The organism is Streptomyces sp. NPDC003011 (assembly GCF_053591515.1).
This window is the reverse complement of record NZ_JBSFTY010000045.1, coordinates 1-57,671: the sequence shown is the minus strand read 5'-3', so window position 1 is coordinate 57,671 and position 57,671 is coordinate 1. Positions and strand designations below refer to the sequence as shown.

Here is a 57,671-nt window from a genome sequence, read left to right as displayed (position 1 = left end):
AGGGCGGCTCCGGCGGCGCTCTCGCCCTGGCCGCCCCCGGCAACACCTGGGCCACTCCGGACAGCTACTTCTCGGTCATCGCCCCCGAGCTGGCCGCCGCGATCCTGAAACGCCCACCGGAGGAGGCCGAGGCGACGGCGGACCAACTCCGCATCCGCCCGCAGGACTTGGCGGACCTGGGAGTGGTCCGGACAGAGCCCGGGCCGCCTTCCGGAGCGGGGGCCTGACGAAACCCCCCATTCAGCCGCACCCCACCCGGCCCACCACAACACGCGCGCCCTCCCCGCGCCGCGCACGATGCCTAAGAGACCGCCACCCGGCGGCCCACGGTCTGTGCTCTCGGGAGGACCTGCCATGACCGCCAGTCTGGAGCAGCTGCGCCGCTGCCACTTCGCCGTCGACCTGGGTGCGGCGAGGACGCGGGTGTACGTGAAGGGGGCCGGGCTCGTCGTCGACCAGCCGTCCGCCGCCGCCGTGAACACCCGCACCGGCGCGCTGATCGCGGTCGGCGAGTTCGCGGAGAAGATGACCGGCCGCACCCCGAGCTACATCCGCGTGGTGCGGCCGGTCTCCGGCGGCACGGTCGTCGACATCGAGATGGCCCAGCGCATGCTGCGGCACCTGCTCGGCGACAAGATCCGCCGCAACCTGCGCCGCAAGCCCCGGCTGCGCGCCGCCGCCTGCACCCCGCACGACGCCGACCCGCTGGCCCAGCGCGCCACGATCGAGACACTGGTCGGGCTCGGCGCCCGCCGGGTCGAGCTGGTCGACACGCTGATCGCCGCCGCCGTCGGCTGCGGACTGCCCGTGGAGCGGCCCGAGGCCACCATGATCATGGTGTGCGGGGCCGCCGCGACCCAGGTCGCCGTCCTCTCCCTCGGCTCCATCGTCACCGCCGAACGCATCCCCGTCGGCGGCGAGGCCGTGGACCACGCGATCGTGCAGCACCTGCGCCACGAGCACGAGCTGATGCTGCCCAGCCAGTCCGTACGCCCGCTCCAGCTGGCCCTCTCCGGCAACGGCCTCACCCCGCACGGCCCGGCGTCCACCGAGATCCACGGCCGGGACGTCGCCACCGGCCTCGCCCGTTCCGTGCAGGTCGACACCGCCGCCGTCCGCGACGCGATCGAGACCCCGCTGACCGCCGTACTGGACGGCATCGGCAGGGTGCTGCGCAACTGCCCGCCCGACCTGGTGGCCGACCTCGCCGACCGCGGGATCATGATGGTCGGCGGCAGCGCCCTGCTCCCCGGCCTCGACCAGATGCTGCGGCAGGCCACCGGGATGCCGGTGCACATCGCCGAACGGCCCGACGTGTGCGCCGTGCAGGGCCTCGGCTACATGCTGGAGGGCAGGATCGAGCCCCTGGTCCTGGACCCGCTGGCCACCTGAGCCGCGGGCCGCGCCTGCCCGGTAGGCACGACGCGTGGCCGGTCCGTCAGACGGCGAACCAGCAGCGCACGGTGGTCCCGTCCTCGCCGGTGTGCACCCGCACCAGGTCCGCGACGAGGTTGACCATGAGCAGCCCCCGGCCGCCGCGCTGGTCGCGGGGCGCGGGGCGGCGTCCGGCCAGCGGATCCGCCAGCCGGCCCTTGTCGCGCACCTCGCACACCACGTTCCCGTCCTGGGCCCACACCCGCAGCGCACCCGAACCGCCGCCGTGCACCACGCTGTTGGTGGTCAGCTCGGCGGTGACGATCGCCAGGTCCTGCAGCCGTACGCCGGTCAGGCCGAACTCCGCGGCCAGGTCGGTGGCGACGTGCCGGGCGTGCGAGAGCGAGTCCGTGTCGAAGACGAAGGAGGGCACGTCCGGGACCAGCGGCAGCGGCTCGTTGTAGCGGGCGACGACGTCGTCGGGGTCGTAGGCCCCGCTGTGCGCCTCCGGGCCGGTGCCGGCGTGGATGACGGTGGGGTGGGTGGCGTACGCGTCGGTGATCACCTGCTGCGGCAGGCGCCGGGTGTCGTAGGGGCACAGGATGCTGACCGGGCGACCGGTGAAGGCCGCGTTGATCAGCGCCTCGTGCTGGACGCAGGCGGGGTACTCGGTGTCGCTGCGGCCCGCCCAGATCGGCTCGCCGATGATCCGCACCCGCCGGCCGGGCGGCTGGGCGTCGGCGAAGGCGCGCAGGACTCCGGGGATGATCCGGCCGGGGTTGCGTCCGGCCTCTCGCATGTCCAGGAGCCGCACGGCGTCGGCGTCGGCACCGAGTCCGTCCCGGATCAGGGCGAGGTTCTCGCCGGGCACCGCGACGGCCACGGGGTCGCCCGCCTCCAGGCCGGCCCGCACGAACGACAGGGTGCCGGCGAGGTACTCGGGCTCGTCGGCGTAGAACAGCGCGGGGTGGACGAAGGGGTCGAGGGGTCCGGCGGTGTCGCGGGACCCGACGGACGCGAAGGGTTCGGCCGAGGCACTCATGAGATCGACACCTCGATCGACGAAAGGTCGGGCCAGAACATGTCCAGCACGCGGCGCAGGCCCGGCGGCGGCCGGTGCAGCACCATGCGCCGGCCGTCCCCCAGTTGCTGGGCGGCAAAGGCCAGCGCCCCGACCCCCGCGACATCGACGAAGGTCACGGCTGACAGCTCCAGGTAGTACACATCCCCGTCCTCGCGTACGGCTCGGTCCAGCGCACGCCGCCAGACCTCGTGCGTCGTCAGGCCGACCTCTCCCGCCACCCGCAGCCCGCTGCGCTCTCCCAGCGGGGACACCGTCAGTGCCGGTGCCGCGTCGACGGCCCCGGACGGCGCCTCGTACCGGATACCCACACTGCCTCCCGCCTCTTCCCGGACCAGATCGCCCATACCCCCGAAACCACCTGACATTCCCGCAGGTGGTGTGTAGTCCTCCGTACGGCGGGCAGGCGCACGGTCAGCACCGCCGGGTCCCATTCAACCAGTCCGGCGGCGCCGGGACAGGCTACGTCAACGTCATGAGGACTGTCAGGGAATGAACAAGGCGGGGACATGACCTCAGCGGCACACACACCACTTGCGAGGCGACTCAAGGCATTGGTCATCGAGAGCGACGTGGACGCGGGCCGGGCGGTGCTGGCCCCGCGCGGAGAACTGGTCCGCGGCTGCGCGGACCTCCTGGCCGAGAAACTCGCCGAGCTGCCGTCCGACGTCCGCCGGGTCGAACTGGACATGACCGAGGTGGTCTTCATGGACACCGCGGGGCTGCAGTTCCTGGAGACACTCGCCGACCACGGCCACCGGCACGGCGTGACGGTGGCGACGCTGAACTGGAACGGCCAGCCGCACCGGATACTGGAACTCGCCGGTCTGGACACCACCGATCCGCTGCACACCGCCCCCGATCCGCAACCGTGCCCGTCGGCCTCCTCCGCGGTGGCACGGGAGCGCGCCGAGCAACTGCGCGTGCTCCAGGAGGAGGTCGAGCAGCTGCGCCACGCGATCGCCTCCCGGCCGGTGATCGACCAGGCCCGCGGCATCCTCATGGCCACCCAGGGCTGCACCTCCGACGAGGCGTGGGCGATCCTCCGGCAGGCCTCCCAGCTCTCCAACACCAAGCTCCGTACGGTCGCCGCGGCGGTCACCGCCAGCATCGGGAGCGACGGTCCGCCGCCCCCGGAGGAGGTCCGTACGGCCCTGCGTACGGCGATGGCGCACCGCGGACGCTGAGGCACGGTCCCTCCTCCCGGCACGGCGGCGCCGGGACGGCGGCCGGAATCAGTACGGGAGCAGCCGCCCCGAAGGGGTCCTGCGGTCGATCGTCACATCGCGCGGAGCGGCGGGCCTACGGCTGACGCGCACCCGGGTCTGACGGTTCATGACACCCTCCTCAGGCCTTGGGCCGGTACGAGATGTGCCACCCCGCACCCGATGCGACCGGCCGCGCCCGCCCCCTGCTCGATCGGGGCGGACCCTCGCCGGCTGCGCTTCGTGTTCGATCCCATTGCCCCCGCCATACCCCCCGCACCCGGCGATGACTCCTGTTCGCCGAGGACACTCCGCCCGGCGACGAGATCGGCACCGGCGCCGGCGCCCTTCTGGACGGCGATCCCCGGCCCCGCGGGCCTGGCGATGTCACGTGCCGGCCACGCGAGGTCACGTGCGGGAAACCTTGACGCGCGGGTTGCCTGATGCCACGATTCCGGCGCCGCGATGTTTACGTAAACACCAGTCACCTGTCCGTGGATGTTTACGCAAACACCGCTCCGCGGCCGGTGACTCGACAAGGAGGAGCGGATGGCTGGTCCCCCACCCGGCCCGGCCGGGCATCCCCACTCGGCCCGCACCCCCGGTCACCAGGCCCCCGGCTCCGGCCCCCTGGCACCGCACCGGTCCTCCCCCCACGGCCGCTCCGCCCCGCGCACCCGCCCCACGCGCCGAGCCGCCACCTCCTGAAAGGGCACGTCGATGCGCAAGACCCCCGCCAGAACCCGCCTCACCCCCCGACTGCGGGCCGCCTTCGTGGCCGTCGCCGTCGCCGCGGTCAGCGGCGCCACCCTCACCGCGAGCCCCGCCTCCGCCGCCGCGCCGAGCCTGGACCCGACCCAGTTCAAGGGCGTCAACTGGGCCGACCCGCGGGACAACTTCGCCGACGACCCCATCGTCCTGTCGGGCCTGTCGCTCTCCGACACCTACGCCCAGACCTACACCAAGGCCAGCCGGATCATCTCGGCGTTCCGCGCGAACCTCGGCGCCAACACCGTGCGGCTGCCCGTCAACCCGTATACGGTCAACGGCCCCGCCTGGAAGTCCTACCGCGGGGTCATCGACGCGGCCTCGGACAAGGGCTTCAAGGTCATCCTGTCGTACTGGGAGGGCACGGGTGCCCAGAAGGACGGCTTCATCGACGACGAGGCCGCCTACTGGCCCATGTGGAACACCGTCGTCAAGGCCTACCGGAACGACGAGCGCGTCCACTTCGAGCCGATGAACGAGCCGCACGGCTACACCGACACCGAGTGGGCCGACATCGCCGCGAAGTGGCTGGCGGCCTACCCGTCGGTCCCGCGCGACCGGGTCTTCGTCAGCGGCGCCGGCTACAACGACCACGTCACCTCGGTCTGCGCCGACCCGCGCCTGAAGGGCACCTACCTGTCGCTGCACCACTACGGCTTCTGGAAGGACTACGCGACCTACGACCAGTGGGTGGCCGACCTCAAGGTGCGCATCGGCGACTGCGCGAACCGGACCGTCGCGGACGAGTTCGGCGCCCACATGACTACCGGCTTCGACTACAACAAGCCGGCCCCCGACAACAACTTCGTCAACTACATGCAGGCCGTCACCGACACCTTCCGCGAGCTGAAGATGGGCTCCGTCTACTGGCCCGGCCTGCGCACCGGCGACACCTACTCGCTCCAGACCCTGGTCGGCGACCCGTCCCGCCCCTGGCTGGCCACCACCAACCAGTCCGGCGCCGACCGCCTCGCCTGGGGCTGGGGCCGCGGCAAGCCGGTCCAGCGCTGACCGACCCACGGCCCAACGGCCCGACGGCCCAACGGCTCAACGGCTCAACGGCTCAACGGCTCAACGGCTCAACGGCTCAACGGCTCAACGAGAGGCTCCGCACCCGGGCTCGGGGCGGGGCCTCTTCCTGTGCGTGCCCGGTGGGCTTTCCTGGCCGCCGACTGCGGTGCGACCAGCGGTCGTTGGGTGGCGGACGTACTCGCGTGACGCCTCCCTTCCGGTCCGACCCGCGCGGCGGAGGCACGGGAAGTCGCCCCGGGCGGGCCCGCCGAGATCCTCGAAGCACTCCTGATCCGTCGGCCGCGGGTCCGGGTCCCGCCCGCCTCACCCCGTCGTGACCGGCGGGAGCGTCACGTTCCTGGTGCCGGTGTGGGAGCGCGCTCGGTGCACGGGCGCTGCGGAGAGGGTCCGCACCGGCGGTACTGCGCCGAAGTGCCGTTCGGCGCGGTCGAGCGCGAACGCCGGGATCGTGGCGGCGGCCTCAACGCGACCTCGACGCGGCCTCGACGCGGCCTCGACGCGGCCTCGATCGCGGCCCGCCCAGGCGGGGCGGACCGAGCCCGGACGGCCCTCGTCAAGGCTGGGCCTTCTCCCCGGAGAGAGGCCGAGTACGTCACGTCATCCTCACCGGGGTCCGCAGGAGAGCCCGGGTCGCCGCGTGGCCCGGAGCGGCGAAAACGGCTGCCGTGCGGCCGGACTCGACCGTGCGGCCCGCGTCGAGGACGGTGACCGTGTCGGTGCGGTCCGCGATGAGCGGGAGGTCGTGGCTGATGAGGACGAGGGCCGTGCCGCGCTCCTCTCGCAGCCGGACCAACAGGTCCATGACCGCCTCGGCGGTGGCGGAGTCCAGCGCCGAGGTGACCTCGTCGCAGATCAGGACGTCCGGATCGGCGGCGAGCGCCCGGGCGATGGCCACGCGCTGACGCTGTCCGCCGGACAGTTCGTGCGGATACCGGTCGGCGAACTCGGGCGGCAGACCCACCTGTTCGAGCAGCTCCAGCACGCGCGCGGCCACGTCGCCCGCCCGGCACCGCCGGTGCAGTCGCATCGGCCTGCCGACCGTGGCGCCGGCCGTGCGGCTGGGGTTGAGCGCACTGAGCGGGTTCTGTGTGACCAGCTGGACCCGGCGCCGCTGTTCGCGGCTCCGGCCGCGCAGTCCGGTGCTCAGCGGCACCCCGGCGAGGCTCATCGTGCCGGCGGTGACCGGCTGCAAGCCGACCACGGCACGGACCAGTGTGGTCTTGCCGGAGCCCGAGGCACCGACGATCCCGGTCGCCGAGCCGGGCGCGACGGCGAGGGCGACGCCGTCCAGCGCGGGGGCCTGCGAGCGACGGCCGAAGGTGACGCGGAGATCGCGTACGTCGAGGACGAGTTCGCTTGCGGCCGGGGGCGTCTGCCGCTCCGGCGGTACCTCGGCCGTACGGGCTGCGGCGGTCGCCCCCGTACAGGTGCCGGTGTACGCGCCGGCGGTGCCGGTGTGCGCGCCGGCGTACGTGCCGAGTTCCACCACCTCGTCCGCGATGCGCTCGACGAGTTCGGGGTCGTGGCAGGAGAGCGCGACGGCGAGGCGGTGCTCGGCTGCAAGGTGCCGTAGCAACGCGCCGATCTCGTCGCGGAGTTCTGGGTGCAGCCCGGCGGTCGGCTCGTCCAGGAGCAGGACTTCGGGGCGGCGGGCCAGGGCACGGGCGAGGGCCACTCGGCGCTGCTGTCCGCCGGACAGTGCGGCGGGGCGACGGGCGGCGAGGGCGCCGTCGTCCGGCAGCCGTACCTCGGCGAGGAGCGTCCGTATCGCCTCCGGGGTCCGGTCGTCGGCGAGTTCCCGGAGCAGGGAGCGGACGCGCATCCGGGGATTCAGCCCCGAGCCGGGGTCCTGGCCGACGTAGGCGAGCCGCTCGCGGCGCAGGGCGCGCAACTCCCGTTCGGGCAGGGCGAACACGTCGTGACCGAGGACCTCGACCCGGCCGGCGGTGCGTCGCGTGCCGGGCGGCAGCAGTCCGGTGAGGGCCCGCAGCAGCGTGGTCTTGCCGGAGCCGGAGGGGCCGGTCAGGGCGACGACCCGGCCCGGGTGGAGGGCGAGTTCGGCGTCCTGGAGGACCACCCGGCCGTCGGGGGCGGCGACGGTGAGGCCAAAGACCCTGACTGCCGCCTCGGCAGGGGAGGTCGCGGTGCCGTCGGAGGCCGGGTGGTCGTCGTCCTTCCGGTACCGGTCGGGTAGGTGGCTCACAGAACGGTCACCGCCTTCCGTCCGGTCTGCGGGGCGAGGGCCGCCGCGGCGAGGTTGACGCTGAGGGCGAGGAGGCCGATGGCGATGCTGGGGGCGACGACCGCCCAGGGGTTGAGGAGGATGCCGGAGGAGTTCTCGCGGATCATCAACGCCCAGTCGGCTGCCGGGGGTTGGGGCCCGACCTGGAGGAACCCGGCGGTGGCGACCAGGTAGACGGCGGCGACGAAGCGCAGGCCGAACAGGGCGAGGAGGGTGGCGCGCAGGTTGGGCAGCACCTCGCGCAGGACGAGGTGCCAGAGGCGTTCGCCGCCCGCCGCGGCGGCCTCGACGTATCCGGAGGCGGCGACGGGTGCCGCCGCGCCGGCCGCGAGGCGCACCGCGTACGGCACGCCGAGCAGTACGGCGGCGGTGATGACGGCGAGCCGGCCGCCGTCCGGCCACGACAGGGTGACCAGGAGGATGCCCAGCACGGCGGGCAGCAGCATCAGCACGTCGGCGACCCGTTCCACCAGGCGCCCGACGCGCGGCCGCAGGGCGCCCATCGCACCGAGGACCGCCGCGCTGCCGGTGACGAGCACCGCGACGAGCAGTGAGGAGAGCACCAGCTCACGCCCGCCGGCCAGCAGCCGCGTGAGGACGTCCCGGCCGAGCTGGTCACCGCCGAGCACGGCATCGGCGCCCGGTTCCCCGTACGGCGCGGTGATGGGCGCGTCGATGGCGTGCGGCGCGAGCCACGGTCCGGCGAGGGCGAGGCAGACGAGCAGCACGGCGGGCAGCACACGGAGGAGCGTGGCACGCGTTCGGGGGGTCATCGGCGGCCTCCGGCATCGGGAGTTCCGGCATCGGGAGTTCGCGCATCGGGAGTTGCGGCATCGACGGCTACAGCGTGCGTCGGCAGCCGTCCAGGGCTCATCGCCGTGCTCCCGCCGTCAGGTCGCGTACGAGGTCGGCCAGCAGCAGTACGCCGGTGATCACCGCGCCCGACAGCGCGGTGACACCCGCGATGACGGGGCTGTCGCGGTCGGTGACCGCGGAGGCGAGGACGGCGCCGATGCCCGGGTAGTTGAAGATGGTCTCCACCACGACGGCGCCGCCGAGGAGCATGCCGGTGGAGGTGGCGAGGCCGGCGGTGATGGTGGGCAGGGCGCCGGGCAGGACGTGGTGGCTGAGGACGCGGTGGGGTGGAAGGCCGTCCAGGACGGCGGTCTCCACGTGCGGCGCGCGCGCCTCGTCGGCGAGGGCGGCGCGCACGATGCGTACGTTCCAGCCGGCCTGCGGGACGGTCAGCGCGAGCGCGGGCAGGATCAGCATCTCCCAGGAGGCGGGGGTTCCGTCGGCGTCGGCGATGGTCACGGCGGGCAGCCAGCCGGTCCACAGGGACAGCACGAGGACCAGGGCCACGGCGACCACGAACTCGGGGAGGGCCAGCACGGCGGTGGCCGTGCCGGACACCGCCCGGTCGACCCGGCCGCCCGGCCGGAGCGCGGCCCAGCAGCCGAGGGCGGTGGACAGCAGGGCGGTGAGCAGCAGTGCCAGGCCGCCCAGCAGCAGCGTGTTGGGGAAGGCGGTCGACAGGAGGTCCGTGACCTTCTCGCCGCGTGCCGAGGTACCCAGGTCCCCCGTGGGCAGGCCGCTCATCCAGTCCCAGAAGCGTTCCAGGACGGGCCGGTCGAGGCCGAGCAGCCGGCGCCGCTCCTCGGTGTCGGCCGCGCTCTCGCCGCGCTCGGAGGTGGCCGTCGCGGCGTCGCCCGGCAGCAGTCCGACCGTGCCGAAGACCAGCGCGAGGAGCACCGCGAGCAGGACCGCCCGCTTGAGGACGACGAGGCCGACCCGGGCGAGCAGCCGGACGGGAGCGCGGGTCGGCCGGGCCCTGTCCACCACGGGAGAGGGCCCGGCCGGCGCGGCTGTCTCAGGCGTCAACGGGCCAGCCACGCCTGTTCCAGCTGGACCCTGCCGTAACCGGGGAGCGTGGGCAGCCCGTGGACGGCGGACCCGGCGAGGTCGATGCCGTCGGCCATGCCCCACAGGAGATAGCCGGAGCGGTCGTACTCGATCTTCTGGAGCTCCTTCAGCAGCGCGGTGCGCTCGCCCGCGCCGGCGGTGCCGATGGCCTTCTCGTACGCCGTGTCGAAGGCCTCGTCCTTCCAGCCGGCCTCGTTCTGGCCGCTGTCGGAGACCATGGTCTTGCTGGCGAAGAAGACCACGGAGTCGTTGGTGCCCCAGTAGGTGGTGTAGAGGTCGCCCTTGAGCCAGGTCTTGTCCCAGAAGGTCCCGGACTCCTGCTTGACGACCTTCACCTTCACCCCGGCCTCGCGGACCTGGGTGGCGAAGAGGGTGGCCGACTCGGCGAGGCCGGAGATGTCCTCGGTGGTGTACAGCTCGTACGTCTTGGAGGTGTCGAAGCCCGCCTCCTTCAGCAGTTCCCTGGCCTTGGCGAGGTCGCGGGTGCGCTGCGGGAGGCCCTTGTCGTAGGCGGGGTCGCCGGTGCCGAGGACGTCGTTGGCGACGGTGCCGTAGCCGGAGAGGACCTGCTTGACCATGGCCTCGCGGTCGACGGCCAGGCGCAGCGCCTCACGGACCTTCGCGTCGGCGAACGGGCCGTCGGCGGTGCGCATGACGATGGGCATCGCCATGTCGTTGGGGCGGCGGATCGTCTGGATGTCCCCCCGGCCCTCGGCCGTACGGGCGGCGACGGCGCCGACGTTGGAGGCGACGTCGATCTGGCCCGCGAGCAGGGCACTGGCCATGGCCTGCGGGCTCTCGAAGATCTTCACCTCGATGGCGTCGAGGTACACCTCACCGCCGTACCAGTCCTCGTTGCGGACGAGGCGGGCGTTGCCGCCGCGGAACCAGTCGAGCTTGAAGGGGCCGGTGCCGGGGGCCTTGGCGATGTCCTTGTCGGCGGTGCCCTTCGGTATGACGAAGGTGGTGAGCCTGGTCAGCAGCGGCAGTTCGGCGTTGGCGTAGTCGCAGACCAGGACGACGGTGTCGGTGCCCTCGGCGCTGATGTTCTTCTCCTGGATGCCCGGCAGCCGGGAGGCGCCGGCCGGGGTGGCGCGCAGGCGCTTGAGCGAGAAGACGACGTCCTCGGCGGTGACCGCCGAACCGTCGTGGAACTTCGCGCCCTTGGCGATCGTGAACCGCCACGTCTTCAGGTCGTCGGAGGCTTTCCAGCTCGCCGCGAGCCGGGGCTCGGTGTTGGGCTTGGCGCCGGGGGCGGTCAGTGTGTCGTAGAGCAGGCTGATGATGAGGTAGTCGCTCTCGTTGGCCTGACTGCCGTGAGGGTCACGGGTGATGGCGCCCGCGCGACCCAGCGCGCCGACCCGCAGGGTGCCGCCGGTACGCGGCCGGGCCGAGTCGCCGGTGGCGGACCCGGTCGGCTCCTTGTCGCTTCCGCCCCCGCAGGCGGTCAGCAGGGCGCCCGCGCCGATGGCGCCGCCGACCCAGAGCATGTGACGTCGCGTCAGCTCCACTTGTTCCTCATTTTCCCGCAGTTGGCTGGATAACTGAGCCTTACCTACCCTGTGTCGCGCCTGTACGACAAGACCGCGAACAGTGTGACATAGATCTTTCTTAGGTAAGCCTTCCCTGTTTCCTGTGGACTGGCTATGTTTCCGACGGGCTACCCGAGGCCGCCCCGGACCACCCGGTCCTCTCCGGGGAAGCCTTCTCCGCCATGCCCGTGGACCACTGCACGCGCCCCGCACCGCACCCGCACTGGAACGGACGGATCCCCCATGCCCTCGGGAATCGCCCCCGCACGCCTGCTCGATCCCGACTCGGTGGCCGAACTGACCGCCGCCGCCCGCACCCTCCTCGCCTCGTTCGACGGTTCACCGACCGACCCCGGCCTGCTGGCTCACATCCCCGCCGTCACCGCCTCGTTGAGCGAGCCGATCCGGCACGCCTGCCGCCCCGTCGACACCGCCGACGGCCTGTTCGTCCTGCGCGGGCTGCCCGTCGACGACGCGGCGATCGGTCCCACCCCCGGCCACTGGTCGACCGCCGGGGACGCGGGTGCCGTACACGATGTCGTCCTGCTGCTGCTCTCGACCGTGATGGGCACCCCCATCGCCTGGGAGGGCCAGCAGGACGGCCGGTTCGTGCACAACATCGTGCCCAGTCCCGGCCACGAGGAGGAGCAGACCGGCGCCAGCAGCAGCGTGCTGCTCAGCCCGCACACCGAGGACGCCTTCCACCCCGGCCGCGCCCACCTCCTGGTGCTCGGCTGCATGCGCAACCCCGACTCCGTCGCCACCACGGCAGCCGCCGTCCGCCAGGCCGAACTGTCCGACGGCGACGTGGAGGTGCTCAGCCGTCCCGTTCTCCCGATCCTGCCGGACGACGCCTACGAAAGGGCGCGAGAGTACGAGGGCGAACCGCCGGCCGTACCCACGCTGTGGGCGGCGGAAGACGGTCTGACCCTGCGTTTCGACCCGGCCTACACACCGCTCGACCGGGCGCCCGAGGATCACCGTGCCGCCTACGCCCGCCTGGAGGACGAACTCGCCCGCGTCAGCGTGGCGGTGAGCCTCGATCCCGGTGAGGTCCTGGTCGTGGACAACGACCTGGTCGTCCACGGCCGTGTCCCGTTCACGGCCCGCTACGACGGCACGGACCGTTGGCTGAAACGTTCCTCCGTGCGGGTGCGGGGCCGTCGGACCCGTCCGCCGGCCGAGAAGTCGGAGCACGGATACGGCCAGGCCGCAGTGGAGGCGTTCGCATGACCGACACCGGCACACCCCAGGGGAGCAGCATGGCAGCCGACGACAAGACCCTGCGCGTGCTCAGCACCAGCGACGTGGCCGGCATAGACATCACGCTGCCGGACGTGGTCTCCGTGGTGGAGCAGGCGTACCGCACTCTGGCCGACGGCCGCTCCGACAATCCGCGCAAGCTCACCGTCAAACCGCAGGACGGCCACTCCGTCGCGTACGCGATGCTCGGCCGGGACGGGGTGCGCGGAGTCGTCGCGGTCAAGACCTCGTACAAGTACGGCCTCCACGAGGAGCGCGACAAGCAGCACTACTACACGACGCTGACTCTCTACGACGACGAGACCGGCCTGCCCGTCGCGATGATGGACTGCGGCCGCGTCGGCGCCCTGCGCACCCCGGCGGTCTCCGCGCTCCTCGCCCGTGAACTGGCCGCCCCCGGCAGCCGCAGCGCCCTCGTCATAGGCACCGGCACCCAGGGCCGGCTCGCCCTGCCGTTCCTGCTGACGACCCTGCCGGACCTGGACCGGCTGATGCTCTTCGGCACCCACCCGGACGGCATCCGGGCCGTGCGCGAGCAGTTGCGCGCCCACTTCCCCGACCGCGAGCTGGAGGTCGTGACGGACCTCAGGGCGGCCGCCGGGGACGCGGACGTGGTCCTCGCCACCGCCGGGCCGGGCACCCCGGCGTCCGTCGAGGCCGACTGGCTCAAGCCGGCCGCCCTGTCCGTACTGATCGGCTACGGCATCGCGCCCTCCACCCTGCACAAGGCCGACCGGGTCATCGCCACCAGCGAGGCGCAGATGCGCGTCACCGGCACCGACATGGCCGACGCGGACGGTCAACTCCGCCAGGTCCACGCCGAGTTCCCCGAGGTGCTGGCGGGCCGCGCCGAGGGCCGTACGGACCCCGGGCAGCGGATCTTCGCGTACAACAGCGGGCTGGTCGTCACCGACATCGCCCTCGGCCACCGCTTCGCACAGCTCGCCCTCGCGCAGGGGCTGGGCACGGCGGTGCCGTTGTGGACGTGACCACCGCGCTCTCCTCCCACCTCGCCGAGGAGGTGCGCGCGCTCCTCGCCCCGCCGGGCAGCGCCCTCCTGCACGAGCTGAGCCACGGCCTCGGCGGCCCGTACCACGTGCTGTTCCCGGAGCGGTTCGACGCCAACTCGGCAGCGTTCCGGGAGGCGTTCGCCGAAGCGGGTGTCGACGGGCGGGTCTACTACGCCAAGAAGGCCAACAAGGCCGCCACGTTCGTGGAACGGGCGGCCGTGGCCGGGCTCGGCGTGGACGTGGCGAGCCACGGGGAGCTGCGCGAGGCGCTGGCGGCGGGGGTCCGCGGCACGGACCTGGTCCTCACCGGCCCGGCCAAGGACGACCGACTGCTGCGCGTCGCCGTGCTGCAGGGCGCCCTCGTCGCCGTCGACGCCCTCGACGAACTCGACCGCCTCCTCGCTCTGGCCGCTGAGCTCGGCCGCCCCGCCCAGGTGTTGCTGCGCCGACTGCCGCCCGGGCAGCCGCACAGCCGCTTCGGCCTGGACGACGGCGAGATGGAAACGGCCCTGCGCCGCTGCCGCACCGAGCACGTGGACATGGCGGGGTTCAGCTTCCACCTGTCCGGCTACGACATCCGTGAACGGGCCGATCTGGCCGCCGAGTCGGTACGGCTGTGCACGCGCGCCCGGACCCTGGGGCTGCGGGCCGACCGGGTCAGCGTCGGCGGCGGCTTCGCGGTGGACTACGTGGACGCGGAGAGCTGGAGCCGCTTCCACGAGAGCACCCGCCCCGAGCACTTCCACGCGCACAAGACCTTCTCCGGCTACTACCCGTACCACTCCCCCGTGGCCGGAGCCGCCGCCCTGCGCGCACTGCTCGCGACGACACCGGCGGGCGAGGACCGGAGCCTCGCCGAGCTGCTGCGGACGGCCGGTGTCACCCTGCTCGTCGAGCCGGGCCGGGCGCTGCTGGACCAGGCCGGCTGCACGGTCTTCCGGGTCCAGGGCACCAAGGAACGCGACGGCTACGGCATCCTCACCGTGGACGGCAGCAGCCTCAGCCTGTCCGAGCAGTGGTTCGACAGCGAGTTCCTGCCGGACCCGGTGCTCGTGCCGTACGAGCGGCCGGACCTCGCCGACGCCGGCCCCTACCCCGCCTGTGTGGGCGCCGCCACCTGCCTGGAGTCGGACATGCTGACCTGGCGCAAGATCCCCTTCCCGGTCCGGCCGGCGGCGGGCGATCTGCTGGTGTACCTCAACACGGCGGGCTACCAGATGGACTCCAACGAGTCGCCGTTCCACGAGCTGCCGCTGCCGCCCAAGGTCGTCGTCGACACCCCCTCGTCCGACTCCGGCCGGACCCGGTCCGCCTCCGACTCCGCCCGTCCCCGCTGGCGTCTCGACCGCCACCCGTAGGGAGTTCCCCGCCATGAACCACCACCCCCTGCACCGTCCGGCCATCGTCCGCCAGGTCTCCGAACTCATCGGCGCCACCCCGCTGTTCGAGCTGTGCCGCACCGAGAGCGACGCACGGCTGCTGCTGAAGCTGGAGCAGTTCAACCCGACCGGGACGGCGAAGATACGCATGGCCCGGCAGATGGTGACCGACGCCGAGGAGCGCGGACTGCTGCGCCCCGGCGGCCGGATCATCGAGTCCACCTCCGGCAACACCGGCCTCGGCCTCGCGGTCGTCGCCGCCGAGCGCGGCTACACGTTCACCGCCGTCGTCGACCACCACGCGTCCAAGGACAAGCTGCGCGCCATGCGGGCCATGGGCACGGAACTCGTCTACGTGGCCGACGAGGGCGACGACGAGCTGGCCACGGCGGCTCGCGAGGAGCTGGCGGAGCGGATGGCCGCCGAGTCCGACAACGCGTACTTCACCGAGCAGCACAACAACCACGCCAACGCGGTCGGCTACCACCCGGTGGCCCGGGAGCTCGACGCCGCGCTGGACGGCCGTATCGACGTCCTGATCGGCGCGGTGGGCACCGGCGGCGGGCTGTTCGGCACCGGGGGCGAGCTGCGCAGGACCGTGCCCGGCGTCAGGATCGTCGGCGTCGAGCCGAAGGGCTCCATCGCGTTCGGCCCGCCCGCGCACGATTACCACCAGTCGGGCACCGGTACGCCCGAGGGCGCCACCATCGGTGCCATGGTCGACTACGAACTGCTCGACGAGGGCGCGAAGGTCGGCGACATCGAGGCGTTCGCCACCGCCCGGGCCGTGGCCCGCCGCACCGGGCTGCTGCTCGGCGGCTCGGCGGGCGGGGTGGTGCACGAGGCGCTGACCCGGATGACCTCGCTGGCGCCGGGGACGACTATGGTCGCTCTGATCAACGACGGCGGGGAGAAATACCTGGACACCGTCTTCGACGACGACTGGATGAGCGCCCGCGACCTGCTCGCCCCCGACGTCGAACGCGAGGTGGACGAACTGCTCGCCAAGCTCCGCCGCGTCGCGCCGGAAGCCCGGGGGTAACAGCCCAGGGACACCTGCCCGGTCGTACAGTCCCCGCACCCAGGAACGGAACCGATGCCGCCCGCCCTCGCCCGCCTCCTCGGCGACAGCCGCGCCCTCGCCTCGCTCGCCGTGCCGCTGGCGCTGACCCAGCTCGCCCAGGTCGCCCTCACCACCACCGACACCGTCATGATGGGCCTGCTCGGCACCGAGGCCCTGGCGGCGGGCGGCCTCGCCATGGTGATCTTCAACCAGTTGCGGACCATGGGCGTCGGCATGGTCACCGCCGTCGGCAACCAGGTCGCGGCGGCCGACGCGCGGGCGGAATCCGCCGGGGACGGCTCCGGTGGCCCCGGCAAGGAGGCCGCCGAGGAGGAACTCCGGGACCTCGTCCGGGCGAGCCTGCTCCTTTCGACCCTGGCGGGTCTCGCGGGTGCCGTCCTGATGGTGCTCATCGGGCACGCCGTGATCTGGCTCGGCCAGGACCCGGACGTGGTCGACGCCGCCAAGCCGGTCCTCTACACCATGGCGCCCGGTCTGATCCCCTGCCTGTGGTTCCAGGCGATACGGCAGTTCACCGTCGGCATGCGCCGCCCCCAGGCCCTGCTGCGCATCACCCTCGCCTCGATCGCGGTCAACGCGGGCCTCAACTGGGCCCTCATCCACGGCACCTGGATCTTCCCCGACCTGGGCCTGCCGGGCATCGGCCTGTCCACCAGCCTGGTGTACGCCCTGTCGTGCCTGGCCCTGTACTTCTCCGCCCGGCGCGACGCCCGGCTCGCCCCGGTGCTGTCGCTCGCCATCTGGAAGACCCGCCCGGCCACCCTGCGCCGGCTCACCGGCCTGGGCACGCCGATCGCCGCCACCTACGGCTCCGAGGCGGGCTTCTTCTTCGTCGTCGCGCTCTTCGCGGGCAGCTTCGGCACGGCCGCGCTGGCCGCGCACACCGCCGTCAACCAGCTCGTCTACATCGTCTTCCAGGTCGCCGTCGGCCTCTCCCACGCCGCGTCCATCGGCGTCAGCCGGGAGCTGGCGCTGCACGACCTGGCCGCGGCCCAGCGGCTGAAGAGCACGGCCCTGGCCTGCGCGGCGACTGTGATGGCCATGGTCGGTCTGGTGTACGTGACCCTGCCCGGCCTAATCCTCGCCCCCTTCTTCGACAGCGGTGACGACAGGGCGGTCGAAATCGCCACGCAGCTGCTCCTGGTCGCCGCGGTCCTGCAGTTCTTCGACTGCGCACAGAACATCGGCGTCGGTCTGCTGCGCGGCCTCGACGACACCAAGGGCGGCTTCCGCGTCACCCTCGTCGGCTACTGGCTCGTCGGCCTGCCCGCCGCGGCCCTCCTCGGCCTCGCCATCGGCCTGGACACCCTCGGCATCTGGCTCGGCCTCCTCACCGGCCTCGCCACCACCGCCGTACTCCTCCTGCGCCGCTTCGACCGGGGCCTCGGCCGGCTGCCCCGGTCGACCGAACCGGCGCCGTCCCAGGCCTGATCGCCAAACGCCGGGCCTGAAGGGGGTCATGGCCGACCGTCGGCGCCGATGTGTGGTGACGGCAGCATGTGCGGTGACGGCAGCGTCCCGTGCCCGCGCTCGGGACGATGCGCTGCGCCAAAGTCCCGAACCCGAACGCCCGATGAGACGTTTCCGCAGGTCAGGCGCGCGGACGGTGGGGCGGGTGGGACTCAAACCCACGGCCGACGGATTATGAGTCCTTTGGGGAGCTTGGCGGCCTTTGCCGATCAATGCCAATCTTGGCCGTTTCCCCCGGTCAGACGAGGTTTGGCGCCCCACTCTTCCTCTGCCCTTGTCAGTCTTTTCCGATCCTTGTGTCCAACCAGCGTCCAGAACGCGTCCTGGAAGGACAAGCCCGGCCGACCCAGGGGCCGTCTCCCTCAACTGGGAGACCGGCTCCGAAAGGGTGCACAGCGGATTCCCCTTCCGGATGCACAGAGGCTCCGCCACAACACCTCTCACACTCCCGGCCGCCGCACCGGCACCGGCGGCGATGTCGAGGCCGGCCCCGACGGAGTGAGCGCGACATCCGCGAGATCGATATCGCCCCCCGCTATGACTTTGCCGAACAGCCACACCAGCCGCGTCGCCCGCGCCACCCCCAGGGCTATGGCCACTTCGGCCAACCAGTGTGTCCCGCCCGGGTCCCGCTGCGTCGTGTCGAGGATGATGGCCAGCAGGCACAGCCCTGAGATCACCAGCGTCGCGCTGAGGATGCTCATCCAATTCCGACGGAACTGCGGCCCCTGTACAGGATGTGTGCGCAGCGTGCGCATCCGTTGCCCGGTGGCTGCGGCATACAGGGTGACGGCCGCGGTGATGAAGCTGCCGACGACGGCGGCGACGGTCGCCGTCGCGGTGTAGGCAGCGATCCTCTGTTCCCTGTCGGGCCAGGCCAGCACATCCCCGCCACCTGCGATCTGCACAACCGCCGCATGCACGCCGGTGACCGACAACACGAGGACCCAGTCCACCGTCGGCCGCCCCACCCATCGCCGCCACAGCCAATCCAGCACGTCGGCCCCCAACTCCTGCGCTGCCGCTCAGGTTAGCGGCCGGTACTGACAGGTTTCCTGGAGCGCGCGTTCATGTGTACGGGCCGCGGCGAAGATCGCGTCGACGGCGTAGTGCAGATCGACCGATCGACCGTCGGTGAACGCGATCGGCACTTCGCACTGCGCTGTGATGCGGTGTGCCAGGAAGTCGAGCGGCTCGTATTCCAGGGACTGTCGGTGTGGGTCCCGGATGGCGACCTGGCCGCTGACCGAGCGCACCACACCCGAGGGCCATCGAGCCGCTGCTCGACGGCTCGGACGCTGTTCTTCTGGCTCCGACCGCCGGCGGGAAGACCGAGGCCGCCTCCTTCCCCCTGCTTTCCAAGATGGCGCAGGAGAACTGGACCGGCACCTCGGTGCTGTATGTCTGTCCGCTGAAGGCGATGCTGAACAACCTTCTGCCGCGCCTGGAGACGTACACCTCCTGGCTGGGGCGGACCGCCGCCCTGTGGCACGGAGACGTGTCGCAGCCGCGCCGCAAGAAGATCCTGCGGGACCGGCCGGACGTACTGCTGACCACTCCGGAATCGCTGGAAGCGATGCTCGTCAGCACTAATGTCGATCACCGGGCGTTCCTCTCAGGACTGCAGGCCATCGTCGTCGACGAGGTGCACGCCTTCGCGGGGGACGACCGGGGATGGCACCTGCTGGCCGTGCTCGAGCCTCTGGACCAGGACGGAGGGATGCTCTTCATCGGTCCCGAAGCAGAACGCCGTTTCGGCTACCGACACTTCATGGACCTCACCGCGGTGTTCACCGCGGCTCCGGAATTCACGGTGCTCGCGGGCCGTACAGAGATCGGCACGACCAATCCCGCGCTGCTGACCGAGGAGGTGACGGGTCCTCGGCGCCTCCTCCTCGCCGGACAGAGCTGGCAGGTGACGTACATCGACTGGTCCCGGCGGCGATGCTTCGTCGAACCGGTCGACGGCGGCGGCAAGGCGCGCTGGGGAGGAACTGGTTCCGGCCGGACCGCCTCGTACGAACTAACTCGCGCGGCACGGGAAGTACTCCTCGGCGCCGACCCGCCGGTCGCCCTCACCGGGCGCGCCAAGGCCGCGCTCACCCAGGCACGCGAGAGCAGCTCGGAACTGGTCCACCCCGACGGGACGGTGGTCCTGAGGGGCGGGCGCGACACCAGTGTGCGCTGGTGGACCTGGGCCGGCTACCGGGCCAACGCCACTCTGCCCGCCACACTCACCACGGTCGCCGATCCCCTCCAGAGGCCGACAGACACCTGCATCCGACTTCGCGAGGACGTGACGCCCGCAGAATGGAGGAAGGTCATTTCGGAAGCCGCCGATCAGCTGTGCCTTCCGGCAGTGGATGCGCGTGCGCTGAACGGCCTCAAGTTCAACGCCGCACTGCCGACCCGGCTCGCGGAGGCCACCCTTGCCGCACGGCTCGCGGATCTGGGCGGCGCAACGGCTGCGCTCAGAGGACCGACCAGGTTCACAGTTCTGGGGCAGTGACTTGGGCATCGATCATCGAGGGGCCAACAGGCCGACAACGTGAACCGGCCCCTGAAGATCAGGCTCGTACGTCCCGCTGCTGAACTTCCTTGAGCACTCCGGCCACCGTCACGAAGTCGTTGTCCACGTGGAGAACGGTGTGCCCATGGTGTACAGCTGTCGCACACACCAACAGATCGATCGCCTCAGCCGCCCGATGCTGGCCCCGCTGGGTCAGTTTGTACTGTGCGGTGTCGACCCAACGCCAGGCGTTCTTCGGAACCGGAGAGAGCAAGCAGAGCGCATCCAGTTCCTCCGCGAGCTCATCCCGATGGGACGGGCTGGTTGCCGAGTAGAGAAATTCGGCACGCGTCGGCTCGCAGAGGTGGAACACCCCGGCGGCAATGTGTCCCTCCCAGGGCCGCAACGCACCTGGGGTGCGAAACAAGTGCCACAGAGCCGAGGTGTCCACCAGATACGTGATCACTCGAAGGCCTCACGTCGCGCACGCTTCTCCGCGTCATGCGCCGCCGCGGCCTGCTCGAACTCACCACGTGCACCTCGCGCGGCCAACTTCTCCGCAGCCTCAAGCCGCTTGATCCGCGCCACGTAGTCCCGAAGGGCCGCGTTGACGGTCTCCTTCTTCGTCGTGACGCCCATGAGCCGCATGGCCTCGGCCAGCGCCTCGTCGTCGAGATCAATCTGTGTGACGGACATCGGACACCTCCAACACCCACGATGTATGCACCCAAGATACATCACCAACATTGGCTCGGCCATCGATCACGAACAGACCACGCGAGGGAAGTGCGCCGGATGCCAGGGCGTTTCCATGGGCCGCTTCCCGCCACGGGGCGAGCGGACAGAGACCTGCTCGACGTCGACACGAAATACCGCATAGGCGCCATGCCCGACTTGATTGAAATCGGCGTCCAGAAATTTGTCCAGACGATCATGAAATCATGATCAACACGGTGTCGCCAGGATTCTGAGACTCTCGCCCCGACCAGAGAAGTGCCTGGTCAGAAGATTTCTCCCCGCGTGGCGAGCAGTGGGGCGGGTGGGACTCGAACCCACGGCCGACGGATTATGAGTCCTTTGAGGATCTTGGCGACCCTTGTCGATCAATGCTCACCTTGGCTGTTTTCCCAGGTCAGACGTGGTTTGGCGCCTCAGTCCTTCTCAGCCCTTGTCAGTCTTTTCCGATCCTTGTGTCCAACCTGCGTCCAGAACGCGCCCTGGAAGGACAAGCTCAACCAGCTTCCGAGACGATCGCCCCAGCTCGGGAGTGCGCCTCGAACTCGCCCGCAGCGGATTTCCCTTCCAACGCGCGAAGGCTCCACCCCGGCAGTCGGGGCGGAGCCTCTATGACCGGTGTCGTTGGCCAAGACGTCTGAACAGAGCATAGCCAGCCTTCAGGCTGACCGTTCTTCAGGGGCACACCGCGCTGCTGGGAGGTCGCTCTCGACAGCGAGCTCCCTGCCAGCTCACGGAAGAGTTGCCTCCGCGCAATTCACCTCCGCTCGCGCTGAGAGCAGCGCGAACACGGCGAGATCGGGCCCGTTCTGGGCGGTTCACCTCCGCTCGCACGGAGAGCAGCTGTCCGCCCTGAGCGTGGCCTTCTTCTCGCCCGGCCTCCGCTGGCGCGGAGAGCAGTTGGCGCACGGGCCTTCGTGGATCCGCTCGAACGGTTCACCTCCGCTCGCGCGAAGAGCAGACCCTGCTCCCTCTCTACCTGCCGCGAGGCGTCGGTTCACCTCCGCTTGCGCGGAGAGCACGTCATACCGAGCATGACGGTGGTCTTGCAGGACGGTTCACCTCCGGTTGCGCGGAGAGCACGAGTCCCGCTTCTCGATGATCCTCTCGTCGATCGGTTCACCTCCGCTTGCGCGGAGAGCACAAGATGGTCATCCAGCCCATCGAGGTCCAGGACGGTTCACCTCCGCTTGCGCGGAGAGCACGCCCGGTGACGGCCGCACTCGATGCGCGACAGCGGTTCACCTCCGCTCGCGCGGAGAGCACTGGCCCCGGGCACGGGATCTTGAAGCACGGCGGTTCACCTCTGCTCGTGCAGAGAGCACTTGCCCGTGTACAGATCCTTGAGGGTGATCCTCGGTTCACCTCCGCTCGCGCGGAGAGCACATGCCCGCACCGTATAGGGCATCGCCCACCGTCGGTTCACCTCCGCTTGCGCGGAGAGCACAGAGGCACGGACCCGGCGCCGGGTTCGTTGAACGGTTTATCTCCGCTCGCGCGGAGAGCAGGCCGTCGGTGTCCTCCGAATTCAGCCCGACACCGGTTCACCTCCGCTCGCGCGGAGAGCACGTGGCGCTCCACGCCCACGCTGCGGCAGTCGTCGGTTCACCTCCGCTCACGCAGAGAGCACTGGCCCCAAGCACGGGATCTTGAAGCACGGCGGTTCACCTCCGCTCGCGCGGAGAGCACATCGTCCGCTCGAAGCCAGCGACCTCGTCCTGCGGTTCACCTCCGCTTGTGCGGAGACCACGTGATCTTCACCAGGTCGTTGGTGATCGGCTCCGATTCACCTCCGCTTTCGCGGGGAGCACAGCTGGTAGTTCGTCACCTGCTCGTGCCGGCCCGGTTCACCTCCGCTTGCACGGAGCACGACACCCAGGACGAACCCAACCTCCAGGACGCCGGTTCACCTCCGCTCGCGCGGAGAGCACGGGTGGTCGGCGCCGGGCCAGTACAGGGCCTTCGGTTCACCTCCGCTCGCGCGAAGAGCACGTCGATGTCGACGCCCCAGAATCCGAGGAACGCTGTTCACCTCCGCTCGCGCAGAGAACACACCCGCCGCATCACCACCGGCGAAGCCCACCGCGTTCACCTTCGCTTGCGCAGAGAGCACACGTCGAGATCCGGAGCGTCGTACAGCCGGAACGGTTTACCTCCGCTTGCGCGGAGAGCAGTGTGTCCCGTCGTCTAGGTCGCGTGTGGGCAGCGGTTCACCTCCACTCGCGCGGAGAGCAGTTCTTCGGCGTCCACTTCGTGACCGTCCCGTACGGCTCACCTCCGCTTGCGCGGAGAGCACCCTCCTCCGCCCTTCGGAAATTTGGCGTGGACCGGTTCACCTCCGCTCGCGCGGAGAGCACCATGCGATGGCGTCCTCGGTGCTGCGAGGGTTCGGTTCACCTCCGCTCGCGCGGAGATCAGTTCCTCGACCAGATCTTCCCCGAGGCCCTCAACGGTCAACCTCCGCTTGCGCGGAAAGCAGGAGCGCCGCCTGGCCGTAGTCGGCCAGATCTCCGGTTCACCTCCGCTCGCGCGGAGAGCAGGCGACGGGCGCGAACAGGACCCACCAATACCGCGGTTCACCTCCTCTCGCGCAGAGAGCAGGTTGCGACCTGCTGAGCCATCAGCCGTTCCGCCGGTTCACCTCCGCTCGCTCGCGGAGAGCAGTTCGTCGCCAGCACGACAGGCACTATCACCGTCGGTTCACCTCGGCTCGCGCGGAGGGCAGGACTCCTCGTCGATTTCGAGGATCTCTTCCATCGGTTCACCTCCGCTCGCACGGAGAGCAGTCCGACGTCCCCGGCAGCCCCACCACACCCGACGGTTCACCTCCGCTCGCACGGAGAGCAGTCCGCTTGACCGCAGGTCAACGCAGTGTCACGCGGTTCACCTCCGCTCTCGCGCAGAGCAGTACCTCGCCGCGGCCCCGCCCGTCGTCCCCACCGGTTCACCTCCGCTCGCACGGAGAGCAGCACGCCGCCGCCAGTTCGACACAGGTCGTGGACGGTTCACCTCCGCTCGCACGGAGAGCAGTCTGCTCGGGCATGGTGTCGGTCATCGTTCTCCGGTTCACCTCCGCTCGCACGGAGAGCAGGCGCCCTCGACTACCTGCAGACGACTCTCTCTCGGTTCACCTCCGTTCGCACGGAGAGCAGCGGCTCGTACGCCGGACCCGCAGGACCGACCACGGTGTCGGCGACGCTTGAAATGTGAGCCGATCATGCGAATCCGCCTTCACCTCCGCCCGCGCGGAGAGCAGGACATCGGCGCCACCCTTACCCAGATGGGCTACGGTTCACCTCCGCTCGCGCGGAGAGCAGGCCTGCGAGGGTCTCCTCGGTGGCCCCGTACGCGGTTCACCTCCGCAGGCGCGGAGAGCAGGCCAACGGCCGAGACTGCCGCAGCATCCCGATTGGTTCACCTCCGCTCGCGCGGAGAGCAGCAACTCGTCTGCGGCAACACCATGTTCGACGCCGGTTCACCTCCGCTCGCGCGGAGAGCAGTTGGCCCTCCAGCCGGCCGCCGACCGGTCGGCCGGTTCACCTCCGCTCGCGCGGAGAGCGGTCACGTCCCTTGTCGTGGTGTAGCCGATCACGACCTGTCGCCGCCATGGCTGCCCGGCAGTCATCGCCGCTCCCGGCTCCGTGAGGCCCAACAGAGCGCACCTCGATTCACCTCCGCTCGCGCGGAGAGCAGGCCTTGGTGAAGGACCTCGCCTCGGGGGACAGCGGTTCACCTCCGCTCGCGCGGAGAGCAGGCGCGCAGCGCATGGGGCACTTTCGTGCATAGCGGTTCACCTCCGCTCGCGCGGAGAGCACTCCACGAACTCCCCGAAGGCCTTCCCGCCCTCCGGATCACCTCCGCTCAGGCGGAGAGCAGCCCAGGACCGCGTACGTCATCAGCATGTTCTGCGGTTCACCTCCGCTCGCGCAGAGAGCAGAGCAACACGGTGTGGATCGCGAACCTCGACACCGGTTCACCTCCGCTCGCGCGGAGAGCAGCCCACGTTGAACTGACTGGAGTCGCGGTCCCGCGGTTCACCTCCGCTCGCGCGGAGAGCAGGCCTCCGTGTACGAGCGCACGATCCCCGCCCGCGGTTCACCTCCGCTCGCGCGGAGAGCAGGGCCTCGCCGTGATTGTGAACTGGACGGTGATCGGTTCACCTCCGCTCGCGCGGAGAGCAGGACTGGTCGGGGCGTACGGCGTAGCGGCCGAACGGTTCACCTCCGCTCGCGCGGAGAGCAGCGGGTGACCCGCTTGGGCGTGGTCACCACGGACGGTTCACCTCCGCTCACGCGGAGAGCAGACGCGCATCGAGTTCTACACCGGCCTGGCCGTCGGTTCACCTCCGCTCACGCGGAGAGCAGGGCATCCGCAGCATCTCGCCGATGCCTTTGCGCGGCTCACCTCCGCTCGCGCGGGGAGCAGTCGGTTCAGGGCGGGGCAGCGGGACTTGAGGACGGTTCACCTCCGCTCGCGCGGAGAGCAGACTTGCTGACCTGGGCTTCTTGAGGCACCTGGCAAGTTCTTTATGGCGTGCGGATGGGCTCTCTCTGGGTCGGCTAGATATCACGTCAACTGTGGCCCACTGGTGTGGAGTTTACGTTTCCGTCTTGGTTGTCTCTGATCTTCGCGTCGAAGTGGGGGCGCATTGTCAGTAGGGCCTACTCCCCGTTGGACCTCTCCGCGCGAGCCGAGATGATCCATTTGAGCGCGTTCGCCGAAGCCGCCGCCTGCCACACACCGACAGTAACCGGGCATCGGAACACAGCCAGGTACCGGCGGCCCGTAACCCGAGCAGCTGGACGAGGCGCGTCGTCGACCGTCCCGACGTCCTGACCGCATGAACCACGCGGCACCCCACGAGAGGACCGAGTGCTGGCCCGGAGCCGTTTCCTCTTGGGGCAGTTCCTGGTCCCACCGCGACGCGCACTCTCGCGTGCCGCGAACCCAGACGACCGCCACATCCGAACTGGTCGCCCCACCTGCACCGGCCGGAGCGCAGACCCGTCGACGGCCCTGCCCTCGTTCCCCGGCGGATCACGCCGCTCGCGCGGAGAGCAGTGGGCATCACCGGCGTACAGGTCGGCCCGACCGGTTCACCTCCGCTCCCGCAGAGAGCAGCATTTCGGCTGGAAGGAGGCCCGGGTGGGCAACGGTTCACCTCCGCTCGCGCAGAGCACCCGCGCTCCCGTTGGCTCGCCGTTCCCGACGACGGTTCAGCTCCGCTCGCGCGGAGACCAGGAGCACCTGTTCGGCGTGCCCTGCGCGGAGCTCGGTTCACCTCCGCTCGCGCGGAGAGCAGCGGCCCCCTCCCGAGACGACATCGTGAGGGCACGGTTCACCTCCGCTCACGCGGAGAGCAGACGCACGAGCCGTTCTCGCCGCTGTAGCTACTCGGTTGACCTCCGCTCCCGCGGAGAACACATCATCGAGCAGGGCATCTCGGCCGTGGTGTTCGGATCACCTCCGCTCGCGCGGAGAGCAGTGGTCCTGGGCGATCGACGCCTGGTAGGCGTTCGGTTCACCTCCGCTCGCGCGGAGAGCAGGCCCAGCGTTTGGTCTGGTTCGTGCGGTCGCTCGGTTCACCTCCGCTCGCGCGGAGATCAGGAGATGACCTGGCCGACGCCGCCACCTGCGGTCGGTGCACCTCCGCTCACGCAGAGACCAAGGCGTAACCTTGTTGGTCGTGATCGTGATCGACGGTTTACCCTCCGCTCGCGCGGAGAGCAGCTGGCCACGCTGATCGCCGGCCTCAAGGGCGCCGGTTCACCTCCGTTCGCGCGGAGAGCAGGCGATCCCGCCGCAGGTCAGCGTCACGATCACCGGTTCACCTCCGCTTGCGCAGAGAGCAGCGATTCACCTTGTCAGAACGTCCCTGACGAACGGTTCACCCCTGCTCGCGCGGAGAGCAGGCCGCGCCAATGTCCGGCCGCCACGTCGGCCGCGGTTCACCTGGGCTCGCGCGGAGAACAGTTGTCCAAGTCGTCGACCTCGAAGGCGAAGTACGGTTTTACCTCCGCTCGCGCGGAGAGCAGCTGATCATCTTGTACTGGGACGAGATCAAGGCCGGTTCACCTCCGCTCGCGCGGAGAGCGGAACGTCTGGGCGATCAGCCTGTGCCGGCAATCGGTTCACCTCCGCTCGCGCGGCAGATCAAGTGGCTGTTCGCCCCGGAGCGCGACACCGGTTCACCTCCGCTCTCGCGGAGAGCAGACACATGAGCCGTTCTCGCCGCTGTAGCTACTCGGTTGACCTCCACTCGCGCGGAGAACAGACCGCCGGCATCACCGCCGACCGCCACATGGACGGTTCACCTCCGCTCGCGCGGAGAACAGTCCCACAGTGTGGTGTCGGTTGCCGCAGGCCACGGTTCACCTCCGCTACGGCGGAGAGCAGTGCGCCGCAGTCGTCGGCCCTGGGGGCCCTCCGGTTCACCCCCACTCGCGCGGAGAGCAGGACCACCGGCCTCCGTCGCCCGGCATGCAGTGCGGTTCACCTCCGCTCGCGCGGAGAGCAGAACCGCAGGCCGGACGTCGTCGTACAGGTCCTCGGTTCACCTCCGCTCGCACGGAGAGCAGTCCAGGATGGACTCGGGGCCCTTGGACAGCGTCGGTTCACCTCCGCTTGCGCGGAGAGCAGACGATCCACCCCTCACCCGGCACCGTCAAGTGCGGTTCACCTCCGCTCGCGCGGAGAGCAGTACGGCAACGGCGGCTCGGCCGCCAACTACTACGTTTCACCTCCGCTCGCACCGAGAGCAGGTTGCGGACCAGGTGAAGGCTTGGACGTCGGCGGTTTACCTCGGCTCGCGCGGAGAGCAGGACAGCGCCGTGTCGATCGCCTCGACGTGCTGCGGTTCACGTCCGCTCGCGCGGAGAGCAGTCCTCGATTGCGTCGACCAGGACACCGCCGAGCGGTTCACCTCCGCTCGCGCGGAGAGCAGGCCTGCGGTGGCGTCACCAGCACCTCAAAGCCCGGTTCACCTCCACTCGCACGGAGAGCAGGTCGGTCAGTTCAGCTCGGCAACACTCGCGGCCGGTTCACCTCCGCTCACGCGGAGAGCAGACGACGATCGTGTCCGCCGCGTGCCCGGTCTCCGGTTCACCTCCGTTCACACAGAGAGCAGTTGAGCATCACCGCCGCCATCGTTGGAATGAACGGTTCACCTCCGCTCGCAGGGAGAGACGGGTGAAGCAAATCCCCGGCTGAATCTACAACGCCGGTTCACCTCCGCTCGCACGGAAAGCAGGCCCCGTAGGACGGGGGAAAGGCCCGGCTGCCTGGATCACCTCCGCTCACGCGGAGAGCAGTCCCCCCATCTACCTTCAGCTTTCCCTCTTCCGGTTCACCTCCGCTCGCGCGGAGAGCAGTCGGTGACGTCGTACCGGTCCTGGATGCCGAGCGGTTCACCTCCGCTCACGCGGAGAACAGGCGCAGACCCGCATGGACAACCTGATCGGCGACGGTTTACCTCCGCTCACGCGGAAAGCAGACGCACGAGCCGTTCTCACCGCTGTAGCTACTCGGTTGACCTCCGCTCTCGCGGAGAACACATCATCGAGCAGGGCATCTCGGCCGTGGTGGTCGGTTCACCTCCACTCGCGCGGAGAGCAGGGGGTCTCGTTGCCCGCATACCGCCACGCCTGCGGTTCACCTTCGCTCGCAGAGAGCAGGTGTGCTGCACCTCAACGATGCTGCGGATCTGCGGTTCACCTCCGCTGGCGCGGAGAGCAGTCGGTTCCCACGGCGTTGACCTGTCGGGCGAACGGTTCACCTCCGCTGGCGTGGAGAGCAGTGCATGACCTTGTACCCGAAGCTCTCCAGGATCGGTTCACCTCCGCTGGCGCGGAGAGCAGCACTCGGCGACGTACTGCCGGTTGTCCGGGCCCGGTTCACCTCCGCTGGCGCGGAGAGCAGGCCACCCTGCGGCACCCAACCAGATCGTGTTCGGTTCACCTCCGCTCGCGCGGAGAGCAGTGGATCATCAGCACTCGACCGGTGTCAGCGGCCGGTTCACCTCCGCTCACGCGGAGAGCAGGACTTCGGCCTCGGGCCGGGCGCCGAGAACGGCGGTTCACCTCCGCTCGCGCGGAGAGCAGAGCTACACCACCACGTACGCCGGCCTGCACTACGGTTCACCTCCGCTCGCGCGGAGAGCAGTCGATCCCCAGTGGGACCGGGACATCCACGGCTGTTCGCCTCCCGCTCGCGCGGAGAGCAAAGATTGGCTGGGCTTGCGGCCCGAGAGGGTCGTCGGTTCACCTCCGCTCGCGCAGAGAGACAGGTGATGCCGACGCAGAAGGACGAGTTGCCGTTCGGTTCACCTCTGCTCACGCGGAGGGCAGTTCAACGCGTCCACCAGGCCCGCCAGCCCCTGGGGTTCGCCCTCGCCTGTGTGAAGACCAGGTGGAATCGAAGACTGATGTGATGTCCACCCACGGGTCACCTCCGCTTACAAGGAAGGGCTGAGACCGGCTGAAGATCGTCAGGGCGGCGCTTCACGATGCCACCCGAGCCTTGCCGGGCTGCGCCTCGACTCTGCCCATGCGGCTGCATCAAGGCGCGTTCCTTGCCGGGGCGATACTGAGGAGGCCGCAGCCGTAGGCCTTACCGCGGCCGATACCTTCCGTGATTTTTTGGCGGAGGAGGTCGGGGCTGATGATGATGGCGGTGCCATCGAAGCGGATGCGGTTGTGGCGGATGCGTTGCTCCTGGCTTCCGCTGTTGGGCGTTCGTACGGCACGTGCTGCCTCAAGAGCCTGGGAGTGGTTCGTGAGCGGTTTGAGTCCGGCGTTGTCGGCTTGCCGCGTCCACCATTCGTCAGCGTCCTCGCCGGCAAGCGGTATGGCGGCCGGGAGGTTGTAGCGGGCGCGAGTGGTAGCGCCGGGTTTGCGGACAGGGCTGGCGGTGCACCGGTAGCGGATGGTCAGGCCGGTCTTTAGGGCTTCCAGGAGGGGATCGAGAGGGCGTGTGAGAGCTGTGCCGTATCCGTCGGGGAGGCGGGTGAGGTCAGGTTCGTGGCTGCTCTGCAGGAGGATGTGTTGACCATCCGAGGTGTCCTCAATGCGGAAGAGAACGCCGAAGCGGGCGCGCGGGTCGGGTTCAGCATGGTTGGGGTAGAGGGACATCAGACGGCGGTGAAGGCCCATGGCAGTGTTGGCTCCCCGGAGGTCGCGCCGTGCTTCACGACTGTGCATGTCAGGGACGATGCGGGTGAGCCAGAGAGTCATGCTGCCAATCTTTCGATGAGGGAGATGCGTCGTGAGGATGGTGATCCGGGCCCGCTGTCAGCTCTTCGAGAATCTCGCCGTGTCGCAGCGGATCTGATCGTCTAGCTGAATCTCGGAGTATCGCAGCGTCACGGAGCCAAGGGTTCGTGATGTGCCAGCATCGCGGTGATGAGAGGAACGTGGCTGATGTGTACCGCGCGGGGCGCGTACCGTCGTTCCTGCTCGCTGAAGGTGATCGGGTGGTCGTGACGCAGCTCGACGTCCAGCATGCTGGGGTCGGCGTCCACCACGGTGCGTAGCCACGGCACAGCCTCGTCTTCGGCTTTCGTCCGCGCGCGGTGTCTGGCACGTGGCTGGTTCTCCAACCAGGGGTGGCTGGCGAGTGCCTCTTCGAGTGATTGATCGGTGATAGCTGGCGGCTCCCGGTCTCCGCTGCTGACAATCGGGCGGGCGGGTACGAATGCCTTGCGTCCGAAGTACAGCGGCCAGCGCGGGTGCAGAAGGGCATGGTGCAGGCGGCGAAGGCTTTCCTCGTCGTGTGTTTCGAGGGCGCAGAGGAAGAGGGCGTCGGCTAGGTAGTACCGCTTGGTGACGACCGTCCGATGGTTTTTTCCCTCAGTGTTGGGGACGTTCTGCACGGTGTGGAAGTCTTCTTCGACGATGCCTTCCCGGTCGACGCGGACGCCCATGCGCAGCTGGGCAAGTTCGGAGATGGATTGTTCGTCGTCACGAGCTACTCCGAGGGCTGCGGAGAGTAGGCCTACCACGCCTGATTTTGTGGGCTCGGTTCCCGTGTCGCGGCGGGCGAATTTCGACCGGGTTCCCCAGGACTGCATGGGTGCGTCGAAGCACATGAGCAGGGTGGGCACGCCTTTGTCAGCCCTTCGTCGCGGTGAGCAGCCGGGTCACGAAGTCGTCGAGGTTTGAGGCGATCTCGTCGTCGGGGAAGTCTCCTGGATTTCCGTCGATAGAGGCGAAAACGGTGTGACGGATCTGGCTGGCGCCGTAGAAGCTGCGGATCTGCTGGTAGTGGTTGGCCAGCCGATGGGTGGATTCGGCCATTAGGTCCGGGACGTCGGTGACGGGGCTGAGGAATGCGTTGGCCAAGTTCCAGGCGCCGTCTTCCCGGACGATGCCGAGCAGAGTTTGCGGGGGCGTTCGGGCGGCCATGGAGTTCTGTTTTCCGGCGGGGACGGCGTGGATGAAGGACAGTAGCCAGGCTCGGGCTGCGCGGGCGGCGAGGTCGGTATCGCCTGCCAGGTTCTTGTGTAGCTGTTCCAGGTCGAGGTTTACATAGCGGTAGAAGCAGGCGGTGTTGAAGTCGACGGTGCCGATCATGTCTGCGGCAGGTTCGGCGTCCGGTCGTAGGTCGTCGAGGGCCGTGTAGTAGTCGAATTCGTTGACCACGGCGTGGGTGGACAGGGCGTGGGCAACTTGGGAGGCGGCGTTGACGTTGAAGTCGGTGTTGTCTGCGATCATCCGGCCGAACAGGGCGATGTCTGCGGCGCGGCTACCGTCCAGGATGAGTTGGGCTGCTTCCTGGGCCTCCTTGCTGAGCTTGGGCTTTGCCGGTTTGGTTGCGCCGGCCTTACGGGGTGTCTTCTCGTCCTTTTCTTTCTTCTTCTTGGCAGCGGCCACCGCTTCGGCCAGGGCCTCCCACCGCTGGTCGCTGTAGTCGGCGAGTCGCTGCTGTGCTGTGTGGCCGACGAAGAGCAGGTATTCCGTCAGTCCGGTGCTGGCATGGGGTTTGAACCTCAGCTCTTCCAGAGCGGCTTGGCAGATCTCTCGGGACTGGTCTTCCGGTCGGCCGCGTTCTGCCAGCAGAGTGGCGGCTCCGTCGCGCAGTCGCTTCGTGCGGACGCCCTTATCGCTCTCTTCCAGTCCGTGCCGGGTGAACAGGTTTCTGGCGGCTCGTTTGAGGGACTGGCTGGAGATGCGGGCTCGGGTGTAGCCGCCGAAGCGGGCGGTCTTGGGCTGTCCGAGGTCGTCGCGGTTGAGGTTGCTGACGGGAAACGACTGCAGTAGGTGCAGTTCGATGAGCACTGTTGTCTCCAGATCAGGTGGTTGCCGGGGTGGTGCTGACGGTGTCTGCGTCATGGGACACACTGCTGACGGCCCTGCTGGTGCGGTGGTAGTCGCGAGCCCAGGTCAGACGGATGCGCTGACGGCGGTCGGCGTTGAGACCGCGAGGGTCGTCGGCGAGGAGTTCCGTCAGCTCGTCGAGGAGGCGGTAGAAGTCGAGCGGCACGCCTCCGGTGCGTAGCAGTTGGAGTGCTTGGCGCAGGTAGTGGGGCATTGCCTGCTCTTCGACGGATACGAGTTGGGTGAAGCGCCGTTTGACGGAGTCGCCGCGTTCTTTGGCAAGGCGTCCCATGGCGGCTCCGAGGGAGGACTTACGGTCGTGTTCTTGAGGCCGGGTCTGCGGGTGCAGGGCGAAGAGGCCGGCGGTCAGGAGCCAGATGTGCTGCTCGGCCTCCGGCGGGTCGAAGTCGAACACGAGGTCGTAGGCGTCGGCCTCCTGCCGGGCTCCGGTGAAGCAGCGGCGCAGCAGGGCCATGGCCTGTCTGGCTTGGGCGGCGGCGTGTTTGTTGTCCGATGCCATGTCACGGTGCAGCCGGTAAAGATATGTCACGAAATCGCCGCGTCGTTGGTGGACGGTGGCCCGGTTTGCGGAGCGGTCAGGAGTCGCGTTCATTCGGTGTCCTCCGGAGGTGCGGTGTATCGGGCCAGGCCACCGCGGAAGATGTGCTGCAGGCGTCTGCATGCTTCTTGGAAGTCGTCGAAGTGGGCGCCGGCTGCCACGAGGGAGCGATCGCGTCGTGGAGTGCCCTGGAGCCATTGCCAGGCGGCCTGTTCAGCCAGTTGTGAGGCCGTCCTGCCCCATCGTTCGGCAGCCGCGGTTTCGGTTCCGATGCCGCGTACAGCTTCGCCGAGTTCGCGGAGGAATTGAGCGAAGGGTGCTTCCAGGCGTGGCCAGTACCTGATTTCCAGGTCGGTTGGCAGCTGTTCTTGTTGCTTCTTTAGCTCGGATTTGAATTCGCTTCGGTAGCTGCGTTGCATGGTTTGCAGGGCCTCACCGAGGTCGTTGGCCAGAGAGACTGCGTATCCGATTACGTGGCCGACGCGGGCGTTTTCAGTGCGGAGCAGCGCGACTGGTGCGGGGACGGCTTCTTCGTTCCAGGCGTAGGTGTCGCCTCCTTGGTCGCCCAGCTGTTGTCCGAAGACACGCAGGGTGTACACAGTGTCCTCGGGGATGAGGCCGTCTTCGACGAGTTCGGCGATGTGTTCCAGTGCGGCTGGGCGCCGGCGTTCGGGCTCTTGGGCGGGAAGCGGTCCGTTCGCCCGTTGCCGTGCCTTCCAGGTGTTCCACCAGCGTGGATCGGCGGCGAGCAGGAGTTCTTGGCTGTGCTGCCAGATGCCGCGCAGTTGATCGAGGCTGACGGGCCGGAGCGTGCCCTGTTTATTCCCCTTCAGCCAGGGGCGGCGATAGGCGGCCATGGCTTCGACGTCGGCCAGATCGCCCTTGAAGTTCGTGCCAGGGGTCAGAACTACACCGTTCACCATGGTGTGGTCACCGACCTGTGTGGTGGACAGCAGGATGCGGCGAGACGGCCAGGTGAGCAGGTCGGTCCAGCCTTGGGCGGAGCGGGTGTCCGGCTCGGGATCAGGAGGCAGCGGCGTCTCCCATACTGGCCGGTCCTGTGGAGTGGTGCGCGGTGGAAGTTCGGCTTCAGGGTTGTACAACAGCAGGTTCAGGAGCAGCGTTTCATGGAGTGAGTGGCCCTCGACCAGCACGCAGGCGTAGCGGTTTCCGAGCCCGCCTTCGGAATGGCGAACCGTGCGATAGGGCTGTTTGGTGCCGGAGGTGTCGTAGGCCTGCGTGGTGATCAGCCAGCGTGCAGCCTCGGCCGGCTCCAGCAGAGGGCGCTGATCTGCGGTTGTCTGGTCGAACAGGGTGCGGTTGCTGCCGGTGGCGCGGTAGGCCACCAACTTGGCTGTGGTGCCAGGGTTGTTGTCCAGAGCCGGGCACTGGAAGAACGGCTCCTGTGGATGGAACAGGTCGAAGCGGTGGCCATGTTCGTCGTGGTAGTCGGAGAGCTGCCGCTCAGGCAGGCCGTGTTCGGCCGTCCACAGCTCAGCCCAGCGTTCCGCGTCGACAGGTTGATATGCACGGTGGGCCAGGGCCAACAAAGTCCGGTGCAAGGCTGCGGTCATCGTTGGTGTCGCGCCCACGAGACGGCGGTACTTGCGGGCGCTGCGCATCGCGCCGAGGAGTCCGACCTCCTCCATGGTGCCGTCCAGCCGCAGAAGCGGAAGCCACGGCTCCGTCAGCAGGTTGAATCCCAACCCGACATCCCCTCCCCAACGATCAGCGGGCGAGGATCGAGTCTTGCAGACGCCACTGACAGTGGGCCCGCGTTTCGTACAGGCGGATCAACTAGGCGTAGTCTCTTCGGTTTCAACCCATAGCCCGGTGCCAGCCTGGTAGCCCAGACGTATCCCGGCGATGTGAGTCACTCCGTTCTCCAGCGCCAGAAGCCGGGCACGCCGCAGCCACGGGGACGCCTGGAACAACGGCGGGACAGGTGAGCGGAGCAGAGCATCGATCACCGCGTAGGGGACGTCTTCAGCCGTGTCCAGGCGCAGCATCGAACTCCGCAACCGGTGCACTGCATGTTCGTCGCCGCCGGATGGATCAGCGAGGTCCAACGGCTCGCCTCCTTCAAGAGCAGCGACCAGATCACCACCCGGCACACTGTGCACGAGAACAACGTCCACTCCGGCTCGCTCCTGGAACGCGCCGACCGACAGGTGCAACGCGGCGGATTCGTCATCCAGGGTCATGTCATCCTCGATCATCATCGCGCTGGTAGTTCTGCTCACGGGTCTGGCGGGCGCTGGCGGATCGGGCAGTGAGCTCCCAGAGCTGGACGTCGTCCCGCGGCTGCGGAAGCCTCACCGCCCAGGCACCCTCCTCATGGCGCGCAATGCTCTTGTGCAGCTGCTCCGTGGCGTCAGTCCACTGCTTGACCCAGCCGTCCGGGTACGGCAGCGCGTCATCGTTGCCGTAGACAGCGTCCACGAGTTCCTGCACTTCGTCCGGACAGCTCACCTGTGTACGCGTACGGAGCAGTGCCCAGGTCCGCAGCAACACTGCCTCGGCATACACCCGCGTCGTATACGGCGGGAAGGCGACCTTTGTCCGACGGTCCTCGACTCCCGTCAGGGCCAACAGCAGCGGCGGCCGGTCCTCACCGCGCTGGTGCCGCTGAATCCTTCCCATACGCTGAATCAGGCTGTCCACTGGAGCCAGCGCAGAGACCATCACGTCGAAGTCCGCGTCCAGTCCCTGCTCCAGCAACTGCGTGCCGACCACGATCGCGCGGGTGGGCCGATCGGAGGGCCCCTCACTGTGAGGCCGGCCGAACTTCGTCCGGATCGCCGCCTCGACCCGGGCCCGCTCTCCCTGGGCCAGCCGACCATGGAGCAGGAAGACCTCCGGGCGCTCGTCCTGCGGTAGGTCCTTCACGTGACTCAAGATCTGCTCGTATGCGCTGACGGCGTGGCGTACGACGTTGTGGACAACCGCCACACATCGCCTCTGCTCGGCCTGCTCCAGGGCCCAGGCGACATGATCGCCAAACGGGATGTGCTTCAGTTGAACAACGCGCCCCTGGTTCAACCGCGACGGCTCGACCACGATCTCCGCGGGCTCGCTGCCCGATGCGTCTGCCCACGTCACTCGCGGATAGCCGGGCACACCAGACACAGAGGGTGCCGCGTCGGGGCGTCGGCCCAACGCACCCGCCTGCCAGCTTCGCACCAGCTCCTTCTGCCGGCGCTCAGGCAAGGTCGCCGACAGCAGCACTACCGGAACGCCGAGCTTGCCCAGCCACCACAGCAGACGATCCATCAGTGTCGACATGTGTACGTCGTAGCCGTGCACTTCGTCGAAGACCACCGCTTTCCCCGACAGACCCAGCAGACGCACGAAGACATGGCTGGAGCGAAGGGCCGCCATCAGGACCTGGTCGACGGTGCCCACCCCCAACGGCGCCAACAGCCCTCTCTTGTGGGTGAACCACTCCCGGGCCTCACCGTCTCCATCACCTGGCCCATCGACGTCGACACCCTGAGGACGCAACGGTTTAGCTGGCTCTTGGAGAGGTGCCCGGCCCTTGAGGTAGTCGGCTGCCGCCGAATGCAGCAGCCGGATCCGGGATGCACCGCCTAGACGTTCGAGGAGCTGAGCGGCCACGTCGAATGCCTGATTGCTAGTGACACGCGATGGCATCGCCACGTAGAACCCGCTCAAACCGAGGGAACGCACCAGGGTCGCTGCCGCTTGCAGAGCGGCCTTGGTCTTGCCCTCGCCTGTCGGGGCGGAGACAACAATGATGCCTGGGCCCCGCAGGCGGGAGGTCACGGCTTCAATCGCCTCCTGAACCGGATGCGGCTCGCTCTCTTCCGGGAACAACGAGCGAAAACCGGTGTCCTGAGGGGGAAGCCACGGTGCCCACGCAAGCCTGCCGACTCGCTCCGCCTCGGCCTTTCGCACGTCCCTGACATACGTGTCGAGATCCACGTCCGCTCCGGCGTAGGTACTCACCGGCCTGGACGAGGCGATCCAGTCACTTACCGATGTCAAGCCGGCGAGCGCCACCACCGACTCGGGGCTGAATCGCACCTCGCGCCAGGAGAGTTCGTCCGGTTTCGGCAATCCCCAGAGTTGCAGCGTTTTCCGCACCAACGCTTCGCAGCCAGCTGCCCACCGGGCGCCACCGTGATCGCCCACCGCGTGGCGCGCCTGCCGCACCGAAGCCGCAAGCGGGATGACACCGTGATGCCCCCCGAGCGCCCACGCCACCGTGCGTGCGGTGGCCGGCGTCGCACCCCAACTCCACAGAATCCGCTGCCAGTGCACCGCGGTCAACACCCCGTGATGGCAGTCCGTACGCGTCCCTTGCGGCCGCCACTGCGTCAGCCGCCGGATATCGGCTGCCGCGGCCGGACCCATGGCAAGCGAGGCAATATCCTCACGCAACGCCTGAAATGTGGGCGCATACTTCCCCAGGTCATGCAGCCCGCACAGCACCGCGATCCAGCCACGCGGTTCGCCAAGCGGAGCAAACGCCTTCTCCAACTCCGCACGACACCGCGGTCCGACCAACACATCCATGAGCAGCTCGGCCACCGCAGCGGTATCCAGGGCATGACAGATCAAGGGATGAGGGACAGAACCGCCTCCAGCCTTTCCCCACGGTGCCCGTACGCAAAGCCATGGATCATCCTGAGCTCTTGCCACATGACCATCCAACCCCACCAACTGAGCATCGAGCCATCATGTCCAGGGGAATCAGACACCACTGCAGATCCGGAACCAAGCAGCTCTCTGCACAAATAGAGGGAGGTCGCAATCCCGACTCGGTTCGGGCCAGACTGCTGCGCGAGCGGAGGTGAACCGTGGTAGACGGTGTTCCCAGCAGTGTCCGACTACTGCTCTCTGCCCGAACGGAGGTGATTCGGACCAGCCGTAGACGTTGGCGACGAAGGCGAGGTTCTCTCTCCGAGCGAGCGGAGGTTATCCGCAGGTGTCGCCGTACAGGTCGGGGTTGTCCATGTTCTCTCCACGCGAGCGGAGGTGGCCCTTGCCTGGAGTTCCCCTTCAACCGGGAGCGGGAGTGCTCTCCACGCCAGCGGAGGTGATCCGAGCCCCGTTTGGATCTACAAGGCCTTCCTCAAGTGCTTTCCGCGCGAGCGGAGGTGAGCCGCCGACTCATGGATCGGCGTCACCACCTGGTCCCTGCTCTCTGCGCGAGCGGAGGTAAACCGCAGATGCGCAGCATCGTCGAGGCGCTGCACACCTGCTCTCTGCGCGAGCGGAGGTGGACCGTCGGAAGAGCTCCGCGAGACAGTGATGCGGCTCTGCTCTCCGCGCGAGTGGAGGTGAACCGCAGTGGGCTACGCCCTTCTCGGTGTTGACGGACTGCTCTCCGCGCGAGCGTAGGGGACCCGGCCAACGGCATCTACACCGTCACCAGCGGCGCCTGCTCTCCGCGCGAGCGGAGGTGAACCGTAGATCTTGGCGGCAGTCCACCACCACTGGAACTGCTCTCTGCGCGAGTGGAGGTGAACCGGGAGAGGAGCCGACTGATCGACCGTAGCGCCTGTGCTCTCCGCACGAGCGGAGGTGATCCGCGCGATCTGGGCGAGGCGTGGGCGTGGGCCCGGTGCTCTCCGCGCGAGCGGAGGTGATCCGGCCGCCGTCGCCTAGGACCGGTGCGGTGCTCTGTGCTCTGTGCTCTCCGCGCGAGCGTAGGTGATCCGTGGGCCTGCTTCACGCCCGGGGAGACGGCCACGTGCTCTCCGCGCGAGCGAAGGTGAACCGAACGCGCGCCCACCAATTGCTGTTGGGTGCGTGCTCTCCGCGCGAGCGGAGGTGATCCGTACGCGGTCGGTCTCTTCCGCTGCCCTCGTTGGCGCTCTCCGCGCAAGCGGAGGTGATCCGGCCGGCTCGTCGCCCCGCTGAAGTGCGAGAACGTGCTCTCCGCGTGAGCGGAGGTGAACTGATTCCCCTCGGCAGAGCCATCAGGTCTCTGCGCCATCCCGCTGCTGGCGACCGTCAAACGCACGGGCGTGATCCGCCACTGACAACAGCGGCGACCCGCCGACCGACCGCTGGCAGCACTGCGTCCTCGGCTGGTCCTCCTCTCCTTCGATGGGGCCGCGTACTGCTCGGTCGAAGTCGATGACGAAGTCGGCGACCTTCTGTCGGCGGACCAAGCCTTCGGTCCCCTCTGCACGACTCCGCCGGAGGCGACCTGAGCCCACCGACGCCTGGGCAGCGGATCACGTCACACCTGAGCGGCAGCCGTCACTGCCCCGGGAGGGACGGGATGAGCACGAAAACCGGTGCGGCTGCATGTGAGCGGGGAACCGCCCCGACCGGCCGCTCCTGCCATGTCTGTCGGCCCTCTCTGGGCCGTTTCCAGTGCGGGCCGTTTCCGCGTCCCAGCCCGGACCACACCCCATTCGGGCCGGCCCCCATACCCACCCGCCGGCCCGGCAGAGCCGCCTACTCGAAGGTCCCCGGGCAGCACTTCTGAATCCTCGCGTCCAGCCAGCGTCCAGAATCCGGCGCCCAATGCCTCGCACACGCCACCCGGGGCAACCTGCCACATCGCCGGTGCACGACATCTGCGCAGGTCAGAGTGATGCGAACTAACACTGACCGCAACGGAGCCGAACTCGCGAGCAGCGGATTCACTCCGTTCAGGCAAAGTTGACGAACCGACAGGACAAATTGAACGTTTCCGCAGGTCACAGCCTTGCCGAAGTGGGGCGGGTGGGACTCGAACCCACGGCCGACGGATTATGAGTCCGCTGCTCTAACCGGCTGAGCTACCGCCCCATAGCGGCGTGTCGCGTACATGTGTGCGCGCCGTCTGCCGCAGCATAGCCGCTCATACGATCTCCTGCTTCGGATGGTCGACTTCGCACGGCCCGCACGGCCTTGAGGACCACGCCGTGCCCCGTGCGGTTCCCCGGGACATGAAAAAGGACCCCTGCGGGGTCCTCGTTCAGCATGCTCCCCCGACTGGACTCGAACCAGTAACCTGCCGGTTAACAGCCGGCTGCTCTGCCAATTGAGCTACGGAGGACCGAGCTCCCCCGACTGGACTCGAACCAGTAACCTGCCGGTTAACAGCCGGCTGCTCTGCCAATTGAGCTACGGAGGAATGCCTCGTTGCATCGAACGCAGCTACCTGGGTATTCGCCAGGGGGCGGACGCTCTCTGCGACACATACATTAGCGCAAGCAGGGGGGTGCTCCGCCAATCGGTTCCCCCCGGCACCGACACCACGCCTCGGACCAACACACGGAAAGGGTGGCCGCCATGCGCTACCGGCTCACGTTCGTCGTCGGGCTCGCTCTGGGTTACGTGCTGGGCACGAAGGCCGGACGCGAGCGCTACGAGCAGTTGAGGAAGTCCGCGCGTCAGGTCGCGCAGAACCCCGCCGTCCGCAACACCGCCGAGTCGGCCGCCCAGCAGGGCCGCCAGTTCGCGGGCAAGGCGTACCAGGCGGTGAGCGACAAGGTCGGCGACCGGGTCCCGGACTCGGTGGCCCAGCGCGTGCGGTCCCTGCGCGAGCGCAACACGAACGGCACCGCCGAGGACGACTGGGGCACGAGCAACACGTAGAGGGCCTCCACGACACCGGGGGCACCCGCTTCCGCCGAGGCGCGGGGCTGTGACATGTACAGCTCCGCCGCACGGGCACGACCAGCCACAACGCGCCCGCAACCGCCACATCGCCCGCGCCCCCGCGGCGCTCATGGCCCGAGCCGGTGCGGCGGTACGGCAGAATTTTGGCCATGGGGATAGTCGCCGGGTTGGACAGTTCGCCCGAATTCACTCGTATCGTCGTCTGCGACACGGACACCGGTGCCGTGCTCAGGCAGGGGTATGCGCCGCATCCGATGGAGAACGCCGACAGCGGGCGGCCCTCCGACGTCGATCCGCAGGCCTGGCTGCTGTCCCTCGGTGAAGCCGCCGGCGGCGGGCTGCTGGAAGGCGTGCAGGCCATCGGCGTGTCCGCGCAGCAGAACGCGGTGGTGCCGCTGGACTCCCAGGGCAACACGGTGCGGCCGGCGATGGTCGGCGGGGACAAGCGGGCGCAGGTCGCGGCGGCCGATCTGGTCGACGCGCTCGGCGGGCGCGAGGCGTGGGCGCAGGCGGTGGGCTGTGTGCCGCAGGCCGCGCAGCCGGTGACCAAGCTGCGCTGGCTCGCGAAGACCGAACCCGACGCCGCCCAGCGCACCGCCGTCCTCCTCCAGGCGCACGACTGGCTGGTGTGGCAGCTGCTGGGCCGGCCGGTGCGCAGGACCACGGACCGGGGCGGTGCCTCCGGGACCGGGTACTGGTCGGCGGCCACCGGCGGCTACCGGCCCGATCTCGTCGAACTGGCGCTCGGTCGCCAGGTGATGCTGCCCGAGGTGATCGGCCCTTCCGACGCGGCCGGTACGACTCCGGAGGGGCTGCTGATCTCCGCCGGGACCGGCGAGACGATGGCCGCCGCCTTCGGGCTCGGGCTCGGGCTGGGCGACGCGGTGGTGTCGCTCGGGGCCTCCGGGTCCGTGATGGCCGTGCATCCCGAGGCGCTCGTCGACCAGAGCGGGATGATCACCTCCCTGGCCGACGCGACCGGCATGCACCTGCCCGTCGTCACCACGCTGAACGCCGTACGGATCCTGCGCGGGGCCACCGAGATGCTCGGGCTGAGCGACCTGGAGAGTCTGTCCGAGCTGGCGATGAAGTCGACGCCGGGGGCCCACGGACTCGTCCTCCTCCCCTATCTGGAGGGGGAGCGGACGCCGCAGCTGCCGCACGCCGCCGGGACGCTGTCGGGCCTGCGGCGCGAGTCGATGCGGCCGGAGCATCTGGCGCGGGCCGCGTTCGAGGGCATGCTGTGCGGGCTCGCCGACGCGCTCGACGTGCTGCGCGGGCGGGGCGTGGACGTGCGGCGGGTCTTCCTGCTGGGGCCGGCCGCCGAGCTGCCCGCCGTGCAGGCCTCGGCGCCCGCGCTGTTCGGGGCGCAGGTCGTCGTACCGCAGCCCGCCGACTACGCGGCGATCGGGGCCGCCCGGCAGGCGGCCTGGGCGCTCGGGGTGTCGCAGGGCGCGCTGGACCCGCGCAACCCGCCGGCCTGGCAGGGCGCGGCGGCGCAGGTGCTGGAGCCGGGCGAGGAGCTGGCGGTGGGGCAGGCGGTGCGCCAGCAGTTCGTGTCGGTGCGGGAGCAGACGCACCCGGGGGCGTTCCGGTCGTAGCGGAAGGTGAGAAACCGGTAGGAGCCGTACCCATAAGGCCGTACGAAGCACTGCTGTCGGCTTAATCGGTTGAGGTAACACGGGCGGAGTGTCCGACGATAGGGGCCAGGGGCAACCAACCGCCCCATCGCCGACTCCGAGAGACACAGCGTGCTCATACGACTGCTGCGGACCTATCTCAGGCCCTACAGGAAACCCATCGCCCTGCTGGTGCTGCTGCAGCTCCTGCAGACCTGCGCCAGCCTCTACCTGCCCACGCTGAACGCGGACATCATCGACAACGGTGTCGTGACCGGGGACACCGGCTACATCCTGAGCTACGGCGCCGTGATGATCGGCGTCTCGCTGGTGCAGGTCGTGTGCAACATCGGTGCCGTGTACTACGGCGCCAGGACCGCCGCGGCGCTCGGGCGGGACGTGCGGGGCGCCGTCTTCGACCGGGTGCAGTCCTTCTCGGCGCGCGAGGTCGGCCAGTTCGGCGCGCCCTCGCTGATCACCCGTACGACCAATGACGTCCAGCAGGTCCAGATGCTGGCCCTGATGACGTTCACGCTGATGGTCTCGGCCCCCATCATGTGCGTGGGCGGGATCGTGCTGGCGCTCGGCCTGGACGTGCCGCTGTCGGGGGTGCTGGTCGCGGTCGTCCCGGTGATGGGCGTCTGTGTGACGCTGATCATCCGCCGGCTGCGTCCGCTGTTCCGGTCCATGCAGGTGCGGCTGGACACGGTGAACCGGGTGCTGCGCGAGCAGATCACCGGCAACCGGGTCATCCGGGCGTTCGTGCGCGACGAGTACGAGCAGCAGCGCTTCCGCAAGGCCAACGCCGACCTGACCGACATGGCGGTGGGCACCGGCAATCTGCTGGCGCTGATGTTCCCCATGGTGATGACGGTGGTGAACCTGTCGTCGATCGCCGTGGTGTGGTTCGGCGCGCACCGCATCGACGGCGGCGAGCTGCAGATCGGCGGCCTGACCGCGTTCCTCGCCTATCTGATGCAGATCGTGATGTCCGTGATGATGGCCACCTTCATGTTCATGATGGTGCCGCGCGCGGAGGTGTGCGCCGAGCGCATCGAGGAGGTCCTGGACACCTCGTCGAGCGTGGTCCCGCCGGCCGCGCCGGTGCGGGAGCTGCGCCGCCACGGTCACCTGGAGCTGCGGGGTGCCGGGTTCCGCTACCCGGGTGCCGAGGAGCCGGTGCTGAAGTCGGTCGACCTGGTGGCGCGGCCGGGTGAGACGACCGCTGTGATCGGCTCCACCGGCAGCGGCAAGTCCACGCTGCTGGGGCTGGTGCCGAGGCTGGTCGACGCGACCGACGGGGAGGTGCTCGTGGACGGGGTGGACGTGTCGGCCATCGACCCGGTGCTGCTGGCGAGGACGGTCGGGATGGTGCCGCAGAAGCCGTACCTGTTCGCGGGCACGGTCGCGACCAATCTGCGCTACGGCAATCCGGACGCCACCGACGAGGAGCTGTGGCACGCGCTGGACGTCGCGCAGGCCAGGGACTTCGTCGAGCGGCTGGAGGGCGGGCTCGACGCGCCGATCGCACAGGGCGGCACGAACGTGTCGGGCGGTCAGCGGCAGCGGCTCGCCATCGCCCGCACCCTCGTGCGGCGGCCGGAGATCTACCTCTTCGACGACTCCTTCTCCGCGCTCGACTACGCCACCGACGCGGCCCTGCGGGCGGCGCTCGCCCACGAGACCGCCGAGGCCACCGTCGTGATCGTCGCCCAGCGTGTGTCAACCATCCGCGACGCCGACCGGATCGTCGTCCTCGACGAGGGCCGGGTCGTCGGCACCGGCACGCACCACGAACTGATGGCGGACAACGAGACCTACCGGGAGATCGTGCTCTCCCAGCTGACGGAAGCGGAGGCTGCCTGATGGCGGGGCCAGCTGGGCGGATGATGGCCGGGACCGGCCCCGACCACCACTCGATGGACTTCAAGGGGTCGGGCAAGCGGCTCGTCGCCCGGTTCAGGCCCGAGCGGCTGACGATCTACGGGCTGCTGCTCTGCGTGGTCGTGAGCGTCGGGCTGTCGGTGGTGGGGCCGTACATCCTCGGCAAGGCGACCGACCTGGTCTTCGCGGGGATCATCGGGCGGGAGATGCCGGCCGGGGCCACCAAGGCGGAGGTCCTGGAGTCGATGCGGGAGCGGGGCGAGGGCTCCGTCGCCGACATGCTCCGCAGCACCGACTTCACCCCCGGCGAGGGCATCGACTTCGACGCCGTCGGACGGGTGCTGCTGATCGCGCTCGCCGTGTTCCTGGCGGCGGGGCTGCTGATGGCGGTGGCGACCCGGCTGGTGAACCGGGCGGTCAACCGGACCATGTACCGGATGCGCGAGGACGTGCAGACGAAGCTGTCGCGGCTGCCGCTGTCGTACTTCGACAAGCGGCAGCGCGGCGAGGTGCTCAGCCGGGCCACCAACGACATCGACAACATCGGGCAGACGCTCCAGCAGTCGATGGGCCAGCTGATCAACTCGGTGCTCACCATCATCGGTGTGCTGGTGATGATGTTCTGGGTGTCGTGGATCCTCGCGCTGGTCGCGCTGGTGACCGTGCCGTTGTCGTTCGTGGTCGCCACCCGTGTCGGCAAGCGGTCGCAGCCGCACTTCGTGCAGCAGTGGCGCTCCACCGGCAAACTCAACGCGCACGTGGAGGAGATGTACACCGGGCACGCCCTGGTGAAGGTGTTCGGGCGGCAGGAGGAGTCGGCCGCGCGGTTCGCCGAGCAGAACGAGGCGCTGTACGAGGCCGGGTTCAAGGCGCAGTTCAACAGCGGGGTCATGCAGCCGCTGATGATGTTCGTGTCGAACCTGAACTATGTGCTGGTCGCGGTCGCCGGCGGGCTGCGGGTGGCGTCCGGGGCCCTGTCCATCGGCGATGTGCAGGCCTTCATCCAGTACTCGCGGCAGTTCTCGATGCCGCTGACGCAGGTCGCGTCGATGGCGAACCTGGTGCAGTCGGGGGTCGCCTCGGCCGAGCGGGTCTTCGAACTCCTGGACGCGGCGGAGCAGGAGGCGGATCCGGTGCCGGGCGTGCGGCCGGAGGAGCTGCGCGGACAGGTGGCGCTGGAGCACGTGTCGTTCCGCTACGACCCCGAGAAGCCGCTCATCGAGGACCTGTCGCTGACGGTGGAGCCGGGGCACACGGTCGCGATCGTCGGCCCGACGGGAGCCGGCAAGACCACCCTGGTGAACCTGCTGATGCGGTTCTATGAGGTGTCCGGCGGGCGCATCACCCTCGACGGCGTCGACATCGCGCGGATGTCCCGGGACGAACTGCGGTCCGGGATCGGCATGGTGCTCCAGGACACCTGGCTGTTCGGCGGCACGATCGCGGAGAACATCGCGTACGGTGCCGCGCGCGAGGTGACGCGCGGGGAGGTCGAGGAGGCGGCGCGGGCGGCCCACGCGGACCGGTTCGTGCGGACGCTGCCCGACGGGTACGACACCGTGATCGACGACGAGGGCAGCGGGGTCAGTGCCGGGGAGAAGCAGCTCATCACCATCGCGCGGGCGTTCCTGTCCGATCCGGTGATCCTGGTGCTCGACGAGGCGACGAGTTCTGTCGACACCCGGACCGAGGTGCTGATCCAGAAGGCGATGGCGAAGCTCGCGCACGGGCGGACGTCGTTCGTCATCGCGCACCGGCTCTCCACGATCCGGGACGCGGACACGATCCTGGTGATGGAGAACGGGTCGATCGTCGAGCAGGGCACGCATACGGATCTGCTCGCGGCCGGCGGGGCGTACGCGCGGCTGTACCAGGCGCAGTTCGCGCAGGCGGTGGCGGAGGTGGACTAGAGGGTCTCGCCCCCGCCGCCCCTTCCCGTCCCGTCCCTGGGGGCTGCGCCCCCGACCCCCGCTTCGGCCCCGAAAGGGCCTCGTCCTCAAACGCCGGACGGGCTGAACCCGGGCTAGTCCAGGTAGCCGCGGAGCTGGTCCGCGAAGGCGTGGTCCCTCAGTTTGTTGAGGGTTTTGGACTCGATCTGGCGGATGCGTTCGCGGGTCACGCCGAAGATGCGGCCGATCTCCTCCAGCGTGCGCGGGCGGCCGTCCGCCAGGCCGTAGCGGAGCTGGACGACCTTGCGCTCGCGTTCGCCGAGGGTGGAGAGGACCGCCTCCAGGTGCTCCCTGAGCAGCAGGAACGCCGCCGACTCCACCGGGCTGGCGGCGTCGCCGTCCTCGATGAGGTCGCCGAGGGCCACGTCGTCCTCCTCGCCCACGGGGGCATGCAGGGAGACCGGTTCCTGGGCCAGCCGCAGGACCTCGCTGACCCGCTCCGGCGCCAGCTCCAGGTGGGCGGCGACCTCTTCCGGCGTCGGCTCGTAGCCCCGTTCCTGGAGCATCCGGCGCTGGACCCGGACCACCCGGTTGATCAGCTCGACCACGTGGACCGGGACGCGGATGGTGCGGGCCTGGTCGGCGAGGGCGCGGGACATGGCCTGGCGGATCCACCAGGTGGCGTACGTGGAGAACTTGTAGCCGCGGGCGTAGTCGAACTTCTCCACCGCCCGGATCAGGCCCAGGTTCCCCTCCTGGACCAGGTCGAGCATGGTCAGGCCGCGGCCGACGTACCGCTTGGCCACCGACACGACCAGCCGCAGGTTCGCCTCGATCAGGCGGCGCTTGGCCATGCGGCCCATGACGACGAGCTTGTCCAGGTCGAGGGCGAGCTCGCTGTCCAGGTCGGGGGCGAGCCGCAGCTTCTCCTCGGCGAACAGGCCGGCCTCGACCCGGCGCGCGAGCTCGACCTCCTCGGCCGCGGTGAGCAGCGGGATGCGGCCGATCTCCCGCAGGTACTGGCGGAACAGGTCGGAGGACGGTGCGCTGGTGTCGGCCTTGACGCGGGCCGGCTCGGCGGGCTCGGTGTCCTCGGCCTCGTCGGCGGGCGGTTCCGGCAGCTCGGCCGGGATCTCCGGCTCCGCCTCGGGGTGCTGCACGGCACGGCTCTGCGGCGGGACCGCGCCGAGTACGCCGGTCTCCGTGTCCGGTTCCGTGTCGTCCGTACGGACGTCGGTCTGGGCGAGGGTCTGGGTCTGCACGGGGGCGACCTCCAGGATGATCGCTGCTGAGGTGTGCGGCAGCGCTGCTTCGAGGCGGAGTCGGCGGCCCCGCCGCTGTCCGTCCCGTACGCGATGAGCGGAACCGCGGGGGTGTGGGACCCGCTGGGGGACGGATCGACCGCGCTCCGAGGACTCAGGCACCGCAACCCAGTGTGGAGTACGACACATCACCGCCACGAGGGGCGTGCGGTGACTTTTTGAGGCCGGTCCGTGACCGCCCGGTTACCCTGCCGGACGCGATCCCTCAGAGAGCTGCGGCTCCGTGCTCGCGCAGTGCCTGGTCGTACTGCTGGAGCACCCACAATTCGTTCTGCACCGCGGCCGACTCGGCCGGGTCGCCGTGCGTGCCGAGGCGGGTCAGCGTGGACTGGATGTCGCGGACGCGGCGCTCGACCGCGCGGCGGCGGACCGTGACGAGCTGGTCGCCCGCGTAGTTCTCGTCGACCGTCCTGCGCAGGATCGCCTCGACCGCGAGTTCCGTGACCATGGCGCGGACGGCGTCGTCGGGGGCCGCGTCGCGGACCCGGACCAGGTACTCCTGCGGATCCTGCGTGCCGTACTCGGCGCCGCCCGCGTCCATGATCGCCTGGCGGACGGCGGCGTAGGGCTGGGCGGTGAACTCGTCGATGCCGTACGCGTCGAACGCCGGGGAGACCAACTCGGGCCGCTGGAGGGCGAGTTTGAGCAGTTCGCGTTCGGTGGCGTAGACCGGGTTGCGCAGGTTCAGGGCCGCGCCGTAGGCGAGGGGACGCGGGGCGGCGTCGTACTGCTGCTGTCCGCCTCGGGTGGCCGGCGCCGGGCCCTTGCCGCCGCGGTCGCGGGCCCAACGGGCCAGCTGGGACACGCGCTTGACCACGAACTGGGTGTCGAGGATGCCGAGCATGCCGGCGAGCTGCACGGCGACCTCGTGCTGGGCGCCGGTGTTCTTGATGCGGGCGACGACCGGGGCGGCCTCGTCGAGGGCGGCGGCCCGGCCGGCCGGGGTGTCGAGGTCGTAGCGGCCGACGATCTGGCGCAGCGCGAACTCGAAGAGCGGGGTGCGGGGTTCGACCAGGTCGGCGACCGCCTCGTCGCCCTTGGCCAGGCGCAGGTCGCAGGGGTCCATGTTGTCCGGCGCGATGGCGATGTACGTCTCGGCGGCGAACTTCTGGTCGTCCTCGAAGGCGCGCAGGGCCGCCTTCTGGCCGGCCGCGTCGCCGTCGAAGGTGAAGATCACCCGCGCCGAGCCGTTGTCCATCAGGAGGCGGCGGAGGATCTTGATGTGGTCGGTGCCGAAGGCGGTGCCGCAGGTCGCGATGGCCGTGGTGACGCCGGCCAGGTGGCAGGCCATGACGTCGGTGTAGCCCTCGACCACCACCGCGCGGCTGCTCTTGGCGATGTCCTTCTTCGCCAGGTCGATGCCGTAGAGCACCTGGGACTTGCGGTAGATCGCGGTGTCGGGCGTGTTGAGGTACTTGGGGCCGTTGTCCGCCTCGTACAGCTTGCGGGCGCCGAAGCCGACGACCTCGCCGCCGATGTCGCGGATCGGCCACATCAGACGGCCGCGGAAGCGGTCGATGGGGCCGCGGCGGCCCTCCTGGGACAGGCCGGAGAGGACGAGCTCCTTGTCGCTGAAGCCCTTGCCGCGGAGGTAGCGGGTGAGGTGGTCCCAGCCCTGGGGGCTGTAGCCGACGGAGAAGTGCTCGGCGGCGGCCTGGTCGAAGCCGCGGTCGGCGAGGAACGCGCGGCCGGTGTCGGCCTCCGGGCTGGTGGCCAGCTGTTCCATGTACCACTGGGCGGCGATCTTGTGCGCCTCGACCAGGCGGATCCGCTCGCCGCGCTGGTGGGAGGGGTTGTACCCGCCCTCCTCGTAGCGCAGGGTGATGCCGGCCTGGGCGGCGAGGCGCTCCACCGCCTCGGAGAAGGAGAGGTGGTCGACCTTCATCACGAACGTGATGGTGTCGCCGCCCTCCTGGCAGCCGAAGCAGTGGAAGAGTCCCTTGCTCGGGCTGACCTGGAAGGACGGCGACTTCTCGTCGTGGAACGGGCACAGCCCTTTGAGGTTGCCGCCGCCCGCGTTGCGCAGCTGGAGGTACTCGGACACCACGGCGTCGATCGGGACCGCGTCCCGTACCGCCTTCACGTCCTCGTCGTTGATCCGTCCTGCCACGCGTGGATTCTACGGTGGTGGACTGACAGCAGTGACGACTAGGACCTCGTGCTGCCCACGTCGGCCAGCGGAACGTGCGGGTCGGCGAGTGCCTCGGTGTCCACCCGGGCCCGGGAGCGGATCAGTTGCTGGATGGTCTCTGTGACGTCCCACACGTTCACGTTCATCCCGGCCAGCACGCGGTTCTCCTTCATCCAGAACGCGATGAACTCGCGCTTGCCCGCGTCTCCCCGGATCACCACTTCGTCGTACGTGCCCGGGGGCGCCCAGCCGGAGTACTCCATGCCGAGGTCGTACTGGTCGGAGAAGAAATAGGGCACGCGGTCGTAGGTGACGTCGTGGCCGAGCATCGCGCGGGCCGCCGCCGGGCCGCCGTTGAGGGCGTTCGCCCAGTGCTCGACGCGCAGCCGGGTGCCGTGGCGGGGGTGCGGGAAGGCGGCCACGTCACCTGCGGCGTAGATGTCCGGGTCGGAGGTGCGCAGCCGGCTGTCGACCGCGACGCCGCCGCCGTGCGCGCGGTCGGCCAGCTCCAGGCCCGCCGCCTCCGCGAGAGCGGTCCGCGGTGCCGCGCCGACCGCCGCGAGGACGTCGTGCGCGGGGTGTTCCTCGCCGTCGTCGGTGCGGGCCGCCAGGACCATGCCGTCCTGGCCGACGATCTCGGTCAGCCGCGCGCCGAAGTGGAACCGGACGCCGTGCTCCCGGTGCAGTTCGGTGAAGAGCTGGCCCAGTTCGGGGCCGAGGGCTTCGTGCAGCGGGGTCGGCTCCGGTTCGACGACGGTGACCTCGGCGCCGTACTGGCGGGCCGCGGCCGCGACCTCCAGGCCGATCCAGCCGGCGCCCGCGATCACGAGGTGGCCGTTGTCCCGGCCCAGGGCGGCGAGGACGCCCTTGAGGCGCTCAGCGTGGGAGAGGCGGCGCAGATGGTGGACGCCCGCGAGGTCGGTGCCCGGCACGTCCAGGCGGCGGGGCTCGGCGCCGGTCGCGAGGAGCAGCTTGTCGTAGCGGACGACGGTGCCGTCCTCGCCGAAGCGGACCGTCCGGGCCGCGCGGTCGATGGCGTCGACGGTCTGGCCGAGGTGCAGCTCGATGTCGTTGCGCGCGTACCAGGCGGGCTCGTGCACGAAGACGCTGTCGCGTTCCTCCTTGCCGAGCAGATAGCCCTTCGACAGGGGCGGGCGCTCGTAGGGGTGGTCGCGTTCGTCGCAGATCAGTATCACGCGGCCGGTGAAGCCCTCCGCTCGGAGCGTCTCGGCCGCCTTCGCGCCGGCGAGACCGCCTCCGACGATGACGAATGTCTGATCCGCGTCGACCACTTGATGCCTCCTCGTAGGGATGTCGCCCTAGGCGAGCGTCCCGCACGGAGTGTGATGCGGGAAGAGGGAGTGGCCCGATCAGGCCACGGAGGGTCACATTCGGGCGCGTTTGAGGTTACTTCTGTCTCGTCGGCATCACATGTGCCCGCTCAGGTGAGCGTGCAGCGAACGCGCGGACGCGTCGGTGAGGGACGCGATCTGGTCGACGATCACCCGCTTGCGGGCCCGGTCGTCCGGCGCCCGGTCGAACAGGGACCGGAACTGCGGGTCGAGGCCGTCGGGGGCGCGCGCGGTGAGCGCCTCGGCCAGTTCGGCGACCACGATCCGCTGGTCGGCACGGAGCCGTTCCTGTTCGGCGCGCTGCATGACGTACCGGTCGGCGACCGCCTTGAGGACCGCGCACTCCAGCCGGATCTCGCGGGGCACGACGAGTTCGGCGCCGTATCTCGTCAGCCGGCCGGTGCCGTACGCGGCGCGGGTGGCGGCCTCGGCGGCGAGGCAGAAGCGGCCGATGAGCTGGCTGGTGGCGTCCTTGAGGCGGGCCTGGGCGACGGCCGTGCCGTCGTAGCCGTGCGGCCACCACTCCTGGTCCTGGAGCCGGTCGAGGGCGGCGGCGAGTTCGGCGGGGTCGGTGTCCGCGGGGACGTAACGGCCGACGGCGACCGCGAAGACCGCCTGCCGTTCCGGCTCGGCGTGCAGGCAGTTGGGGTCGATGTGGCCGGCGTGCAGGCCGTCCTCGACGTCGTGCACGGAGTACGCCACGTCGTCGGACCAGTCCATGACCTGGGCCTCGAAGGTGATGCGGGCGCCCGGGGCGCCCTCGCGGACCCAGTCGAACACCGGGCGGTCGTCCTCGTAGACGCCGAACTTGGGGGACGCGGGGTCCGTGGGGTGGGCGCCCCGGGGCCAGGGGTACTTGGTGGCGGCGTCCAGGGTGGCCCGGGTGAGGTTGAGGCCGACGGAGCCTTCGGCGGTGAAGCGCTTGGGCTCGATGCGGGTCAGGATCCTCAGGGACTGGGCGTTGCCCTCGAAGCCGCCGCAGTCCTCGGCGAACTCGTTCAGGGCCTGTTCGCCGTTGTGGCCGAAGGGCGGGTGGCCGAGGTCGTGGGAGAGACAGGCGGCCTCGACCAGGTCGGGGTCGCAGCCGAGGGCGGCGCCGAGTTCGCGGCCGACCTGGGCGCACTCCAGGGAGTGGGTGAGGCGGGTGCGGGGGCTGGCGTCCCAGACCTGGCTGCGGGTGCCGGGCGTCACCACCTGGGTCTTGCCTGCGAGCCTTCTGAGGGCGGAGGAATGCAGGACGCGGGCCCGGTCGCGCTGGAAGGCGGTGCGGCCTGGGCGTTTGTCGGGTTCCGCGGCCCAGCGGGCCGCTGACGTGGGTGTGTAGCCGGGGGGTGAGGTGTGAGGTGCGCCTTCCATGCCTCGACAGTATGCGGAGGTACTGACAAACCGCGTACGCGTCTGCCGGGTTGTGCCGGGTGGCGGGCACGGGCCGGATGTGGCTGGTCGCGCCCACGCGGCGGTGCCGCACATCGGCGCAGAGCCCCGCGCCCCCGGGCAGGGATCCCCGCACCCGGTTTCAGGCTGAGGCCAGGTGCGGTTCTGCCATCGCCGGGGTCGCCAGGGACTGGTCGTAGCGGTGGAGGAGGAGGCGGGCCATGGCCGGGTGAGTGCCCAGGGGGGCCGAGGCCAACCAGGGGGCCTGCCGCGCGCACTGGGTGGCGAACAGGCCCGGGGCGGTGAAGTAGGAGGCCACCGCTACCCGGTCGCGGCCTCGGGCCGCGAGGGCGCGGACCGCGGTGTCCACGGTGGGCGTCGCCGCGGAGGCGTACGCCGGGACGACCGGAACGCCGAGGCGCTCCGCCAGCAGCCGGGCCGTGCGGCCGGTGTCCACCGCCGCCTGCGGGTCGCGGGAGCCGGCCGCGGCGAGGACGACCGCGCCGGTGCGGCGGGTGTCCTCGTCCAAGCGGGTGTTCCAGCCGGCCTCGACGAGACGGCCGTACAGGGCGTCCACGAGCAGGGGGTGCGGGCCGAGCGGGGCGGCGACGCGGGTGCGGGCCGGGGCGGCCGCCGCCATCTCGGGGATGTCCCGCTTGACGTGGTAGCCGCGGCTGAGGAGCAGCGGTACGAGGACGGCCTCGCCGGTGCCGAGGGAGGCGAGCGTGTCGGGGAGCAGGGGCTCGTTCAGCTCGATGTGGCCGAGGTGCACGGGCAGCCCCGGGCGCAGCTCCCGGACGCGGTCCAGGAGCGCGTGGACGGTGCTCAGTGTGCGCGGGTCACGGCTGCCGTGCGCCACCACGACCAGGGCGGGCGGTTCGGGGCGCCGCCTGCCGTCGAGCGGGACGAGGCCGAGCTGGGTGGTGAGCTGGCTGCTGATCCGGTTCATGATGTGCGCCGTACTGTCGAGGAGGGTCGTGGACTCGTCGCGTGGGGCTGCCGACTTGCGCGTCGCCTTCATGCACCGATGGTGGCGGTGGGAGGTTGCCTCCCCATTGCACAGGAATGACGGGTCTTTTCCGGGGGTTCACCATGGGGTGCGGGGGGTGTGTGAGGTGCTGTGACCTGCGGTTCCATGGTGGGCAGTGAGGCTGGTCACCTGGTGGACGGCGAACCGCGGGGCCGTGCGGGGCGTCTCCCACTGTCCGGACGCCGACCGGGAGGGACCCTCCGATGCCACTGCCGAAGCCGCGCGGACCTCGTCCGCCGCGTACCCGGACCGGGCGGCGGCGGCTGGTGCAGGCCGTGATGGCCTGCTGCGTCCTGGCGCTGACGCCGGCGACCTGGCTGTACGTCGTGACGGGCGACCGGCTGCACACGACGGCCGACGCGCCGCGCACCGAGGTCGCCGTCGTCTTCGGCGCGGGTCTGTGGGAGGGCGAGCCGTCGCCGTATCTCGCCCACCGGCTGGACGCGGCGGCGACGCTGTACCGGGAGGGCCACATCGAGGTCGTCCTCGTCACCGGCGACAACAGCCGCGAGGACTACGACGAGCCGGACGCGATGCGCGCCTACCTCACCCGGCACGGTGTCCCGGACGCGCGGATCGTGAGCGACTACGCGGGTTTCGACACCTGGGACTCCTGCGTCCGCGCGAAGAAGGTCTTCGGTGTCGACGAGGCCGTACTGATCAGCCAGGACTTCCACATCCGGCGGGCGGTCGCCCTGTGCCGGGCGGCGGGGGTCACGTCGTACGGCGTCGGGGTCGCCGCCGAGCACGACGTGACCTGGTACTACGGGGGCACCCGGGAGCTCTTCGCGGCGGGGAAGGCCGCGCTGGACGTGGTGTTCGAGCCGGATCCGCGGTTCCTGGGGCCGAGGGAGCCGGGCGTGGCGCGGGCCCTGGCGGCGCGGCGCTGAGGGCGGGGCGTCGTCCGCCGGCCGGGCCGCCGGGGCCTCACGGCGGCCGGTCGGCCACGAGGAGGTCGCCGTCCCGGCCGCGTAACACGGAGCCGCCCGGCGTGTAACACGCGCGAAGCACGCTGAGGAGCATGGAGAACTCCGTGACGCCCACGCACTGCCCGTACTGCGCCCTGCAGTGCGGGATGAATCTGACGCCCGCGCCGGACGGGACCGTCGAGGTCAGCGAGCGTACGGACTTCCCGGTGAACCGGGGCGCGCTGTGCGGCAAGGGCCGTACGGCGCCGGCGGTGCTCTCGTCCCGGGTGCGGCTGACCTCCCCGCTGGTGCGCTCCGAGGGCACGCTGGTGCCCGCCACCTGGGACGAGGCGCTGGACCGGATCGCCGAAGGGCTGTCCCGCACACGCCGGGAACACGGCCCGGACGCGTGCGGGGTCTTCGGCGGGGGCGGCCTGACGAACGAGAAGGCGTACACGCTGGGCAAGTTCGCGCGGGTGGTGCTGGGCACCTCGCAGATCGACTACAACGGCCGCTTCTGCATGTCGTCGGCGGCCGCCGCCGGCATCAAGGCGTTCGGCCTGGACCGCGGGCTGCCCTTCCCGCTGGAGGACATCCCGAAGACGGGCTGCGTGATCCTCGTGGGGTCCAACCTCGCGGAGACCATGCCGCCGTCCCTGAGGTTCTTCAGCGAACTGCGGGAGAACGGCGGCACCCTGATCGTCATCGACCCGCGCCGCACGAAGACCGCCGAGCAGGCCGATCTGCACCTGGCGCCCCGCCCGGGGACGGATCTCGCGCTGGCGCTCGGCCTGCTGCACCTGGTGGTCGCCGAGGGACGGGTCGACGAGGCGTACGTCGCCGAGCGCACGGCCGGCTGGGAGGACGCCCGGGCGGCGGCGATGGCGCACTGGCCGGAGTACGTGGAACGGATCACGGGGGTGTCCGTTCCGCAGCTCCGGGAGACCGTGCGGATGTTCTGCGAGCCGGAGCACGCGATGGTGCTCACCGCCCGGGGGCCCGAGCAGCAGTCCAAGGGCACCGACACCGTGGGCGCGTGGATCAACCTGTGCCTGGCGACCGGCCGCGCCGGGCGCCCGCTGTCCGGGTACGGCTGTCTGACCGGGCAGGGCAACGGGCAGGGCGGGCGCGAACACGGCCAGAAGGCCGACCAGTTGCCCGGCTACCGCAAGCTGGACGATCCCGCGGCGCGACGGCACGTGGCCGAGGTGTGGGGCGTGGACCCCGACAGCCTGCCCGGGCCGGGGCGCAGTGCGTACGAGCTGCTGGACGCGCTGGGCTCGGACATCAAGTCGCTGCTGCTGATGGCGTCGAACCCGGTGGTGTCGGCGCCGCACGCCGGCCACATCGAGGAGCGCATCAGGTCGCTGGACTTCCTGGCGGTGTGTGACGTGGTGCTGTCGGAGACGGCGGCCCTCGCGGACGTCGTCCTGCCCGTCACGCAGTGGGCGGAGGAGACCGGCACCGTGACCAACCTGGAGGGCCGGGTGCTGCTGCGCAAGCAGGCGATCAGCCCGCCCGAGGGCATCCGCAGCGACCTGGAGGTGATGCACGAGCTGGCCGGCCGGCTCGGCGTGGAGAAGGGCTTCCCGACCGATCCGGAGGAGGTCTTCGAGGAGCTGCGCCGGGCCAGCGCGGGCGGACCGGCGGACTACTCCGGGATCACGTACCGGCGGCTGGCGGAGGAGAACGGGGTGTTCTGGCCGTGCCCGGCGGAGGTCCCGGGCGGCTCCGGCGACGCCTCGCCGGACGCCGTCGGACCCGACGGCCCGGCGCCGGACGACGGCGCCGCCGCCGGTGTGCACCCCGGCACGCCCCGCCTGTTCCTGGACCGCTTCGCCACCCCGGACGGCCGGGCCCGGTTCGTGTCCGTCTCGCACCGGGCCATCGCCGAGGAACCCGACGCCGAGTACCCGGTCCTGCTGACCACCGGCCGGGTCGTGGCGCAGTACCAGTCCGGCGCCCAGACCCGCCGCGTGGACGAGCTGAACGCCGCCGCCCCCGGCCCGTTCGTGGAGCTGCACCCCCGGCTGGCGGAGCGGCTCGGCGCGGCCGAGGGCGACCCGGTGGCCGTGGTCTCCCGGCGGGGCCGGGCGGTGGCACCGGCGCGGATCACGACGTCGATCCGCCCGGACACCGTCTTCATGCCCTTCCACTGGCCCGGCGAGGGCCGCGCCAACACCCTCACCAACCCGGCCCTCGACCCGACCTCGCGGATGCCGGAGTTCAAGGCGTGCGCGGTGCGGCTGGAGGCGGTACGGGGCTGACGACCCGCGGGGGGCCGCTGCGGAGGGCCGGCGCCTGTCCTGGCGCCGGCCCTCCTCGCCCTCCTGACCAGGGCGCCCTTGGCGCGTTCAGCCGCGCGCGGTCAGCCAGGTCCGGGCCGGGCGGCACTCCAGCCTGCCGTCGACGACGCGGCACCAGGTCTGGTAGCCGTGGGAGTAGAGGCGTTCGCCGAGCCAGTGGTGGTCGTCGCCGCCGGGACGGGGCCGGTCTGCACGTAGCGCTGTGTCCAGCCGTCGACCGGCAGCCGCATGACCACGGTGTTGGCGGGGGCGACGGTTGCGCGCACCTCGCAGTAGGGGGCGGTCGCCCCGGTGGTCACGACCTTCGCGGAGGTGAGGGTGACCGGCGCGTCGGTGACTCCGCCGAGGTCGAGGCCGGTCATGTCGGCGCAGTCCATCACGGGCCGCAGCGCGGGCAGGTCCTCCAGGCCCTCCGCCGTGAACACGCGGCGGTCGGACTCCGCGGCGGGGCCGGAGGCGGCGGAGCCGGCAGCGCCGGCCGGCAGCAGCACCACCGCGAGCAGCGCGGCGGCGCGGGCGCCGGCGGCCGCTCTCGCTCGGCCGCGTACGAAGGACCAGGACATGGGTTCCCCTCTCGGGTGGCTCTCAGGTGGCTTTCCTGTGGGCGCGTCGAGCGGACAGCCTGGCTCACGTCAAAGATATCGTCAACAATTTGGACAGCAATTTTTGAGGGCGGTCGCGGGGATCCGGACAGCCGCGGCCGTCCGGCGGGGCAGGGCGGCCGTCACCCGTTCACACCCGCGCGCCACACCCTTCGGCGCCTCTTTCGCCCCACCCCTCCCAGACCCCCATGACCAGCCGAAACACCAGCCGGATCAGCCCTCGGTGCCTCCCGCCTGACACCCATTCACCCTATTTCTGACGCTCCCTCAGGAAGCGGTCCGGGCCTGCTGCCACTTACCTCGGAAGGGCAAGTTCCCCCACCGAAGAAGCTCCAGGGAGCATCGATGCGACGTACCGCCCGCCTGCTGACCGGTGCCGCGCTCGCCGTGGCCACCGCGGGCCTCGGCGCCGCACCCGCGCACGCCGACGACACCACCGGCCTGCGGGTGTACCCGTCCTCCGCCGTGCCCGGCGGGCAGGTCACGGTGAACACGGCGGCCTGCGGGCACGGCGGTTCGGCGGGCGGTGACGCCAGCGCGGTGGGCGCCGGTGCCTTCACGCTGGCGCCCGGCACGCACGAGGGCGAGGCGGCCGGGTGGTTCCGGGTGCCGCCGAGCGCGCAGCCGGGGACGTACGAGATCGCCGCGACCTGCGCGGAGGACGGCCGGCGGGTGACGGGGGACCTGGTCGTCACGCTGACGTCCCCGCGCGAGCAGGTGTATCCCCGGGGAAGTGTCAAGACGGGGGTCGGCGGCGCTCTGGGCCCCGATCCCGTGCAGACCGCGGCCGGTGTGGCGGCTCTCGCCGTCGCCGCCGCGGGCGGTACCTGGCTCCTGCATCGCCGGGCGAGAGGCGACGGGATCTGACGGACACCCTCCGCTGTCCGTCCGCCGGTACCGCACGTCCCCTCCCCCTCCGGGTCCGACGCCCCTCGCGGCCCGGAGGGGGCAGGAGGCCCAGCCAGACAGAGAGGCCGCCATGCGCAGGGTCGGCAACGCCGCCATGGCGGGCGTCACCGCGGTCGCCCTGTGGACCGGGGCCTGGCTGCTGCGCAGCGGCGCCGAGACGCACGCCCCGCCGCAGCCGTCCGCCGCGCAGCGCGATCAGCAGCGTGAGCGCGGTCGCAGTTCGGCCGCGGCCACCAGCGTCAGCCCGACGATCCCGGCCTTCGCCGCGCTGTAGTTGCCC

At 70.1% G+C, this 57,671-nt stretch carries 39 protein-coding genes, 3 tRNA genes, 2 pseudogenes and 3 CRISPR repeat arrays (1 of these 47 running past the window's edge); of the genes and pseudogenes, 18 read left to right on the top strand and 26 right to left on the bottom strand.

Features of this window, described 5'->3' with window-relative positions:
* Together ACWD0J_RS23310 and ACWD0J_RS23305 are read left to right on the top strand one after the other, a co-directional pair.
* Positions 1 to 227, top strand: the end of a protein-coding gene (locus ACWD0J_RS23310) for a carboxyl transferase domain-containing protein (RefSeq protein ID WP_451497733.1). The gene continues 1,129 nt to the left of window position 1, outside the view; the window shows 227 of its 1,356 coding nt (coding positions 1,130-1,356); the start codon falls outside the window, past its left edge; the stop codon is at positions 225 to 227.
* Positions 228 to 354: 127 nt separating this feature from the next.
* On the top strand, positions 355 to 1,392 hold the full coding sequence (locus ACWD0J_RS23305) for a rod shape-determining protein (protein ID WP_451497732.1): 1,038 nt from the start codon (positions 355 to 357) through the stop codon (positions 1,390 to 1,392).
* Between the two features lie 46 nt (positions 1,393 to 1,438).
* Here the strand turns inward: ACWD0J_RS23305 and ACWD0J_RS23300 are convergent, their stop codons facing one another.
* On the bottom strand, positions 1,439 to 2,416 hold the full coding sequence (locus ACWD0J_RS23300; RefSeq protein ID WP_451497731.1) for an anti-sigma factor RsbA family regulatory protein: 978 nt from the start codon (positions 2,414 to 2,416) through the stop codon (positions 1,439 to 1,441).
* Positions 2,413 to 2,802 (bottom strand): STAS domain-containing protein, encoded by a 390-nt coding sequence (locus ACWD0J_RS23295; RefSeq protein WP_451497730.1) that lies wholly within the window; start codon positions 2,800 to 2,802, stop codon positions 2,413 to 2,415. The genes ACWD0J_RS23300 and ACWD0J_RS23295 overlap by 4 nt, the downstream gene beginning before the upstream one ends.
* A 162-nt stretch (positions 2,803 to 2,964) precedes the next feature.
* On the opposite strand from ACWD0J_RS23295, the gene ACWD0J_RS23290 reads away from it, so the two are divergent.
* Entirely contained in the window at positions 2,965 to 3,642 is a 678-nt protein-coding gene (locus ACWD0J_RS23290) for an ANTAR domain-containing protein (protein ID WP_451497729.1), read from the top strand.
* Between the two features lie 738 nt (positions 3,643 to 4,380).
* Entirely contained in the window at positions 4,381 to 5,439 is a 1,059-nt protein-coding gene (locus ACWD0J_RS23285) for a glycoside hydrolase family 5 protein (protein WP_451497728.1), read from the top strand.
* A 613-nt stretch (positions 5,440 to 6,052) separates the two neighbouring features.
* Here the strand turns inward: ACWD0J_RS23285 and ACWD0J_RS23280 are convergent.
* The 4 genes from ACWD0J_RS23280 to ACWD0J_RS23265 form a co-directional block, all read right to left on the bottom strand.
* Positions 6,053 to 7,663, bottom strand: coding sequence for an ABC transporter ATP-binding protein (locus ACWD0J_RS23280; RefSeq protein ID WP_451497727.1), 1,611 nt, complete (start codon positions 7,661 to 7,663; stop codon positions 6,053 to 6,055).
* On the bottom strand, positions 7,660 to 8,475 hold the full coding sequence (locus ACWD0J_RS23275) for an ABC transporter permease (protein WP_451497726.1): 816 nt from the start codon (positions 8,473 to 8,475) through the stop codon (positions 7,660 to 7,662). The genes ACWD0J_RS23280 and ACWD0J_RS23275 overlap by 4 nt, the downstream gene beginning before the upstream one ends.
* A gap of 97 nt (positions 8,476 to 8,572) precedes the next feature.
* On the bottom strand, positions 8,573 to 9,541 hold the full coding sequence (locus ACWD0J_RS23270) for an ABC transporter permease (RefSeq protein ID WP_451497725.1): 969 nt from the start codon (positions 9,539 to 9,541) through the stop codon (positions 8,573 to 8,575).
* A 38-nt stretch (positions 9,542 to 9,579) separates the two neighbouring features.
* Positions 9,580 to 11,115: an ABC transporter substrate-binding protein gene (locus ACWD0J_RS23265; RefSeq protein ID WP_451497749.1), complete on the bottom strand. Its 1,536-nt coding sequence runs from the start codon at positions 11,113 to 11,115 to the stop codon at positions 9,580 to 9,582.
* Between the two features lie 285 nt (positions 11,116 to 11,400).
* Between ACWD0J_RS23265 and ACWD0J_RS23260 the strand changes: the two genes are divergently transcribed.
* From ACWD0J_RS23260 to ACWD0J_RS23240, 5 genes are read left to right on the top strand one after another with little or no spacing between them, the layout of a single operon-like run.
* Positions 11,401 to 12,390: a TauD/TfdA family dioxygenase gene (locus tag ACWD0J_RS23260; protein WP_451497724.1), complete on the top strand. Its 990-nt coding sequence runs from the start codon at positions 11,401 to 11,403 to the stop codon at positions 12,388 to 12,390.
* Complete coding sequence (locus ACWD0J_RS23255; RefSeq protein WP_451497723.1) at positions 12,387 to 13,409, top strand: ornithine cyclodeaminase family protein; 1,023 nt, start codon at positions 12,387 to 12,389, stop codon at positions 13,407 to 13,409. Before ACWD0J_RS23260 ends, ACWD0J_RS23255 begins: the two co-directional genes overlap by 4 nt.
* Positions 13,406 to 14,788, top strand: coding sequence for an alanine racemase (locus ACWD0J_RS23250; protein WP_451497722.1), 1,383 nt, complete (start codon positions 13,406 to 13,408; stop codon positions 14,786 to 14,788). The genes ACWD0J_RS23255 and ACWD0J_RS23250 overlap by 4 nt, the downstream gene beginning before the upstream one ends.
* A gap of 13 nt (positions 14,789 to 14,801) precedes the next feature.
* Positions 14,802 to 15,851: a cysteine synthase family protein gene (locus ACWD0J_RS23245; protein WP_451497721.1), complete on the top strand. Its 1,050-nt coding sequence runs from the start codon at positions 14,802 to 14,804 to the stop codon at positions 15,849 to 15,851.
* Between the two features lie 54 nt (positions 15,852 to 15,905).
* The gene (locus ACWD0J_RS23240; protein ID WP_451497720.1) at positions 15,906 to 17,324 is read left to right on the top strand and encodes an MATE family efflux transporter; all 1,419 of its coding nucleotides are present in this window, start codon (positions 15,906 to 15,908) and stop codon (positions 17,322 to 17,324) included.
* 479 nt (positions 17,325 to 17,803) lie between these two features.
* On the opposite strand, the gene ACWD0J_RS23235 is transcribed toward ACWD0J_RS23240, so the two are convergent.
* Both ACWD0J_RS23235 and ACWD0J_RS23230 read right to left on the bottom strand, forming a co-directional pair.
* Positions 17,804 to 18,361: a hypothetical protein gene (locus ACWD0J_RS23235; protein WP_451497719.1), complete on the bottom strand. Its 558-nt coding sequence runs from the start codon at positions 18,359 to 18,361 to the stop codon at positions 17,804 to 17,806.
* A 27-nt stretch (positions 18,362 to 18,388) separates the two neighbouring features.
* Positions 18,389 to 18,619 (bottom strand): hypothetical protein, encoded by a 231-nt coding sequence (locus ACWD0J_RS23230; protein ID WP_451497718.1) that lies wholly within the window; start codon positions 18,617 to 18,619, stop codon positions 18,389 to 18,391.
* A gap of 11 nt (positions 18,620 to 18,630) precedes the next feature.
* Here ACWD0J_RS23230 and ACWD0J_RS23225 point away from each other — a divergent pair.
* A pseudogene (locus ACWD0J_RS23225) lies at positions 18,631 to 19,872 on the top strand (DEAD/DEAH box helicase); the annotation flags it as partial.
* Positions 19,873 to 19,930: 58 nt separating this feature from the next.
* Here ACWD0J_RS23225 and ACWD0J_RS23220 read toward each other — a convergent pair.
* The 12 genes from ACWD0J_RS23220 to ACWD0J_RS23165 form a co-directional block, all read right to left on the bottom strand.
* The gene (locus tag ACWD0J_RS23220) at positions 19,931 to 20,338 is read right to left on the bottom strand and encodes a PIN domain-containing protein (RefSeq protein ID WP_451497717.1); all 408 of its coding nucleotides are present in this window, start codon (positions 20,336 to 20,338) and stop codon (positions 19,931 to 19,933) included.
* Positions 20,335 to 20,568 carry a type II toxin-antitoxin system VapB family antitoxin gene (locus ACWD0J_RS23215; protein WP_053672219.1) on the bottom strand — a complete coding sequence of 78 codons (234 nt, stop codon included), beginning with the start codon at positions 20,566 to 20,568 and terminating at the stop codon, positions 20,335 to 20,337. Before ACWD0J_RS23215 ends, ACWD0J_RS23220 begins: the two co-directional genes overlap by 4 nt.
* A gap of 2,734 nt (positions 20,569 to 23,302) precedes the next feature.
* Positions 23,303 to 23,759: direct repeats of the CRISPR family, unit length 29 nt.
* Positions 23,760 to 24,270: 511 nt separating this feature from the next.
* A CRISPR array of direct repeats spans positions 24,271 to 25,093; the repeat unit is 29 nt; unit sequence CGGTTCACCTCCGCTCGCGCGGAGAGCAG.
* Between the two features lie 3,218 nt (positions 25,094 to 28,311).
* A CRISPR array of direct repeats spans positions 28,312 to 28,767; the repeat unit is 29 nt; unit sequence CGGTTCACCTCCGCTCGCGCGGAGAGCAG.
* A gap of 395 nt (positions 28,768 to 29,162) precedes the next feature.
* Positions 29,163 to 29,837, bottom strand: coding sequence for a type I-E CRISPR-associated protein Cas6/Cse3/CasE (gene cas6e, locus ACWD0J_RS23210; protein WP_451497716.1), 675 nt, complete (start codon positions 29,835 to 29,837; stop codon positions 29,163 to 29,165).
* Positions 29,838 to 29,965: 128 nt separating this feature from the next.
* Positions 29,966 to 30,706 carry a type I-E CRISPR-associated protein Cas5/CasD gene (gene cas5e / locus ACWD0J_RS23205; RefSeq protein WP_451497715.1) on the bottom strand — a complete coding sequence of 247 codons (741 nt, stop codon included), beginning with the start codon at positions 30,704 to 30,706 and terminating at the stop codon, positions 29,966 to 29,968.
* A gap of 7 nt (positions 30,707 to 30,713) precedes the next feature.
* A complete protein-coding gene (cas7e, locus tag ACWD0J_RS23200) occupies positions 30,714 to 31,880 on the bottom strand; it encodes a type I-E CRISPR-associated protein Cas7/Cse4/CasC (RefSeq protein WP_451497714.1) in 1,167 nt (388 codons plus the stop codon).
* 13 nt (positions 31,881 to 31,893) lie between these two features.
* Positions 31,894 to 32,439 carry a type I-E CRISPR-associated protein Cse2/CasB gene (casB, locus tag ACWD0J_RS23195; RefSeq protein ID WP_451497713.1) on the bottom strand — a complete coding sequence of 182 codons (546 nt, stop codon included), beginning with the start codon at positions 32,437 to 32,439 and terminating at the stop codon, positions 31,894 to 31,896.
* 89 nt (positions 32,440 to 32,528) lie between these two features.
* On the bottom strand, positions 32,529 to 34,184 hold the full coding sequence (gene casA / locus ACWD0J_RS23190; protein WP_451497712.1) for a type I-E CRISPR-associated protein Cse1/CasA: 1,656 nt from the start codon (positions 34,182 to 34,184) through the stop codon (positions 32,529 to 32,531).
* A gap of 87 nt (positions 34,185 to 34,271) precedes the next feature.
* Positions 34,272 to 34,697: a hypothetical protein gene (locus ACWD0J_RS23185; RefSeq protein WP_451497711.1), complete on the bottom strand. Its 426-nt coding sequence runs from the start codon at positions 34,695 to 34,697 to the stop codon at positions 34,272 to 34,274.
* On the bottom strand, positions 34,684 to 37,143 hold the full coding sequence (gene cas3, locus ACWD0J_RS23180; protein ID WP_451497748.1) for a CRISPR-associated helicase Cas3': 2,460 nt from the start codon (positions 37,141 to 37,143) through the stop codon (positions 34,684 to 34,686). Before cas3 ends, ACWD0J_RS23185 begins: the two co-directional genes overlap by 14 nt.
* A gap of 2,032 nt (positions 37,144 to 39,175) precedes the next feature.
* A tRNA-Ile gene (locus ACWD0J_RS23175) sits at positions 39,176 to 39,249 on the bottom strand.
* Between the two features lie 177 nt (positions 39,250 to 39,426).
* Positions 39,427 to 39,499 (bottom strand) — tRNA-Asn (locus ACWD0J_RS23170).
* Positions 39,500 to 39,504: 5 nt separating this feature from the next.
* Positions 39,505 to 39,577, bottom strand: a tRNA-Asn gene (locus ACWD0J_RS23165).
* Positions 39,578 to 39,735: 158 nt separating this feature from the next.
* Here ACWD0J_RS23165 and ACWD0J_RS23160 point away from each other — a divergent pair.
* The 4 genes from ACWD0J_RS23160 to ACWD0J_RS23145 all read left to right on the top strand — a co-directional run bounded on the left by ACWD0J_RS23160 (position 39,736) and on the right by ACWD0J_RS23145 (position 45,478).
* Positions 39,736 to 40,041 carry a YtxH domain-containing protein gene (locus ACWD0J_RS23160; protein ID WP_451497710.1) on the top strand — a complete coding sequence of 102 codons (306 nt, stop codon included), beginning with the start codon at positions 39,736 to 39,738 and terminating at the stop codon, positions 40,039 to 40,041.
* 173 nt (positions 40,042 to 40,214) lie between these two features.
* On the top strand, positions 40,215 to 41,666 hold the full coding sequence (locus tag ACWD0J_RS23155) for a xylulokinase (protein ID WP_451497709.1): 1,452 nt from the start codon (positions 40,215 to 40,217) through the stop codon (positions 41,664 to 41,666).
* Between the two features lie 150 nt (positions 41,667 to 41,816).
* Entirely contained in the window at positions 41,817 to 43,550 is a 1,734-nt protein-coding gene (locus ACWD0J_RS23150; RefSeq protein WP_451497708.1) for an ABC transporter ATP-binding protein, read from the top strand.
* The gene (locus tag ACWD0J_RS23145; RefSeq protein ID WP_451497707.1) at positions 43,550 to 45,478 is read left to right on the top strand and encodes an ABC transporter ATP-binding protein; all 1,929 of its coding nucleotides are present in this window, start codon (positions 43,550 to 43,552) and stop codon (positions 45,476 to 45,478) included. Before ACWD0J_RS23150 ends, ACWD0J_RS23145 begins: the two co-directional genes overlap by 1 nt.
* Positions 45,479 to 45,591: 113 nt before the next feature.
* On the opposite strand, the pseudogene ACWD0J_RS23140 reads toward ACWD0J_RS23145, so the two are convergent.
* From ACWD0J_RS23140 to ACWD0J_RS23120, 5 genes and pseudogenes are all read right to left on the bottom strand, one after another.
* A pseudogene (locus ACWD0J_RS23140) lies at positions 45,592 to 46,881 on the bottom strand (RNA polymerase sigma factor).
* A 103-nt stretch (positions 46,882 to 46,984) separates the two neighbouring features.
* Positions 46,985 to 48,889 carry a DNA primase gene (dnaG, locus tag ACWD0J_RS23135; protein WP_451497706.1) on the bottom strand — a complete coding sequence of 635 codons (1,905 nt, stop codon included), beginning with the start codon at positions 48,887 to 48,889 and terminating at the stop codon, positions 46,985 to 46,987.
* A gap of 38 nt (positions 48,890 to 48,927) precedes the next feature.
* Positions 48,928 to 50,202 carry an NAD(P)/FAD-dependent oxidoreductase gene (locus tag ACWD0J_RS23130; protein WP_451497705.1) on the bottom strand — a complete coding sequence of 425 codons (1,275 nt, stop codon included), beginning with the start codon at positions 50,200 to 50,202 and terminating at the stop codon, positions 48,928 to 48,930.
* Between the two features lie 135 nt (positions 50,203 to 50,337).
* Positions 50,338 to 51,618, bottom strand: a complete 1,281-nt coding sequence (locus ACWD0J_RS23125) for a deoxyguanosinetriphosphate triphosphohydrolase (protein WP_451497704.1) — start codon at positions 51,616 to 51,618, stop codon at positions 50,338 to 50,340.
* 160 nt (positions 51,619 to 51,778) lie between these two features.
* Positions 51,779 to 52,585, bottom strand: coding sequence for a sirohydrochlorin chelatase (locus ACWD0J_RS23120; protein ID WP_451497747.1), 807 nt, complete (start codon positions 52,583 to 52,585; stop codon positions 51,779 to 51,781).
* A 284-nt stretch (positions 52,586 to 52,869) separates the two neighbouring features.
* Between ACWD0J_RS23120 and ACWD0J_RS23115 the strand changes: the two genes are divergently transcribed.
* Together ACWD0J_RS23115 and ACWD0J_RS23110 are read left to right on the top strand one after the other, a co-directional pair.
* Positions 52,870 to 53,556 (top strand): SanA/YdcF family protein, encoded by a 687-nt coding sequence (locus ACWD0J_RS23115; RefSeq protein WP_451497703.1) that lies wholly within the window; start codon positions 52,870 to 52,872, stop codon positions 53,554 to 53,556.
* A 131-nt stretch (positions 53,557 to 53,687) separates the two neighbouring features.
* Positions 53,688 to 55,841: a molybdopterin oxidoreductase family protein gene (locus tag ACWD0J_RS23110; protein ID WP_451497702.1), complete on the top strand. Its 2,154-nt coding sequence runs from the start codon at positions 53,688 to 53,690 to the stop codon at positions 55,839 to 55,841.
* A 101-nt stretch (positions 55,842 to 55,942) separates the two neighbouring features.
* On the opposite strand, the gene ACWD0J_RS23105 is transcribed toward ACWD0J_RS23110, so the two are convergent.
* Positions 55,943 to 56,443, bottom strand: coding sequence for a hypothetical protein (locus ACWD0J_RS23105; protein ID WP_451497701.1), 501 nt, complete (start codon positions 56,441 to 56,443; stop codon positions 55,943 to 55,945).
* A 384-nt stretch (positions 56,444 to 56,827) separates the two neighbouring features.
* Here ACWD0J_RS23105 and ACWD0J_RS23100 point away from each other — a divergent pair, with 384 nt between their 5' ends.
* Both ACWD0J_RS23100 and ACWD0J_RS23095 read left to right on the top strand, forming a co-directional pair.
* Positions 56,828 to 57,349 carry a hypothetical protein gene (locus tag ACWD0J_RS23100; protein ID WP_451497700.1) on the top strand — a complete coding sequence of 174 codons (522 nt, stop codon included), beginning with the start codon at positions 56,828 to 56,830 and terminating at the stop codon, positions 57,347 to 57,349.
* Between the two features lie 112 nt (positions 57,350 to 57,461).
* A complete protein-coding gene (locus ACWD0J_RS23095) occupies positions 57,462 to 57,665 on the top strand; it encodes a hypothetical protein (RefSeq protein WP_451497752.1) in 204 nt (67 codons plus the stop codon).
* Positions 57,666 to 57,671 lie beyond the last annotated feature (6 nt).

What these genes read in the sequence shown, in the direction of transcription:
- ACWD0J_RS23305 (WP_451497732.1), top strand. Translation starts at nt 355, where the DNA reads ATGACCGCCAGTCTGGAGCAGCTGCGCCGCTGCCACTTCGCCGTCGAC.
- ACWD0J_RS23300 (WP_451497731.1), bottom strand. Translation starts at nt 2,416, where the DNA reads ATGAGTGCCTCGGCCGAACCCTTCGCGTCCGTCGGGTCCCGCGACACC.
- ACWD0J_RS23295 (WP_451497730.1), bottom strand. Translation starts at nt 2,802, where the DNA reads ATGGGCGATCTGGTCCGGGAAGAGGCGGGAGGCAGTGTGGGTATCCGG.
- ACWD0J_RS23290 (WP_451497729.1), top strand. Translation starts at nt 2,965, where the DNA reads ATGACCTCAGCGGCACACACACCACTTGCGAGGCGACTCAAGGCATTG.
- ACWD0J_RS23285 (WP_451497728.1), top strand. Translation starts at nt 4,381, where the DNA reads ATGCGCAAGACCCCCGCCAGAACCCGCCTCACCCCCCGACTGCGGGCC.
- ACWD0J_RS23275 (WP_451497726.1), bottom strand. Translation starts at nt 8,475, where the DNA reads ATGACCCCCCGAACGCGTGCCACGCTCCTCCGTGTGCTGCCCGCCGTG.
- ACWD0J_RS23265 (WP_451497749.1), bottom strand. Translation starts at nt 11,115, where the DNA reads ATGCTCTGGGTCGGCGGCGCCATCGGCGCGGGCGCCCTGCTGACCGCC.
- ACWD0J_RS23260 (WP_451497724.1), top strand. Translation starts at nt 11,401, where the DNA reads ATGCCCTCGGGAATCGCCCCCGCACGCCTGCTCGATCCCGACTCGGTG.
- ACWD0J_RS23255 (WP_451497723.1), top strand. Translation starts at nt 12,387, where the DNA reads ATGACCGACACCGGCACACCCCAGGGGAGCAGCATGGCAGCCGACGAC.
- ACWD0J_RS23245 (WP_451497721.1), top strand. Translation starts at nt 14,802, where the DNA reads ATGAACCACCACCCCCTGCACCGTCCGGCCATCGTCCGCCAGGTCTCC.
- ACWD0J_RS23240 (WP_451497720.1), top strand. Translation starts at nt 15,906, where the DNA reads ATGCCGCCCGCCCTCGCCCGCCTCCTCGGCGACAGCCGCGCCCTCGCC.
- ACWD0J_RS23215 (WP_053672219.1), bottom strand. Translation starts at nt 20,568, where the DNA reads ATGTCCGTCACACAGATTGATCTCGACGACGAGGCGCTGGCCGAGGCC.
- cas6e (WP_451497716.1), bottom strand. Translation starts at nt 29,837, where the DNA reads ATGACTCTCTGGCTCACCCGCATCGTCCCTGACATGCACAGTCGTGAA.
- casB (WP_451497713.1), bottom strand. Translation starts at nt 32,439, where the DNA reads ATGGCATCGGACAACAAACACGCCGCCGCCCAAGCCAGACAGGCCATG.
- ACWD0J_RS23185 (WP_451497711.1), bottom strand. Translation starts at nt 34,697, where the DNA reads ATGATCGAGGATGACATGACCCTGGATGACGAATCCGCCGCGTTGCAC.
- ACWD0J_RS23160 (WP_451497710.1), top strand. Translation starts at nt 39,736, where the DNA reads ATGCGCTACCGGCTCACGTTCGTCGTCGGGCTCGCTCTGGGTTACGTG.
- ACWD0J_RS23155 (WP_451497709.1), top strand. Translation starts at nt 40,215, where the DNA reads ATGGGGATAGTCGCCGGGTTGGACAGTTCGCCCGAATTCACTCGTATC.
- ACWD0J_RS23145 (WP_451497707.1), top strand. Translation starts at nt 43,550, where the DNA reads ATGGCGGGGCCAGCTGGGCGGATGATGGCCGGGACCGGCCCCGACCAC.
- ACWD0J_RS23125 (WP_451497704.1), bottom strand. Translation starts at nt 51,618, where the DNA reads ATGGAAGGCGCACCTCACACCTCACCCCCCGGCTACACACCCACGTCA.
- ACWD0J_RS23120 (WP_451497747.1), bottom strand. Translation starts at nt 52,585, where the DNA reads ATGAACCGGATCAGCAGCCAGCTCACCACCCAGCTCGGCCTCGTCCCG.
- ACWD0J_RS23115 (WP_451497703.1), top strand. Translation starts at nt 52,870, where the DNA reads ATGCCACTGCCGAAGCCGCGCGGACCTCGTCCGCCGCGTACCCGGACC.
- ACWD0J_RS23110 (WP_451497702.1), top strand. Translation starts at nt 53,688, where the DNA reads ATGGAGAACTCCGTGACGCCCACGCACTGCCCGTACTGCGCCCTGCAG.
- ACWD0J_RS23105 (WP_451497701.1), bottom strand. Translation starts at nt 56,443, where the DNA reads ATGTCCTGGTCCTTCGTACGCGGCCGAGCGAGAGCGGCCGCCGGCGCC.
- ACWD0J_RS23100 (WP_451497700.1), top strand. Translation starts at nt 56,828, where the DNA reads ATGCGACGTACCGCCCGCCTGCTGACCGGTGCCGCGCTCGCCGTGGCC.
- ACWD0J_RS23095 (WP_451497752.1), top strand. Translation starts at nt 57,462, where the DNA reads ATGCGCAGGGTCGGCAACGCCGCCATGGCGGGCGTCACCGCGGTCGCC.